Source organism: Stenotrophomonas sp. YJH_SMC_20, from assembly GCF_059367845.1.
Genome location: NZ_JCAFRG010000013.1, coordinates 56,257 through 112,700, shown reverse-complemented (window position 1 = coordinate 112,700; position 56,444 = coordinate 56,257). Strand labels below are relative to the sequence as shown.

The window sequence follows — 56,444 nt, the reverse complement described above, 5'->3', positions numbered from 1 at the left end:
GGTTCTTCTTCGATGCCGACATCTTCAAGGGCGCCTACAACGTGTCTGGCGAGTCGAACTTCGGTGCGATCTCGAGCGCCGCGGCACTGACCCTGTGGGCCTTCATCGGCGTCGAGTCTGCATCGGTGACTGCCGGTGTGGTCGAAAATCCGGAGAAGAACGTCGCCCGCGCGACGCTGGCCGGCGTGTTCCTGGCTGCCATTGCCTACATCGCCAGTTCCTCGGTAATCATGGGCATGGTGCCGAACGCGGAACTGCAGGTGTCCGACGCACCGTTCGCGTTGGCCGCGGCCAAGGCCGTCGGTGGCTGGGGCGGTGCACTGGTCAGCCTGTGCGCGTTCATCGGCGCGGCCGGTTCGCTGGGTGGCTGGATCCTGCTGACCGCGCAGAGTGCCAAGGCGGCCTCCGATGATGGCCTGTTCCCGAGCATCTTCAGCAAGACCAACAAGGACGACGTGCCGGTCAAGGGCGTGCTGATCGTGGCCGTGCTGATGACCCTGGCAGTGCTGGTCACCTCCACCTCGGAAACCGCATCGGCCCAGTTCGACGTGATCACGTCGGCGGCGGTGGTGCTGACCCTGCTGCCCTACATCTACTCGTGCGTGGCCTGCTACTTCGTGGTCGAGCGCTCGCACACCCTGGTCCACACCGGTGCGTTCTGGACGCTCACCAGCCTGACCGTCGTGTACTGCCTGTGGGCGATCTACGGCTCGTCGGGAACCATCGTGCAGTACGCCTTCCTGTTCGTGCTGTTCATCACCGTGTTCTATCCCTTCTTCAGCGAGGAGCGCCGCCAGCAGCGGCAGCGCGCCCGCGAGGCATCGGCCATCAGCGCCGGCGCCCGGCATTCCTGAGTTCGACAAGGAGAATCGACGTGTACTTCAAGTCCCTGGACTATCCGGTCATTGTCATCGACAACGACTACGAGTCGCCGCGCATCGGCGGCATCCTGATCCGTGCGCTGGTGGAAGAGCTGCGCAGCAATGACCAGCGCGTGCTGTGCGGGCTGAACCTGGATGATGCCCGGGCCGGCGCCCGCACCTACGTGGCGGCCTCGGCGGTGCTGATCTCGATCGACGGCAGTGAAGAGGTGGATGGCGAGTTCCAGCGCCTGACCGCTTTCCTGCGCGAGCAGAGCGCGCGCCGCGCCAACCTGCCGGTGTTCCTGTACGGCGAGCGCCGCACCATCGAGAAGGTGCCGAGCAAGCTGCTCAAATACATCCACGGCTTCATCTTCCTGTTCGAAGACACCAAGAGCTTCATCTCGCGGCAGGTGATGCGCGCGGCCGAAGACTACATGAAGAACCTGCTGCCCCCGTTCTTCAAGGCGTTGATCCACCATGCGGCCGAGTCGAACTACTCCTGGCACACGCCGGGCCATGCCGGCGGTGTGGCGTTCACCAAGTCACCGGTGGGCCGTGCATTCCACCAGTTCTACGGTGAGAACACCCTGCGCAGCGATCTGTCGATCTCGGTGCCGGAGCTGGGCTCACTGCTGGATCACACCGGCCCGATCAAGGATGCCGAGGAAGAGGCGGCGCGCAACTTCGGTGCCGACCATACCTTCTTCGTCACCAATGGCACCTCCACCGCCAACAAGATCGTCTGGCATGGCACGGTGGCGCGCGGCGACGTGGTGTTCGTCGACCGCAACTGCCACAAGTCGCTGCTGCATGCGTTGATCATGACCGGCGCGGTACCGGTGTACTTCACCCCCAGCCGCAATGCACACGGCATCATTGGCCCGATCAGCCTGGATCAGTTCACGCCGGAATCGTTGCAGGAGCGCATCGCCGCCAATCCGCTGGCCAGCAAGGCCTATCAGGCTGGCTCCAAGCCGCGCATCGCGGTGGTGACCAACTCGACCTACGACGGCCTGTGCTACAACGCCGAGAAGATTGCCGACGAAATCGGCAGCGCGGTCGACTTCCTGCATTTCGACGAAGCCTGGTACGCCTACGCCGCGTTCCATCCTTTCTACGAGAACCACTACGGCATGGCCAAGGGCAAGCCGCGTGAGCAGGATGCGATCATCTTCACCACGCATTCGACCCACAAGCTGCTGGCGGCGTTCTCGCAGGCGTCGATGATCCACGTGCGCAACTCGGCGCAACGGAACCTGGATGCCGAGCGCTTCAACGAGTCGTTCATGATGCATACCTCGACCAGCCCGCATTACGGGGTGATCGCCGCCTGTGACGTGGCCTCGAAGATGATGGAAGGCGATGCCGGCCGCTCGCTGGTGCAGGAAATGCATGACGAGGCGATTGCCTTCCGCCGCGCGATGCTGCATGTCCGCGATGACCTGGGGCGCGACGACTGGTGGTTCAGCGTATGGCAGCCGACCAGGCTCGAGCGCAGTCTGGACAAGGGAGATACGCCGGCGCCGATGGTGGCCAAGCGCGAAGAGTGGTACCTGCAACCGGACGCACACTGGCACGGCTTCGAGAACCTGGTCGACGACTATGTGCTGATCGACCCGATCAAGGTGACCCTGCTGACCCCAGGCCTGGCGATGGACGGCAGCATGGGCAAGCTGGGCATCCCTGCGGCGGTGCTGAGCAAGTTCCTGTGGGGCCGCGGCATTACCGTGGAGAAGACCAACCTGTACTCGGTGCTGTTCCTGTTCTCGATGGGCATCACCAAGGGCAAGTGGAGCACCCTGGTCACCGAACTGATGGCATTCAAGGAACTGTATGACCGCAACGCGCCGCTGAGCCAGGCACTGCCCACGCTGGCGGCTGATTATCCGAACGCGTACGCCGGTTGGGGCCTGCGCGACCTGTGCGACGCGCTTCATTCGTTCAACCAGGAATTCGGCGTGGCCAAGGTGATGCGCGAGATGTACGTGGATCTGCCGACACCGGTGATGACCCCGGCCGACGCCTACAACCACCTGGTGAAGGGCGAGATCGAGCGGGTCGATATCGAGCAGATCAGTGGCCGTATTGCGGCGACCATGCTGGTTCCGTACCCGCCGGGCATCCCGACCATCATGCCGGGCGAGCGCTTTGGCGACAGCGATGAGCCGATCATCCAGTCGCTGCGCATCGCCCGTGAGCAGAATGCCCGCTTCCCGGGCTTCGAGTCGGACGTGCACGGGCTCATCATCGAGCACGACGGCGACGTGACCTCGTACAAGGTGGAGGTACTGAAGGCCTGACCGGCGACGGTCGGCCCTTCGGCGAACGATGGATACCGCGCGCGAGCAACGCATCCTGAAGTTCTCGATCGGGGTCACCATCGCGGTCAGCGTGGTCGGCTTCAGCGGTGGCCTGCTGGTGGGATCGCAGGCCATCCTGTTCGACGGCGTGTACAGCCTCGTCGACGTTGCGTTGACCCTGGTGTCGCTGTCGGTACTGCGGCTGGTGGCGCGGGAACAGAGCCCGCGCTTCCAGTACGGCTACTGGCACCTGGAACCGATGGTCGAGGCACTGGGCGGGGTGATCCTGTCGCTGGCCTGCGTGTATGCGCTGGCCAACGCCGTGATCGGCTTGACCACGGGCGGGCACGAGGTGAAGTTAGGGCCCGCGCTGTGGTGGGCGGCATTGCTGAGTGCCAGCAACCTGGCGATGGCGGCGTTCGTCGCCCAGCGGGCGCGGCGCCTGCGCTCGGCGCTGTTGTGGCTGGATGTACGGGGCTGGCTGCTGGGTGGGTTGATGAGCCTGGCGGTAGTGCTGGCCTTCATACTGGCCCTGGTCCTGCATGGCGGTGAGTGGCACCACTGGGTGCCGTATCTGGATTCGATCGTGCTGGCGTTGATCAGCCTGGCGGTATTGCCGGTCCCGGCGCGCAGCGCGTGGAAGGCCATGCGTGAAGTGCTGCAGGTTGCGCCGGACGATCTGGACCGGCGCGTGCAGCAGGTGATGCAGGCGTTCGTGGCCGAGCGTGGCTACCTCGGTTTCACCAGCCACGTGGCGAAGATGGGGCGGATGCGCTTCATCGAGATCCATGTGCTGGCTGATCCGGCCACGCCGCTCGGCTCAGTGGGGGAGGTCGATGCGATGCGCGACGAGATCGCCGTGCGGCTGGATGCGCGGGGCAGCACGTTCTGGCTGACCATCGATTTCACTGCCGATCCGGCGTGGACGTGAGCCGGGATCTACACGTGGGCGCGATCGTTGCGCGTGGCGGACCGGTCTGTTGCACCGGATCTGTTTGACCTGAACCAATGTTGAGGTCGCAGACTGCCTCGCATCCCCCACGAGGCGCGCGGCATGAACCTGTTGACCACCCCGGGCCTCGGCCATGGCCTGCTGGAACTGTTCAATCCTGCGGGGCTTTACGATCCTTCGGCCAACGGCTACTCGCACGTGGCGGTGGTGCGCCTGCCCGCGCGGGTGATCCATATTGCCGGGCAGGGCGGTGAGGATGCCAATGGCCATCTCTCCCCCGGTTTCGAGGAACAGGTCGGGCAAGCGCTGGACAACCTGGAGATCGCGCTGCGGTCGGCGCAGGCAAGCCTGGCCGATGTCGCACGGTTGCGCATCCTGGTGGTGGACCACGACGAAGACCGGCTGGGCATCATCGCCCATCAGGTGCGGCGGCGCTGGCCGAACCGCTCGGCGCCCACCTGCACGCTGATCCCGGTGCCGCGGCTGGCGCTGGACGGCATGCTGTTCGAGATCGAGGCGGAGGCTTATGCCGCCTAGCGCAGGTAGTACTCCACCGGCACCACCAGCTCCTGCGGTGCCTTCAGTTCATTGGGAATGGGCGGCAGCGGCTGCGCGCGACGGAAGGTCTGCAGCGCGGCGTCATCGAGCATCGGCTGGCCACTGGACTGCTCCAGCCGCAGCGCCAGCAAGCGACCTTCGCGGTCGATGCTGGCCCTGACCCACGCAGTGCCCTGCTGCCGGCGCGAGCGCGCGGCGGCAGGGTAGTAGCGGTAACGCTCCAGCCGCGCCATCAGGCGGGCTTCCCACTGGTCGCTGGCGGCGCCGGCCTGGAAGTCTGCCGGTGGCGCGTCTGGAGCGGGCGGCGCGGCCGTGATCGATGCCGGTGCGGGACTTGCATCGGTCGCGGCCGCAGGCGGGGCGACTGGCAGTGGCTGGCGGGCCGTCCCACCCGTTTCGCTGGCGGCCAGCTCTCCCTCGCGTGCCGCCGTAGGCTTGGGTGGCGGCGGCGACTTCGTGGGCTGCGAGGCGCGGGCCTGCTGCGCCTGGCTGGGGGTCTCGGCCTGGCGTTCCTCCACCGGTTGCGGCGGCGTGGCCGGTGCCAGCAGGCGCAGGCTGATGCGCACGTCCTGCTCCGGCGGCGGCAGCATCGGCGGCATCGCGACCCAGTGCACCAACAGCAGCAGTGGCAGCAGATGCAGGACGACGGTGATCGCGATCGCCTGCCAGTGTTGGCCACGCTCACTCATCGTCCAGCACCCACAGCAGATCGGCATCAGCTGCATCGACGGTTTCACCCGGTGAAGCCAATGCGATCACCAGCGCAGGCGTATCCTGTGACAGGTAGCCCGGTACCCCGGTACCGCGCAGTACATGCCAGCGACCTGCTACCAGCAGCGCTGGCGCGGGCGCATCGAGCAGCACCCGCGCCATGCGCGTATCGCGGGCCTGTTGCACGGCCAGCATCCCTTCCAGCATCGGTGCCGCGTCTGCGTGCTGGGCCAGCACCACCGCCGACAGGCGCTGGCGGGCAGCGGCCACCGGGAATCGCACGCCCTCGGTCGAGGTCAGCAGCGCGTTGACCTCGGCACGCGACAGGTTGCCGCCGAACAACGGCGTGCCTGCATCGGCAGCCTCCCGTACCAGCCCGCCATACGCGGCCCACGGCCAGCGCGTATCCCAGTCCAGCAGTTCCCGCAGGCGTGCACCTTCGGCCTGGTTGCCCTTGGCCAGCCAGCGCTGCACCCGCTGCAGGCGTGGCTGGCGCTGGCTGGCGATCATTTCCAGCACCAGTGAACCTTGCGGGCGCTGCCGCTGCAGGGCCTGCAGCAGCCAGCGCTGGGCGGCGTGGTCTCCGGCGAGATCATGGCGTTCACCCAGCAACAGCCGCTGGGCGTCCGCCGCGCGTGTCACGAATGCGGCTTCGTCCAGGTGCTGGCCAGTGGCCAGGTCGATCACTGTGCCGGGCACCGGCTGCGCGCCAGCCACCGCGGCCAGCGCGAGCAGGCATACGGGCAGCCAGCGACGGCTAGAACGCCACATTGACGCCCATCGAAACGGTGCGGCCACGGCCGTTGCCGCGGTCCAGGATCGGGCTGAAGATGCTGTCGATCGAGGCATTGTTGTCATAGGCCTTGTTCTGCAGGTTTTCGATGTTCAGCCACAGCGTGGTGTTGGCCTGGGGCTTGAAGCTCGCGTAGAAGTCCAGCAGCACGCCGGTGCCGCCGGTCTTGCGGGTCTGGAAGAAGTCGTAGCCTTCCTCGGTCGGCCCGGAGTACTCGGCGCGCAGGCCGGCCTGCACGCGCTGCTGCCACCAGCGGCCGCCCACGTCCAGCGTCCAGTAGCGGTCGGGCAGGGAGGTGATGTCTTCCAGGTTGACGAACTCGATGGCCGGCGCACTGGTGTGCGAGCGGGTCCAGCTGAGCGTGGTGTGGTAGTGCTCGCTGGCGTAATGCGCTTCCAGTTCGATACCGCGCATGCGCACCACGCCGGGGTGGTTCATCCAGCGCGTGGTGGTGCTGAAGTCGTCCACGTCCAGTGCATCGGTCCAGGCAGTGAGTTGCGGATCGCCGTCGATCGGCACCACGAACGGTTCCACTTCCGGCGGATGCACGATCAGCAGGTACTGCGGCTTGATGTAGTCGCGGATGCGGTTGTCGAAGCGGGTGACCCGCAGCTGCGCCAGGTCGCCGTCGACCAGCAGCGAGGAGGCGCTGAGGTTGGCGCCGAACTGCAGGTTGCGCGATCGCTCACGGCGCAGGAACGGGTTGGCGCCAACGCCATCGGCATCACTCATGCCTTCCAGCGGGATCTTCTCGAAGAACATCTCCTGCACGCGCGGCGGACGCGACGTCCGCGAGACCTCGGCGAACAGCTGCAGCCAGTCAGTGGCCTGCAGTGAAACCGCCAGGCTCGGGCTGAGTGCGCGCTCGCTGCGCCGCACGTCGATGTCGCCGCCATTGATCTCCGCGCACTGGCCGGGTACATCCGAGCACACCGGGATGTGGCCACGGATGCCGAAGCGGTCCTGGCGCAGGCCGGCAGTCAGCGCGTAGATGTCGTACTGCAGTTCCAGCGTGCTGAACACGCTGTCCAGCTGGCTGCGACCCTGCGGGTTGGCACCGCGCAGGATGGGCGTATCGGCCACATAGATGTCCGACTGGTGCTTGATGCCGGTGTTCCAGCGCGCCTGCAGTGCGCCGATGTCGAAGCGACTGGTGTTGTCGACGGTCCAGCTGCTCAGGCTGCTGTGGGTGCGGCGGCCGATGTAGCTTGAATCTTCCACCGGCGGATAGAACAGCCGGGTCTTGTTGCTCGCGAAGGTCGCGCGCAGGTCGATCCATGGCGAATAGGGCGTGTACTGGTAGCTGGCGCGCTGGTTGCGCGCGGAAATCTGCCACGGGTAGTTGTGGTAGAAGTCGTTTTCGTAACGCATGTGGCTCAGGTCGAGCCGATGCTGGTCGCTGGGCTGCAGGCGTGCTTTCAGCAGCCAGCTGCTGGGCTGCTGGCTGCCGGGGTCGGCGCTGTTCTTCTGCCCACGCGCGGTCGCGTATTCGCTGCTGCGGCTGCTGCTGGCGGCGGCCAGCAGGCCGAACTGACGGTCGCCACCTTCTTCGCTGTGGCGCCATGCACCGGCGAAGGTGCGGCCGCTGCCATAGCCGTTGTTGCCATGGCGATAGCCGGCGCGCAGGCCCCAGTCACGGCCCTCACTCAGCAGATCGTCGATATCCAGGGTGCGGAAGTTGGCACTGCCGGCCAGCGTACCAGCGCCGTCACCGCCAGCGACCGCACCGCGCTGCACGTCCACACCGGCCAGCAGGAAGGGATCGACATAGGCGAACGGACCGCCCGAACCATGCCCGGCATTGTTGCGGAAGGTCTGGGTGACACCGTCGATCATGGTGTTGACCCGGCCGGCACCGGTCATGCCGCGGATGTTGACCTGCAGGCCCGGCTGGCTGCGCGAATGGAAGCTGTGGGTGCCGGGCATCGAGCGCAGCAGGCTGTTGCCTTCCTGGCGTTCGGCCATCGCCACGCGCTCGCTGCCGACCGAGGGCGCAAAGCCATCGCGGGTGGCCGGTACATACTGGCTGGCGCCGCCCCCCGGTGCCTGGCCGTGCGCGGTAGTGCCCTGCACCCGCAGCGGGCCGGTGCGACGGCTGCCATCGGCGCGTTCAGCCGGCGCCGGTTCCAGGGCGGCGCGGCGCGCATCGACGAAGCGCGGTCGCAGGCCGCTGCCTGCCAGCAGGCGCGACAGGGCCTGCGCATCGTCGAAGTCACCGCGCAGAGCAGGGGCCGAATGCCCGGCAGGCAGCGCCGCGCCTATCACCAGGTCGACACCGGTCAGCCGGCTGTAGGCGTCCAGCGCGGCCGCCAGCGGCTGGGCGGGCAGATCGTAGGTGCGTGTGGCGGTCTGTGCGTGGGCACTGCCGGGCAGCAGCGGAAGGGCGCTGGTGCAGGCCAGCGACAGGGCAAGGACAAGGGGGCGGGGGCACAGCATCGGGGGCTCCAGGGGCTGACGCAGAACGTCGTCATCCTGGGTAGACGCCGTCGCAGGCCGGATGTCAGGGTCCATCACGCTGCTCCCTGCGTGGCGGCAGCCACACCTGTATGCCCGCGCCGAGGCGCAGCACGCGCACCTGCAGTTGCGTGGCCAGCTGGTCGCGATTGCTGGCTGCACCGTCGGCACTGCCGAGCAGGGTGACCGGCTGCTGGCGCAGCTGCTCGCCGACGACCCACGTATGCCCGCCATGCCAGCGGTCCAGGCCCTGCGTGACGTCGGCCAGCGGGGCCGAGACCCAGTGCAGGCGCCGCTCGCGCCAGGCCAATGTTCCGGGGGCAGCCGTTGTTGCATGGGCTGTTGCCTGCCCATCGAAGCGCAGCTGCTCGCCGTCGTCGGCCAGCATGCTGACGTTGCCGCTGTCCACGCGCACGCGATGCTCGGTAACGGTGACCACACTGCTGTTGCCCTGCACGGCAAGATCGAATGCGGTCCCCAGTGCAGTGACGGTGCCCTGTGGGGTATGCACCTGGAAGGGCCGGTCGGCATCGGCGGCGACCTGGAACCAGGCCTGGCCGCGCTGCAGCTGGAGCTGGCGGCGCTGCCCATCGATGCGCACCTTCACTTCGCTGCCAGGTGACAGCAGGACATGCGAACCATCCGGAAGCGTTTCCTCGCGGATCTCGCCAGCGGCCGTACGCAGTACCTGTGCCACGTGTGGCGAGGCATGGCGGCTGTAGAGACCCAGCGCGCACAGCAACAGAACCGCAATGCCGGCTTCGCGCAGGCGACGGCGTTGCCTGCGCTGCTGTTGCCGCTGCAGGCTGGGCGTCGCCGCACCGGCCTGCCACAACTCCTGCAGGTGCAGGTACTGCGCCGCATGGCGTGGATCGGCCCGGCACCATTGCTCGAACGCGTTCTCATCGCGGTCGCCGTCGTGCGCATCCAGCCACCAGCGTGCAGCTTCGCGTGCAATGGTCTCCTGGCTCATGCGCCCGGCACCTGCTGCAACGCGACCAGGGCGCGCAGCAGATGGCCGTGCGCGGTCTGCCGGCTGATCCCCAGCTGGCGCCCGATCTCGGCCAGCGCCAACTGTTCCACACGGGCCAGCAGGAACACCTGGCGCGAGCGTGGTGGCAGCGCGGCGATGATCGCGTCGAGGTGGCGCAGTTGTTCGGCGTCGAGCAGTCGCTGCTCGGGCAGCGGCGCAGGATCGGCGATGGCATTCAACTGCGTGTCATCCAGCACCTCTTCGCGACGGCGCTGGCGTTGCCGGTAGTGATCGGCGATCAGGTTGTGGGCGACGCGGTACAGATAGGCGCGGCCATTGCTCAGCAGGCCACTGGTGGCGACTTTGACGACGCGCAGCCAGGTTTCCTGGACGACGTCATCAGCGTCGCTGCGTTGCGGGAGTTTGCGGCGGACATGGGTGTGCAGCGGCCGGTAATGGGCTGCGCACAGCTGCGCGACATCCGTCGGTTCGACAGGCGTGGACACGGGGCGGGCGACAACTGGGAAAGGGAACAGCCCGCGGCGGCAAGGGCAGCAGCTGCACCTTACAGCAAAAGAGAATCATTTGCATCTATAGCATGAGGCGCAGTACGCATGGGCCGCCGCAGCGTCAGCGCGGGCGGTAGTCGCAGTGGATCTGCAGGGCTTCGGTGGGGTTGCGATGCAGTTCGAAGCCGCAATGCTGCAGGCTGCGCTTCACCCGCGCGACCGCTTCGGCATGATGGGCGATGCGACGATCCTGCCAGCGCGGTGGGGTGAACACGCCCAGGGGCAGCAGCCGCAGCCGCTTGCCGTGCAGTACCAGTGAGACATCGATATGACGGCCATCAATGTCGTGGCCGTTGGTACCGGAGATGGCATCGATCTCATCGCGGCGCTGCGGGTAGCAGGTGCGGAACACTGCAATGCCGAGCCGTCGCACCACGCGGCGGAAGCCGCCGAGACGGCTGTGGCTGGGTTCGAAGCCACGAGTGAGCAGCAGGCGCAGCCCGGCAGGCAGCATTGCCTGCGCGTCGAGCAGGCGTTGCAGTACCTCTTCTTCCAGTTGGATGCGGGTGGAGGGCCAGCGCGGGGCGATGAGCAGTCCGTGGTGGCTGCCGCGTTGCAGGGTCAGCATCCGTGAAGCTTCGCACGCGGGCGAACAGCCAGGGTAGTGCCGGCCGTTGGCCGGAAGATTCGGATGCCGGCCAGCGGCCGGCACTACCATCGGGTCAGATGTCGCGGTACTGGATCTGCGAAGCCAGTACGCGCAGGCCATCGGCATTGCTGGACAGGATGCGCTCTTCGCTGACCCCTTTCTGCCGTTTCAGCTGGAAGCCCTGATCGGCAGGCAGCTGTGCGGCGATGGCGTCCATGCGTTGCAGGGCATCGGGGCCGCTGCAGTCGAAGTGACCCCAGTAGGCACCATCGCGGTGGATCTGCAATCGGTAGTTCATTGTGGTGTCTCCGGCAGGTCCTGCAGCCAATGGTCGAACATCGCGGTGGCGGCCGCAGCCAGTGGTGCGCCATAGCGACGCGCCTGCGCGCGAAGATCGTTGGGATCGATGCCGGCCTGGGCCAGCTCCAGCGTGTGGCCGATCAGCCAACGCTCGAACTGGCGGGCGTCCAGTTCCGGATGGCATTGCAGGGCCAGTGCGTGGCTGCCGATGGCGAATGCCTGGTGACGGCAGGCCGGCGTGCTGGCCAGGCGGCGTGCACCGGCCGGAAGTTCGAACGCTTCACCATGCCAATGCAGTACCGGAATGCCCTGCAGGGACTGCAGCGGAGAACGCTGGCCTTCATCGGTCAGCAGCAGTGGCGCAAAGCCGATTTCCTTGCCACCACTGGGAGCGACACTGGCACCGAGTGCCCGCGCCATCAGCTGTGCACCCAGGCAGATGCCCAGGGTCGGCCGCTGCCGCTGCAGCCGGCGCTGCAGCAGGGCAATGCTGTCGTTGACGAAGGGATAGGTCCCTGTGTCATTGGCACTGATGGGACCGCCCAGCACGACCAGCAGATCGGCGGTATCGGCGCCATCGAGCACATCGACGCCGGCCTGCAGCACGTGCAGCTGCCAGCCCTGCGCCAGCAGCAACGGTTTCAGGGTGCCAAGGTCTTCAAAGGCAACGTGTTGCAGGACAACCGCGTGCTTCATGCCGGTGCTCCGCTGTTCGGCCAGTAGAAACTGTCCGGGGTGGCACGGGCACCGAAGATGGCCTGGCCGACGCGGACCACGGTGGCACCTTCCTCGATGGCCACTTCGAAATCACCGGACATGCCCATCGACAGCTGCGACAGGTCGAGGCCGGGCGGGGCGGTGCGTTGCAGCTGGTCGCGCAGTTCGCGCAGGCGCACGAAGCAGGCGCGCACGCGCTCGACATCGGGGGTGGAGATGGCCAGGGTCATCAGGCCGCGCACGTGCAGGCGATCGAAGGCCGGCAGCTGCTGCACGAAGGCCTCGACCGCGTCGGGCTCCAGGCCGTACTTGCTCGGTTCGGCCGAGGTGTTGACCTGCACGAATACATCCAGCGTGCGGTCTTCCAGTTGCAGGCGCTGCTGCAGGGCCTCGGCTACGCGCAGGCTGTCCAGCGCCTGGAACTCGCTGGCAAAGCGCGCCACGTAGCGCGCCTTGTTGGTCTGCAGATGGCCGATCACCGACCAGTGCACGCCCAGGTCGGCCATCGTTTCAGCCTTGCGTTGTGCCTCCTGCACCTTGTTCTCGCCCAGTTCGTGGCAGCCTGCGGCTACCGCCATGCGGATGCGGGCGTCATCGACGGTCTTGCTGACCGGCAGCAGGCGCACGCTGGCCGGGTCCCGGCCGACGCGGGCGCAGGCATCGGCGATGCGTTGGCGCACCGTGACCAGGTTGGCGGCGATCTGTTCAACGGACTGGGCGGCGGGCCAGTCGGCAGCGGCAAGGGGCATGCGGGCACCTCCAATGCAGGGTGGCCAGGGTGGGATACACTGGCACAGGACAAGAGATATTTTGGCATAGGACAAAATGAAAATCACCGGGCATAGCGCCGAGTCGATCTTCGACAGCATCCGCGACGGCATCGGCAAGGGCCGCCTGCAGGCCGGCAGCGTGTTGCCGCCGGTGCGTGAACTGGCCGAGCAGCTGGGCGTGAACCGCAACACCGTGGCTGCTGCCTACAAGCGCCTGGATGCGGCGGGCCTGGCCAGCACGGCGGGCCGCCGCGGCACGGTGGTGCGTGGCCTGCCGCCGCCGCTGGCGCGTGAAGGCAGTACGCCCGGGCTGGCCCTGCAGGACCTGGCCGGTGGCAACCCGGATCCACGCCTGCTGCCGAACCTGCGCCTGGCCCCGGCCGCACCACGGCTGTATGGCGTGGGCACGGTCGAACCGAGGTTGGAGGCGCTGGCACGCGCCTCGCTGGATGCGGACTGCCCGGAGGGCTATGCGCTGGAACTGACCCATGGTGCGGTCGATGGCATCGAACGCCTGCTGTCGGCGTGGCTGCTGCCGGGGGATCGCATCGCGGTGGAGGATCCGTGCTTCCTCGGCAGCCTCAATGTGCTCAATGCCGTGGGCCACACGCCATTGCCGGTAGCGGTGGATGCGCATGGCATGCAGGTCGAATCACTGCGGCAGGCGCTGGAGGCCGGTGCACGCGCGGTGTTGCTGACCCCGCGGGCACACAACCCGACCGGGGCCAGCCTGGATGCGAAGCGGGCGCGGGCGTTGCGGCAGTTGTTGGCGGCCTATCCGCAGGTGGCGGTGTTGTTCGACGATCACTACGCGCTGCTCTCGCAGCAGGCCTATCACTCGGTGCTGCCGCTGGATGGCCGGCGCTGGGCGCTGCTGCGTTCGTTGTCCAAACCGCTCGGCCCGGACCTGCGGTTGGCCTGGCTGGCCTGCGATGAAGAGACCGCGATGCGGCTGCGGCTGCGATTGGCGTCCGGCACCGGCTGGGTCAGTCACCTGCTGCAGGATGCGGCGACCTCGGTGCTGTCGTCGGCAACGCAGCGGGCGAAGATCGCTTCGGCAGGTGAGCGTTACCAGCAGCGCCTGCGCTCGCTGCAGGAGTTGCTGCATGCGCGTGGCCTGCCGACACCGTCGCCGATGGAAGGATTGAACCTGTGGCTGCCGTTGCAGGCCGACAGCCATCCGCAGGTGCTGGCCCTGGCTTCGCGTGGATGGCATGTGCGCGCGGGCGAAGTGTTCTCGGTGGCAGCGCCGGGGCATGGCCTGCGCATCACCTGCGCTGCGCTGGGGACAGCGCAGCTGCGGCAGCTGGCGGATGACCTGGCGGCGGTGTTCGCTCTGTAGCGTCGAGCCATGCTCGACGTTGCTTCGCCTTTGTAGAGCCGAGCCATGCTCGGCTGCTGTTGATAGAAGCAGTCGAGCATGGCTCGACGCTACACAAGCAGATCAGGGCGCGGCGTTGGCGCCGGGGCGCACGTAGTAGGACTGGCCGCTGTCATCGACGAACATCAGCTCCGGCTTGCCCTGCCAGGAGGTGAGCATGGCGCCGGTGTTGTTCTGGTGCTTGACCATCAGGCTGGCGCCGCGGTCCGGGTTGGCGACGACCTTGAATACTTCAGTGGTGCCGGTGGCATCGTCCAGAGTCAGCAGGGCTTCGCCGCCGCGGTCGCTGGTGCCGTAGCCGCCGCGTTCGGAACCATCGGGACCGAGCAGGATCAGGCCTGACAGGGCGGTGGCACGCGGCCCCTGGGTGCGGCCCTGGCTGAGCGGATCGGGAACCGGTGCGCCGAGGATCACCCGCGGCTGGCCGCTTGCATCGTGGATGACCAGCCCGCGCGCCTCGATGATGCGCTGTGGTGATTGGCTGCGATGCAGGCTCCAGGCGGTCCAGCCGGAAACCAGCAGGGCGAGGGTCGAGACCACCAGGGTGGTCAGCAGCAGCGCACGGGGCATCGGGTCGTCCTTCCTTGGATGTGCCGACGATAGCGGATGCGGACCGGCTATGGCCAGTTCGTTGTGTGACGTTGTGTATCGTCAGTGGAAATCGCGGCTGTGGCTGCGCAGTCCCTGCAGCAGTTCATCCAGGCAGTGCATGCGCTGCACGATGACGTGCTGCACGCCATCGACGCGTTCCAGGCGACCATCGATCTGCATCAGCTGGGTATCGACCAGCACCCGGTGCTGGCGATCGGCCAGGTGCCGCCAGACCACGGCGTTGACCATGCCGGTCTCGTCCTCGAGGGTGAGGAAAGTCACCCCGCTGGCGGTCTGTGGCCGCTGGCGCATGCGCACCAGTCCGGCGATGCGCACGCGACGGCCATGGCCGTGCCCGGCCAGCTGTGCGGCATCCAGGCAGCCACGGCTACGCAGCTGCGCGCGCAGGAACGAGATCGGGTGACGGCCGAGGGTGGTGCCCGTGCTGCGGTAGTCGGCCTGCATGTCCTCCCAGGCGCTGGGCAGTGGCAGGGGCACGCGGGCTTCGGCAGTGGCACGGGCCTGGTCGAACAGCGGCAGCCGGTTCTCTACGCCCGAGATATCCCAGCGTGCACGATGGCGATGGCCGCTGAGCCCGCGCAGTGCCCCGGCATCGGCCAGCAGGCCCTGCTGGCGGCGGTCCAGTGCGGTGCGCTGGCACAGGTCGCCGATGTCGTCGAACGGGCGCCGCGCGCGCTCGCGCATGATGGCCTGCACGGCACCTTCGTTGCAGCCGTCGATCAGGCGCAGGCCCAGGCGGATCGCCGCCGGCCCCCTGCTGAAGTCCAGCGTGCAGTCCCAGTCGCTGTGGCGTACGTCCACGGGAAGAACGGTAATGCCATGCCGCCGCGCGTCCTGCAGCAGCTGGTCGGGGCTGTAGAAACCCAGCGGCTGGCTGTTGATCAGGCTGGCAGTGAATGCGGCCGGGTGGTGGCATTTCAGCCAGCAGCTGTTGTACGTCAGCAGGGCGAAGCTGGCGGCGTGGCTTTCCGGGAAGCCGTAATCGCCGAAGCCCTTGATCTGCTCGAACAGGTGCTCGCCGTATTCGCGGCTGAAGCCGTTCTCCAGCATGCCGGCCAGCAGCTTCTCGCGATGCGGTTCCAGACCGCCACGGCGCTTCCACGCCGCCATCGAGCGGCGCAGGGCATCGGCCTGGCCCGGCGTGTAGCCGGCTGCTTCCACCGCCAGTTGCATCACCTGTTCCTGGAACAGCGGCACGCCCAGCGTGCGTGCGAACACGCGTTCCAGCTGCGGTGGGTAGAGCGGGTTGTCCGGGTCGTTCAACGCGTCCGGGCCTTGTTCGCGCAGGATCCGGCGCCGCTCCAGATAGGGGTGCACCATGTCGCCCTGGATCGGGCCAGGGCGCACGATCGCCACCTCGATCACCAGGTCATAGAACGTGCGTGGCTGCATGCGCGGCAGCATCGCCATCTGCGCGCGCGATTCGATCTGGAACACGCCGATGGTGTCAGCGGCGCAGATCATGTCGAAGGTCTTTGCATCCTTGGGCGGGATGGCGTCCATGCGCCCTTCGTGCAGGCCATGCTGTTTCAGCATCGCCAGGCACTTGCGGATGGCCGTAAGCATGCCCAATGCCAGGCAGTCGACCTTCATCAGGCCGGTGGCATCCAGATCGTCCTTGTCCCACTGGATGACGGTGCGATCGGCCATCGCCGCGTTCTCCACCGGCACCAGGGTCGACAGCGGATGCTCGGAGATGACGAAACCGCCCGGATGCTGCGACAGGTGGCGCGGGAAGTCGATCAGCTCGGCGGTCAGCGCCAGCAGGCGCCGCATCAACGGCGTGTCCGGATCGAAACCGCGCTCGCGCAGGGTTTCCGGCAATGGGATGTTGCCGCCCCAGTGGTCCATCGCCGCGCCCAGTTCGTTGACCTGGTCCATCGGCAGGCCCAGTGCGCGGGCCACGTCGCGGATCGCGCTGCGGCCACGGTAGCTGATCGCCACCGCGGTCAGTGCGGCGCGCTCGCGGCCGTAGCGCTTGAACACGTACTGCAGCACCTCCTCGCGACGCTCGTGCTCGAAGTCGATGTCGATATCCGGCGGCTCGTCGCGCTCGGCGGAAATGAAGCGCTCGAACAGCAGGTTGCTGCGTGCCGGGTCGATCTCGGTCACGCCCAGCACGAAGCACACCGCTGAGTTGGCCGCTGAGCCACGGCCCTGGCAGAGGATGTCCTGGGTGCGCGCAAAGCGCACGATGTCCTGCACGGTGAGGAAGTAGGAGGCGTAGTTCTTCTGCTTGATCAGCGCCAGTTCGTGCTCGATCTGCGTGCGTTGCTTCGCTTCGATGCCGCCTTTCCAGCGCCACCGGATGCCGCGCTCGACCAGCACGCGCAGCCAGCTGTCCGGATCGTGTCCTTCGGGCACCAGCTCACGCGGATAGGTGTACTGCAGCTGTTCCAGGGTGAAGTGGCAGCGTTCGGCGATGCGCAGGGTTTCAGCCAGCAGTTCGGGCGGATACAGCTGGGCCAGCGCGGTACGCGGGCGCAGGTGGCGCTCGCCATTGGGAAACAGGCGCCAGCCGGCCTCGGCCACGCTGCAGCGGTGGCGGATCGCGGTCAGTGTGTCCTGCAGGGCACGGCGGCGGCGCACGTGCATATGCACATCGCCACTGGCGACCAAGGGCAGGCGGTGGCGTTCGCCGAAGGCCCGCAGCTGCTGCAGGCGGCGTGCGTCATCGTGTTCACGGTGCAGTTCCACCGCCAGCCACAGCCGATCATCGAAGCCGGTGCGCAGCAACTCGAGATCGGTGGCGGATGGCTGCCGGTCCAGCCACAGGCACAACAAACCGTCGGGCAGGCCGAGCAGATCGTCGCGCAGGCAGCGGTACTCGCCCTTGGCAGCCCGCCGCCGACAGGTCGTGATCAACTGGCACAGCCCGGCATAGGCGGTCTGGTCGGTGCACAGCAGGGCCAGCTTCGGCCCGTCCTCGACCTGGAATTCGGCGCCGACGATCAGTGCCACGCCATGTGTCTTCGCTGCCTGCCAGGCGCGCACGATGCCGGCCAGCGAGCATTCGTCGGTGATCGCCAACGCGCGGTAGCCTTGGCCCGCGGCGCGCGCGAACAACTCTTCGGCGATCGAAGCACCGCGCTGGAAACTGAAGGCCGACAGGCAGTGCAGTTCGGCGTAGCCGGGCAGTTCGCTGTGCATGGCGGCTCAGCCGAACCAGCCGTGCAGCATCCACGGCGCATGTGGATTGTTGCGGTCACGGAAAGCCCAGCCGCGCTGGCCATGCGCGGTTTCCACCACGTAGTAGTCGCGGCGCGCGTCGGCCTGGTCCCACCAGCCCGATTCGATCCGCTCCGGTCCGGTGACGATGCGCAGCCTCGGATCACGCAGCGGTTGCGGCGCATCCAGCAACCAGCCGGGGCGCAGTGGCCAGTACGACGGGGGCTTGGCCGGTGGCTGGGTGCCACTGGCGCGTTCGGGACGATGGTCGGCCTGCACTGCCAGCGGCTGCACGGCGTCATCGCCGAGCCGCGCGCGCAGGCGCTCACGCAGCTGGTTCCACGGCATCGCCTGCGCCGGACGGGTATCGAACAGGTCACGCGCGGCGGGTACGAACGGCGGCAGCTGTTCGGCCTGCAGTCGCAGTGCGCGGCTGCCGGCCGGCAGGGCGAACGCTTCCATGCGGTTGCGTGCGATCTCGAACAGCAGCGTGGGATCGCGCTCGGGCGCCAACAGGCCGATGGTCAGCACGCTGGCCGGCAACAGGTCATGCTCGAAATGCAGGTCGAAGCGCTGCACGCCGCCATCGCGCGAGCACAGGAAGGCGGCCAGGTCGAGCAGCAGGCGGCGCAGCGGGAACAGCAGGGCCTGGCTGGATTCGATCTCGTATTCGAATTCGATGCGCGCATCGAAACGGTCCGGTGGCTGGTAGTAGCGCAATGGCGCGGTGGGCAGCCCGCGCAATGCATCCAGCTGCTGCAGGACCTCGGGGGCGAAGCGCCGGGCCAGGCTGTCGCGCGGCAGCTTGAGCACCGCCCCCAGCGTGCGCAGGCCGGAACGGCCAAGCACGGTCACCGCCTCGCTGGGCAGGCCGCAACGTGCCAGGGGCAGCTGCGCCAGCGCCGCCGGCAGCTGCTGCGCATCAAGGCCGAGGCCATCGTGGACGTTGGCCAGCACGCGCGCGGCATGTGGGGTAGGCGCGGCCACCAGGCGGTGGCGGAAGCCGAGTTCGTGCAGTTCGTTGCGCAGGCGCTGCTGGATCGTCAGCCAGTCACCGAACAGGGCGCGGCTGGCACCGATTTCCAGCACCAGCGCATGCGGAAAATCGAGGCTGACCTGCGAGCTGTAGGCATAGGCCCAGCTGGCCAGCAGCTGCCGGGTGTGCTGTTCGGCACTCGGGTCGTAGTCGTGCAGCTGCATGTCCTGCACCAGTACCTGCGCAGCCGAAAGCAGCATGCCCGGGCGCAGCCCTGCTGCACGTGCCGACGGGCTGACCGCGCGCAGCACGCGACGCTGCGCCGGCCCCTGCAGCAGGACCAGCGGCCGCTGCGGATCCGGCTGCAGGCGCAGCACGCTGTCCAGCGCCAGCTGCGGCAACAACAGGCAGGCCCAGTGCATGGCGCGTCCTCAGTGGGCGATGGCCAGCGGCAACGGCTGCGCCGGCGGCAACCCGCCACGGCACTTCAGCACCCGCACCTGGCCGTGGTCGAGCTGCAGGCGCAGGCTGGCCGGGGAGGGATTGCGCGCGGCCTGCGCCTCGCGGAACACGAAGCCCAAGCACTGGCCGCTGTCGGCAGCCACCTGCAGCCGGCGCAGTGAACGGTCGTCGGCCTGGTGCGGCCAGCACAGTACCGCCGCGCAGGCCGCAGAGCGCAGGCACTGTTCGGCGGCCCACAGTGCCTGCTTCGGCGCGGCGTGGATGATCTGCAACTGGCCCAGGTCCAGCCCGGCGGCGGCCCAGGCCGGGGCATGCGGACGGTAGGGCGGAGCGACCAGGACGATCGGGCGGTCGCGCTGGCTCAGCCTGGCCAGTGCCGGCCATACCAGCGCCAGTTCGCCAACGCCGGGCGCCGCCTGCAGCACCTCGCACAGTCCGCTGGCCGGCCAGCCACCGCCGGGCAGGCGTGCATCCAGTGCCGGATGGCCGCTGGCCAGATGGTCGCTGGCTGGGCCCTGGCGGGCCGGGCCGCGCCACAGCTGGCGCCCGTCCAGCAGCCGGTCGAGGGCAACGACCGCACCCATCAGCCGATCCTCCCGGGGAGGCGCCGGGTGGGCTGGAAACGGCAGGAACGGGCGGAAACGGCGGGCATGGCGCGAGTATCGACGGGCCGGTATCAGGGGCTGAGACCAGACATGCTACTCGCATTGTAAGTAGAATTACTAATGAAATCCGAGGGCCGGGTTTCAGGTTGCTGAAGGGGGTAGGAGTGCCGGCCAAGGTCGGCACCCACAGGATGCGGTTACGGGTGGACCGGCAACGCCACCGGGCGCAGGGGCGCGGCATCGCCACCGCGGATCTTCAGCGGGCCGCCGATGAAGGCGAATTCGTAGACCTTGTCGCGGGCCAGTTCGTCCAGCGCCACCAGCTCGATGATCGGCGCACCCTGCTGTGCCAGCAGGTAGGTGTGCAGCGGCACGTAGTCGTCGGACACCTCGGAGGGGAAGGTCTCGAAGCTGAGGTTGTCGGCACCGACGATCATCGCGCCGCCGTCCTCGACCAGGAAGCGTGCCGCATCCAGGCCCATGCCCGGCGGGTTGGCCATGTAGGCCCTGGGCTGTTCGAACAGGCGCATGCGGCCGGTGCGGATCAGCACCACGTCGCCCTGCTGCAGTTTCACCTTCTGGCGTGCCAGCGCATCCTTCAGGTCCTGGCGGGTGACGCGGTAGCTGTCCGGCAGCATGTCCACGCCCTTGGCAGTGGCCACGTCGATCAGCACGCCACGCGCGATCAACGGCGGGAACTTCTCGATGCCGGTGACATTCCAGCCACGGTCGCCGAGATGCTTGTCGGCCTCGAAGCCGTTCCAGATCTTTCCATGGATGCCGAAGTGGTTCAGCGCATCGATGTGGGTGCCGGTGTGGCTGTACATCGAGAACGCGGTGCCGGTGTAGCTGCGGGTGAGGTTCATGGTCTCGCCCACGCCCATCGGATCATCCATCACCGTGCCGCGCGGGGTGTGGGTCATCCAGAACTGGTAGTGCGGGTCGCCGGCATCCTGCCAGCTGGGCATGCCGACGTAATATTCGGTGGCCAGGTCATAGGCCTTGCCGCCGCTGACCCGCGACAGGATCGCCGCACGCGAGGCCTCGGTGATCAGGTTGAGGCGGCCGATCTCGTCCTTCGGCCCCCAGGGGCTGGTGCCGACCTGCTGGCCGGAGGGGACGCGTTCGTGCGCGGATACGGTGATGGAAGCTGCGGTGCCGGCCAGCAGCAGGGCCAGCGCGGTGGCCAGGGTACGTGGGGTCATGGGGAGTCTCCTTGCAGGGTGGGGGGGCGCGGCTCAGGCCGCGACCAGGTGCGCCAGGGCCTGGCGCAGGTGTGGCAGCGGCAGGGTCTGCAGGCGCAGGCCGTTGCCGCCGATCACGGTGGGAATGGAGCGGATGCCGAGGGTCGCGGCTTCGGCACGGTCGGCCTGCACGCGCCGGGCTAGTGCGTCGCTGCGCATGTGGTCAGCGAAGGCGCCACGTGGATGGCCCAGCGATTCGGCGATATCCAGCAGTACTTCGGCGTCGCCGATGTTGCGGTGCTGGTGCAGGTGCGCCCATTGCACGGCATCAAACATCGCGCCATGGGCGTCGTTGCCACCGAGCATGCCAGCGGCCTGGCAGGCCAGTGCGCCGAGCCAGCCGGACGGATACTCGAAGTCCTGTGCGCGCATGCCCTCGATATCGATGCGCGCGGTGTCTTCATGCGCGGCGCAGTCGGTCCAGTGGCGCAGGATGATCGCCTTGGCGCGCTCCATCGAGCCGAACACTTCGACCATCTGCGCGCGCGAGTCCTGCAGCACGAAGCTGCGGTGGCGTACCTGGATGCCGAGTTCGGCGCAGGCCTGCTGCAGGCGCGGGGCCAGCACGAAGCACCAGCCGCAGACCACGTCGTGGAAGAAATCGACCACCGGCGCGGCGGTGGCGGGGGAAGGAACGGAAGACATCTGCCTGCCATCGGTGAGAGGGGAGGCGGCAGAGTAGGCAGCGCGGCGTGGCCGAAACAGCACGCCGCGGGCAGCTCAGTTTTCGCTGGCGGTTACGAATCCAGGCCAGCGCAGCCGGGCAGCTCGGCGTGCAGGAAATCGATGAAGGCACGCACCTTGGGTTGCAGATGGCGCGACGTGGGGTAGACCGCATGCACGAAGCGCGGCGGATAGCGGTGGTCGGGCAGCACCTGCTGCAGTTCGCCACGGGCCAGTGCGGGTGCCGCCAGGAACGAGGGCAGGGCGCCGATGCCCATGCCGGCCACCAGCAGGTCGCGCAGCAGCAGGCTGTTGTTGACGGTGACGCGCGCTGGCAGGGTGATCGTCACCTGGCCATCAGGGCCGAGCAACGGCCAGCTGCCGGGGGAGTCGGACAGGCTGTAGGCCAGCACGCTGTGCGCCTGCAGATCGTTCACCGCCTGCGGTGCCGGATGCTGCCGCAGGTAGGACGGGGCCGCGCACAGCACCTGCTGCAGCGACGCCAGCCGGCGCGCCACCAGGCGTGAATCATCCAGCTCGGCACGCAGCCGCAGCGACACATCGAAACCTTCGCCGACCGCGTCGAGCAGGCGGTCTTCCATCACCAGGTCCAGCGACAGCTGCGGATGCTGCTGCAGGAAGCGGGGCAGCAGCGGCGACAGCGTGCTCAGCGCGAACGACTGCGGTGCATTGACACGCAGGCGCCCGGCCACCTCGCCACGCTGTTCGGCGATGCCACGTTCCAATGCGTCCAGTTCGTCGAGCAGGCGGCAGCATTCGCGATAATAGGCGTGGCCGGTCTCGGTCAGGCTCATGCGCCGCGTGGTCCGCTGCAGCAGTACCACGCCCAGATGCGCTTCCAACGTGCGCAGCTGTTTGCTGAGCCCGGCCGGCGACATGCCCAGGTCTTCGGCGGCACGAGCGAGCCCGCCGCGTTCGACGATGCGACGGAAGGCACGCATCAGGTTGAAGGAATCCATGCCGGCCCCGGGCGCGATGAGGGCGCCATTGTAGATCCACGCCATGCGTGGATGTGGGAAGCGTGGTGCCCGCAGGGTTGCGCCGTTTGTTCAAGCCAGCAATCCACACGCCACGCCAGCATGCAGGCCCCTCACTTTCCGGGTTGCCCATGAAGCACTGGATGCTCCGCCTGTATGCCCCGCTGTTCCTGCTTGGATTCGTCGCCACTGCCGTCGTCTGGATCGGCCACTGCCACGGTGACCCGCTGTGGCTGCTGGCCTTGCTGGCGGCCGCCATTGCGGTTTCGTTCGCCGCCGAGCGCGCGTGGCCGTATGACCCCGCGTTCAATCACGACCACGGCGACAGCCTGCGTGACGCCCTGCATGCACTGGTCAATGAAAGCCTGAACCTGCTGTCGATCGCGGCGGTGCCGCTGCTGGCGGCAATCATTCCATGGCAGGCCTGGCCTCTGCAGTGGCCATTCGCGCTACAGGCGCTGCTGGCCATCGTCTGCGCTGATCTCGGTATCACCCTGGTGCACTACGCCAGCCATCGCATCGGCTGGTTGTGGCGGCTGCATGCGGTGCACCACAGCGTCACCCGCATGTACGGCTTCAACGGGCTGATGAAACACCCGCTGCACCAGGCGGCCGAAGCGGTGGGTGGCGTACTGCCGCTGCTGCTGTTGGGCCTGCCGATGCCGGTGGCTGCGGTGCTGGCCTTCGCCATTGCCATCCAGCTGCTGCTGCAGCACTCCAACGTGGACATGCGTCCCGGCGTGCTGGGCCGGGTGATGGCATGGGCGCCGCTGCACCGCTACCACCACATGCGTTACGGCACCGCCGGCGACGTCAACTTCGGCCTGTTCCTGACCGCATGGGATCACCTGTTGGGGACCGCCTTCGATGCACCGGGCTATCGGCTGCAGCAACGCGACCTCGGCATCGGCAGCCAACCGGACTATCCGCGCGATTATCCGGGGCAGCTGCTGGCGCCGTTCCGCGAACTGCCGCATGGCGAGGTGCCGGAGTTGCCGGAAGGCCTGCGCAGGCGCGAATGATTGAACATGTCAGGCCGCGTGCAGCTGCAGGCCCTGCAGCTGCGCGGCACCGATGCCGAACATGCGGCGCAGGCTGCGCGAGAGATGGGCCAGATCGGCGAATCCAGCGGCATGCGCACTGTCGGTCAGGTTGTGACCGCTCAGATGATGCGTGAGCGCAGTGCGTAGCCGTTGCCACAGCACCCAGCCGCGCAAGGTCACTGCCAGCTCGGACTGGAAGCGCCGGTGCAGCTGGCTGGTCGATAGGTGCGCCGCTTTGGCGATGTCGGCAGCCGGCACCGGGCCAGGCAGGTGCTGGGCGATACGGGCCAGTGCCGCCTGCACGCGGCGGTCCAGCGGTTGCGGGCGGCTCAGCCGTGGCAGCCAGTCGTGCAGCGCCAGCGCGTTACCCGGCAGCGCATGCAGGTGCCGCTGGATCTGTTCGGGATCGGCATGCGCCGGCTCAAGGAACACCGTACAGCCCGCTTCCGGCGCTGACAGGATCGCGTGCGGCTGGAACGAAGGCAGCCATAGCCGTTGGCCCTGCTGCTGCACGCCATCGATCTCGATGTGCCAGGACGTACCGTCGCTCAACAGCAGTTGATGGGCGTAGTGCGCATGCGAAGCGCTGTCACCGGCATGACCGTGCAGTACGGCGGCGTGCGCATCCAGCAGCAACGTGCCGTTCCAGGGCAGGGCGGGGGAAGACATGACGGGATTGTAGATCCACGCCATGCGTGGATGAATCTCCATCGGAATCGAGTAATTCGACAATGAAACGAAGAGCATCCACGCATGGCGTGGATCTACTGCAGGTCGCGAGAGACTGTAGAAGGCGGGGTGGGTCCGGTTGCGGGGGCGTGAGCGCCATGGGCCCGAGGCATGCCTCGGGCGGGTTGGGCAGGACGCCCAACCCAGGTCTTGCCGTGTGCGCAGGACAGCGCACACGAGCAAGCGGCGACCGAGCTTACATGGACGTACTTGCAGCGCCCCCCGCAGCCGGACCCACCCCCCCATCCCACGGATAGCCGCCTTTGCTTCTGAGGTTGCCGGCCAGCGGCCGGCACTACCGCGGGTGCCGGGCGCAGCCCGGCCGTGCGCACCCTCACCGGCCGTGCGGGTCGGGCCGGTGATGCACGTACTCGACCACCGTGCCATCGGGATGCACCGCGTTGAACGCCGCCCCGGTCGGTACCACCTGCAACGGGAAGATGATCTCGGCGCCAGCCGCGACCAGTTTGTCGTGATAGGGCCGAACGTCATCGACCAGCAGTGTCCCCGTGGTCGAAGTGAACGGGGCCAGTGCCGCCTGGCTGCCTTCGATCAGCAGGAAGGCGCCGACCATGGCCAGGCGCAGCCCGGCTTCCGGGAACGGGAAGCCCGCATCGGCCACCACGCCCTGCAACTGCTCGTAGAAGGCCACGCTGCGCTCCAGCTCGCCCGGAGCCACGAACACCCGGATCAGCACGCGGTGCGCGCTGGCTGGAGGTGTCACAGCGGTCGCGCCAGAGATGGTCGAAGTCGCGATGTACGTTCATGGGCTCGATTCGTGGCCAGGGACCTGCATTATCGGCAGCCCTGCGCGGCGCGCTGATGACCGCCAGTGATGGCCTGATAACTGCGGGCCAGGTTGCCCCTGTGACTTAGGTCCTGTTGACAGGTGTGAACGCCCTCGCACAATCTTCACAGGATTGGGTCGCCCTGCGCGGCCCGGGCAGGCAGGTTGTCACGCCGGGAGGAGGGTCCCGCGCGCAGACCGGCCCGCCCTTCGGCCTGCGGGACGTTGCCCGGCAACCCCTGCGCGGCATGAACGCTGCACCCTTCGGCGGCACTTTCCCTGGACCGATTGCCTTGGCAACGGAATTACGCCTGCCGATGAAAACGTTTACAAAACCGCTTGCACTGTCTCTGGCCCTGTCTGCCGCACTGGCCGCTCCGGCCTGGGCCGACCCCGCCGCGTTCACTGTGCTGACCCTGGAACAGGCGCCCAACGCCGAGGCGATGCCGGCCCTGGCGGCGCAACTGAAGAGCCTGAAGGTGGACGCGGTGAGCGTGCGCCAGGTGCAGCGCGGCATCGGCCAGGTCGATCCGCTGCAGGTGCTGGCCGACGGCCTGGGCTATGAATACCGCTTCGTTGCCGCCGGCAAGGACGACGGCCAGACCCAGCGCGGCCAGGCCGTGCTGACCCGGCTGCCGATCGCCGCCGAATCCGGCCCCGACCAGCCAGGCCTGAACTACCTGCGCTTGGACGATGGCCGCCATACCGTGGCGGTCTATACCGATGCCGGTGCAGGTGCGGTGCAGCTGCCGGCGCTGGTCACCCGTTCGCGGTTGGGCGCCCCGGCGGTGCTGCTCGGCGCAGTGGCCGGTGAATCGGCCAAGGCCGCAGGCTTCGATCCGGCGCGGGTGGCGCTGGAAGCCGATGCCAGCTATTTCAGCGACGGCTTCCAGGCCGCCAGCAGCGCACCGTTCAAGATGGAGGGCAGCACCCTGCGCGCCACCCTGCTGACACTGGCCTATGCCGCCGACAAGCACGGCGAAAAGCCATGGATGGACACCGCCCTCAACGCCGATGCGCGCGCTGCGCTGCTGCTGAAGGCGATGACCGAGGATGAGAAGTTCCAGATGCTGCACAGCTACTTCGGGCTGGGCAAAGACGGTGGCCCGCTGCCGGAAGGTGCGGTCGGTTCGGCCGGCTTCGTGCCGGGCGTACCGCGGCTGGGCATCCCGTCGCAGCAGTCGGCCGATGCCGGTGTCGGCGTGACCAATCCGGGCGGTATCCGCCCGGGCGATTTCGCCACCGCAATGCCGTCCGGCCCATCCACCGCCTCCAGCTGGAACCGCGAAGTCGCCTTCGCCGGCGGCGCGACCATGGGCCGCGAGGCATGGCAGCAGCGCTTCAACATCCTGCTGTCGGGCAGCGTCAACCTGCAGCGCGACCCACGCAACGGCCGCAACTTCGAATATGCCGGTGAGGATCCGCTGCTGGCCGGCTCGATGGTTGGCGCGCTGATCCAGGGCGTGCAGAGCCAGCACGTGATCTCCTCGATGAAGCACTTCGCGCTGAACGACATGGAGACCCGGCGCAACTTCCACGACGTGCGCATCGGCGAACAGGCCATGCACGAGTCGGACCTGCTGGCCTTCGAGATCGCGCTCGAAGCCGGCCGCCCGGGCGTGGCGATGTGCTCGTACAACAAGATCAATGGTACCTACGGCTGCGAGAACGGCTACCTGATGAACCAGGTGCTGAAGCAGGAATGGAAGTTCCCCGGTTTCGTGATGTCCGACTGGGGCGGCGTGCACAGTGGCTCGAAGGCTGCGCTGGCCGGCCTGGACCAGCAGTCGGCCGGTGAGGTGTTCGACGCGGCGGTGTTCTTCGATGAACCGCTGCGCCTGGCCGTGCATGGCGGCGTGGTGCCGCAGGCGCGCCTGAATGACATGGTCGCGCGCATCCTGCGCACGATGTTCCTGCATGGCAACTTCGACAACCCGCCGCAGCACCAGAAGGTGGATGCCGAGGCCGGCTTCGCCGTCGCCCAGCGCACGGTGGAAGAGGGCAGCGTGCTGCTGCGCAATGAAGGCAACCTGCTGCCGCTGGCCGACACGGTGAAGCGCATCGTCATCATTGGCGGCCATGCCGACAAGGGCGTGATCGGTGGCGGTGGTTCGTCGATGGTGGGCGTGACCGCCAAGGGCACCAATGCGGTGCCGGGCGTGCTGCCGACCACCTGGCCGGGCCCGGTGATCTTCCACCCGTCCTCGCCGCTGGAATCGCTGCGCGCAGCGCGTCCGGACGCGACCATCGAGTACGTGGACGGCACCAACGTCGCCGCCGCGGCCAAGGCGGCCGCGCAGGCGGATGTGGCCATCGTGTTCGCCACCCAGTGGGCCGCCGAATCGGTGGATCTGCCGGACATGCAGCTGCCGGACAACCAGGACGCGCTGATCTCGGCGGTGGCCAAGGCCAACCCGAAGACCGTGCTGGTGCTGGAAACCAATGGCCCGGTGCGCACGCCATGGCTGGCGCAGGTGCCGGCGATGCTGCAGGCCTGGTACCCGGGCATCCGCGGTGGCGAAGGCATTGCCGCGCTGTTGACCGGCCAGGTCAATCCGTCCGGCCGCCTGCCGGTGACCTGGGTGGTGGACGAATCGCAGCTGCCGCGCCCGCACATCGACGGCCTCGGCTTCAAGCCGGCCAAGCCGTTCGGTGATGTGTTCGATTTCGATATCGAAGGTGCCAACGTCGGTTACAAGTGGATGGCGGCCAAGGGCCTGAAGCCCACCTTCGCGTTCGGTCATGGCCTGTCCTACACCTCGTTCGCCTATGAAAACCTCAAGGTGAGTGTGGAAGGCTCGCGCCTGGTCGCCAGCGTGGACATTCGCAACACCGGCAAGCGCGCCGGTGCCGACGTGGCCCAGCTGTACCTGAAGCTGCCGGCCGGCAGCACCACGCCGATCCGCCTGATCGGCTATGACAAGGTGACCCTGCAGCCGGGCGAACAGCGCCGCATCCGCATCGAAGCCGAGCCGAAGACGCTGGCGCACTACGATGCGCAGGCCCGCCAGTGGAAGATCGACGGCGGCACCTACCAGGTGCAGCTGTCGCGCAATGCGGCCGAGCCGCTGCAGAGCGTGGACGTGCAGCTGGTGGAGCAGGTGCTGCGCTGATGCCTTGAAGACACGGCCCCGGAAGGGGCCGTGTTTGTTTGTGGGGTACCGCTGCGCTCGCCGGGCGTGGCCCGGCGCTACCAGGGCTGTGGTGATCGGGTAGCGCCGGGCCATGCCCGGCGAGCGCGGAAGTCACACAGGCGCGCTGCCAAACCACCCGCGCAGGAAATCGATCAGCTGCCGCACCTTCGGCGAGGGCTGCGTGCTGTGCGGGTAGACCGCGTACACGCTCTGCTGCGGGAAGCGGTGCTGGCGCAGCACCGGGCGCAGCCGGTCCTGGGCCAGGTCGTCCTCGATCAGCCAGCGTGGCAGAACGGTGACCCCGGCGCCGGCCAGGGCGAACGCGCGCAGGCTGCTGGCACCATCCACGCGTACCACCGCGTTGCCCGGGTTGGTGGCAAACAGGGCGCCGCTGCCATCAGGCGCGATCACCGGCACGTCGGCCAGGCGCGGGTAACCGAGGCGGGGCAGGGCGCCCAGCTGCACGGGGTCGTCGGCAGCATCGGCAGAGGGCAGGCGTGCCAGTAGGGACGGAGCCGCCACGGGGCACAGTGGATGGCGTTCCAGTTCGCTGGCGTGCAGGCCCGAATCCGGCAGGCGGCCAAGACGGATTGCCAGGTCGAACCGCTCGGGAATCAGGTCGGCCGGTGCCGGTGAGGTCGACAGGTGCAGCTGCAGGGCCGGGTGCCGAGCACGAAACGCCTCCAACGCAGCAATCAAGCGTAGCTGGGCGTACTCCGGCGTGGTGGTCAGGCGCAGCACACCCTGCAGCTGGTGCTGGTCGCGGCGCGCGGCATCGATGGCTGCCTGTGCGGCATCCAGTGCCTGCACGCAGTGTTGCAGGAACTGTTCGCCGGCCTCGGTCAGGGCCAGGTGGCGGGTACTGCGCAACAGCAGGGTCACGCCCAGCTCCTGCTCCAGCCGCTTCAGGTTGAAGCTGACCACCGCGCGGCTGAGGCCGAGGCGATCAGCCGCAGCGGTCAGGCTGCCGGCCTCGACCACGGCGCGGAAGATATCGAAGCGATCGAGGCTGACCATGGCAATTCATTGTCAAAGTGGATTTGACAGTGTTGCAGTTGCTGTCGTGTTTTTCCAACAAGGCCCGCACGGCATGCTGGCCGCTTCCCTGTTGGAGCGCCGCCGATGCCGTCTCCCCGCCTGCGCCATGAGGCGATCTTCCTGCTGGTGTTCGCTCTGGATCTGGTCAACATGTTCATCGCCACGGTGGCCTATCCGGTATTGGCAGCGGAGCTGCACGCCGATATCAGCACCCTGGCCTGGGTGGGCACCGCCTACATGCTGGGCCTGAGCGTGGTGATCCCGCTGGCGCCCTGGCTGGCCGCGCGCTGTGGTGAGCGTCGCCTGCTGCTGGTGGCGTTGCTGCTGTTCGCGGTTGCCGCTGCGCTGGCCGGCGCAGCAGCGGGTATTGGCTGGCTGCTGGGCTGGCGCCTGCTGCAGGGCCTGGCCGGTGGCCTGCTGATTCCGGTGGCACAGGCGGCAGCGTACCGGCAGTGCACGCCCGACCAGCGTGGCACGCTGACCCGCCGCATCCTGCTGGTTGCGCTGCTGGTACCAGCACTGGCGCCCGCGCTCGGTGGGCTGCTGGTGCAGTGGTTGTCCTGGCGCGGCGTGCTCTGGGCCAGCCTGCCGCTGGCCGTGGTGGCGATTGGACTGGTGCTGGCGTGGATGCCAGCCGATGGCGCGCGCAGTGCGCCGCGCCTGCAGGCCTATGCGCTGTCCACCGCGATGCTGGCGCTGGGCGCGCTGCTGCTGGCGTTGACCTGGCTGGGTGAACCCGGCCATCGGGCCGCCGGTGCCGTACTGCTGTTGATCGCAATGCTGTTGGCGGCGGCCCACCTGCGGTATGCACGGCAGCAGGCGCAGCCCCTGCTGCGCTGGTCGCTGCTGTCCCATCGGGGCCTGCGCCTGGCGATGGTGGTCTATCTGGCAGTGCCCGGTGTGTTCATCGGCAGCCAGCTGGTCAGTACCCTGCAGCTGCACCAGGCCGGTTACAGCGCGGCACGCATCGGCGCGTTGATGCTGCCCTGGGCGCTGGCCTCGGCCGTGGCGATTACTGCCAGCAAACGCCTGCTGGCCCGTTTCGGCCCGGCCACGGTACTGCGCGTGGGCATGCTGCTTCAGACCAGCGGCCTGCTGTTGATGGCGCTGCTGCCGCAGCCGGCCTTCGCGTTGGCCGCGCTGTTGTTCGCGCTGATGGGGGCGGGCGGCAGCCTGTGCAGCAGCACGGCGCAGACGCTGGCCTTCCATGGCGTGGAGGGTGAAGCGCTGGGCGATGCCAGTGCCCTCTGGAACCTCAACCGTCAGCTCAGCTTCTGCCTCGGTACCGCCGCCATTGCGCTGCTGCTGGCATTGGCCATGCAATGGCTGCCGGCAAACGCCACGCGCGTGGCGCTGGGGCTGGCCGCCCTACTGACTCTGCTGCCGATGGTATTGCTGCGTCGGCCGCAATCGATCTCTCTTTCCCAACCCGAGACAATGCAATGACGATGACCGCGGAGAACGAGTTCCATGATCTGATCGCCAAGCTGCAGGCCTGGTTCCGTGCGGAAGCAGCCGCCAGTACGCTGGATGCGCTGATGGATCATTTCTGCACCGACTTCAGCATGGTCGGTGTTGCCGGGCAGCGCCTGGACCGCGAAGCCCTAGCCGGCATGTTCGCTGGCGGCCATGGTGCCCGCCCGGGCTTGCGTATCGAAATCGATGCCCTGCAGTTCATTACGGTGCCGGCACCGTTGGCGATGCTCCGCTACCGTGAAGGGCAGGGCGTTGCTGAAGGTGGGATGGTCTGGCGTGAAGCACTGGCCGTGCTGCGGCAGGAAGACGGCCGTTGGCGTTGGCTGGCGTTGCATGAAGTAACGGCAGCCTGATGTTGTAGAGCCGAGCCCAGGCTCGGCTGCTCTTCGGGGAGGTTGCGGTGGCCCCAGCCGAGCGTGGGCTCGGCTCTACAACGGCCAGATGGATGCGTGCCCGTCGGGCAGCACATGTGCCATCAGTCCTACCCGCATCCACCGCAGAATGCAAAGCCTGCACACACTTCACGGCCCGGGGCAGGAGTAGGCTTGAGGCTTTCCTGCCGGGAGGGGTTGTCCATGCGTGTGCGTGCCGTCGCTGTAGCCATTGCCCTTTGCCTGTCCAGCACCGTGCTGGCCGCCGATACCCCGCCGATGACCCCGGATATCAGCGGCAAGCCCTTCGTTGCCCCGGATGTCGGTCGCGACTACGACAAGCGCGTGGTGATGGTGCCGATGCGTGATGGCACCAAGCTGTATACGGTGATCGTGGTGCCCAAGGGCGCCCACAATGCGCCGATTCTGCTGACCCGGACCCCCTATGATGCTGCCGGTCGCGCCAGCCGCAGTGATTCGCCGCGCATGCGCGACCTGTTGCCGCAGGGTGACGAGGTGTTCGTCGACGGCGGCTACATCCGCGTGTTCCAGGATATCCGCGGCAAGTATGGCTCCGAGGGCGATTACGTGATGACCCGGCCGCTGCGCGGGCCATTGAACAACACCAAAGTCGACCATTCCACCGACGCCTGGGACACCATCGACTGGCTGGTGAAGAACGTGCCGGAGAGCAATGGCAAGGTCGGAATGCTCGGTTCGTCGTACGAGGGTTTCACCGTGGTGATGGCGCTGACCGACCCGCACCCGGCACTGAAGGTGGCCGCACCGCAGAGCCCGATGGTTGATGGCTGGATGGGCGACGACTGGCTCAACTACGGTGCGTTCCGCCAGGTCAACTTCAACTATTTCGCCATGCAGACCGAGAAGCGCGGCAAGGGTACGCCGCTGCCCAGCCTCGGCTACGACGACTACAGCACCTTCCTCCGCATCGGCTCGGCAGGCGACTACGCGCGTTTCACCGGCGTGGACCAGTTGACCTGGTGGAAGAAGCTGGTCGAGCATCCGGCCTACGACGGCTTCTGGCAGGGCCAGGCGCTGGACGCGGTGATGGCAAAGACACCGCTGAAGGTGCCGACCATGTGGCTGCAGGGCCTGTGGGACCAGGAGGACATGTGGGGTGCCAACCACGCCTACCAGGCGATGGAAGGACGCGATAGCGGCAACAACCGCAATTACCTGGTGATGGGCCCGTGGCGACACAGCCAGGTGAACTACAGCGGCAGCGAACTGGGTGCGCTGAAGTTCGACGGCGATACCGCGCTGCAGTTCCGCCGCGACGTGCTCAAGCCCTTCTTCGACCAGTACCTGGTGGATGGCGCGCCGAAGGCCGATACGCCACCGGTGCTGATCTACAACACCGGCGAAAACCACTGGGACCGCCTGAAGGGTTGGCCGCGCAGCTGTGACAAGGGCTGTTCCGCCAGCAGCAAGCCGCTGTATCTGCGTGCCGGCGGCAAGCTGGCGTTCCAGGCGCCAGCGGCGGGCGAGGGCGACTTCGAGGAGTACGTGTCCGACCCGGCCAAGCCGGTGCCGTTCGTGCCGCGCCCGATCCGCTTCGGCGACCGCGACATGTGGACCACCTGGCTGGTCAAGGACCAGCGCTTCGTCGATGGGCGCCCGGACGTGTTGACCTTCATCACCGAACCGCTGACCGCGCCGCTGCGCATCGGCGGCGCGCCGGTGGTTCACCTGCAGGCTTCGACCAGTGGCACCGACAGCGACTGGGTGGTGAAGCTGATCGACGTGTATCCGGACCAGGAAGCGTCCACGCCGGAGATGGGGGGCTACCAGTTGCCGGTGTCGCTGGCGATCTTCCGTGGCCGCTACCGCGAGAGCTTCACCGATCCGAAGCCTCTGGCCGCCAACCAGGTGCTGCCGTATCGCTTCGATCTGCCCAACGCAAACCACACGTTCCAGAAGGGCCACCGGGTGATGGTGCAGGTGCAGTCCAGCCTGTTCCCGCTGTATGACCGCAACCCGCAGACTTACGTGCCGAATATTTACCTGGCCAGGCCGGGCGATTACCAGAAGGCCACGCAGCGGGTCTGGCACAGCGCGGCACAGGCGAGCTACATCGATCTGCCGGTGTATTGAAGCGGCCAGGGTGACGCCGGGCATGGCCCGGCGCTACCCAGGGATGTGCGGTGTCGGTAGCGCCGGGCCATGCCCGGCGGCGTTGGTAGTGCCGGCCGCTGGCCGGCATCCGCGATGGCGCAGGAGCGTGTCGACCAAGGTCGACACCTGCCAGGGCCCGGGCCTTCAGTCCACCTTCGATGGGCCCGTGCGCCAGCGGCTGGGCACCAGTCCGAAACGCTTGCGGAACGCCGCAGCGAAGTTGCTGGGATGGCGGTAACCACAGGCCGCAGCGGCCTGTTCAACTGTCCAGCCGTCCTCGCGCAGGCCCTGTTCGGCGTGGCGCATGCGCTGTTCGTGCAGATAGTCGAACACCGAGCTTCCATACTGCTGTGCGAAGTGGCGGCGCAGCGAACTGGGACTCATGCAGGCCAGCTGGGCCAGTTCGATCAGGCTGTGGGCATGGCTGGGGTCGTCATGCAGGTAGGCACGCACGCGCTCCAGCCGCTCGCGCTGGCCGGCGCGCAGTGTGCGTACATGCTCGGTCTGCATATCCTCGGCCTGGAGGCCGACGGCCAACACCTGCAGGGCCACGCCTTCGCGCCACAGCGCATCGATGTCGTCCTGCCAGGGACTGTCGAACAATTGGGCGAGCGTTGGCAGCAAGGCATGCGGAATGGCCCAGTGGCGGCACTGCAGAGGGGAATGAAGGACCCGTTGCAGTGCCGGCAGGCGCAGCATGTCCACGTCCAGATCGGCCGGTACGCTCAAGCTGACCCCGCGCAGGTGGCTGCCACCAGGATGCAGACCGGCCATGGAAACAGGTTCATGGTGACTTGTGGTCATGCCTGTGCCGGCGCGCAGCGTGAACCCCTTGCGACGAGGAAACTGGACATCCACTTCGCCCTGCAGCATCAGGCGGATGGTCAGGCCGGCACCGTGCACAGCGGTGGCCGTGTAGGTGAACCGGTTGTGCACGTCCGAGGCGATCAGGCCCAGGCCACCGCGCAGTGACTGCTCGTGGACGTCGCCACGCCCTGCCCATTGGTCGTCGCGCAGTTCACTCCCTTCGATCCGGTAGTCGTAGCCATGGCGTTCGCCGAAGTGGCGGTAATCAGCAAAAGTGAAATATCGGGACATCGCTCTGCGCAAACACAGGTTGAATTGGATGTGTCGAAGAAACTGGAAGTGTTTCCCATTGTCGCCGCGATTCGCGCGCTTTTGACCTCAATAAGGTCAAAACGATTGGCGATTACGGCCAAAGTGAAAATGCCGCCGAACATACGCCGGCGTTTTGCATGCATATCCGTACGTAATTCCATACATAAACTTCAGTTGAGGTCTTATGGCTGGAACGATCACCTGAAGATGCGATGTCAGCCTGGCCGTCACGGGCGCGCGCGTAGGGTGGGGCGGTTGGCTGTTGCAGGCCACTTCGATACCCCCACTGATGGAGAACGCAGATGATTGACTACCAGCTCACCGGCAAGACCGCGATCGTGACCGGCGGCGTGTCCGGTATAGGCCTGGCTGTGGCGCAGACCCTGGCGGCGTCCGGCGCGCGGATCTCGGTCTGGGATCTGAAGCAGGATGCGGTCGATGCCACCGTGGCGCAGTTGCGGGATGCGGGTGCACAGGCCATCGGCATCGCGCTGGACGTCACCGACGACGCGGCGGTGGAGGCAGCGGTGCAGCGCACGATCAAGGAACTCGACGGCCTGCACGTGGCGGTCAACAACGCCGGCATCAGCGGGCCGACCGCCGCCAGCGGTGACTATCCTATCGATGGCTGGCAGCGCGTGATCGATGTCAACCTCACCAGCGTGTTCCTGTGCCAGCGTGCGCAGATCCAGGCCATGCGCGCGGCCGGCACGGGCGGCAGCATCATCAACATGGCCTCGATCCTGGGCCAAGTGGGCTATGCCGGTTCCACTGCGTACGTGGCGGCCAAGCACGGCGTGGTCGGGCTGACCCAGACCGCAGCGTGGGAACATGCGGCTGACGGCATCCGTGTCAACGCAGTGGGGCCGGGCTTCATCAGCACACCGCTGCTGGAGAAGATGGACCCGAAGGTGCGCGCCACGCTGGAAGGGCGGCACGCGTTGAAGCGGCTGGGTACGCCGCAGGAAGTGGCCGCGTTGGTAGCCTGGCTGGCCAGCGACGATGCCTCGTTCGCGACCGGCACGTACTACGCCATCGATGGTGGCTACCTCGCGCAGTGATGCGCTGAACGCGGGTTACGGGGTCGCCGGGCATCGCCCGGCGCTACCGGGTGAACGCACTGTGGGGTGGCCTTCACCTCTGTGCCACGCATTCCACGCGACGCTCAGGGAAATTCCCGGAGCCTGCCCATGGAACTTACCCAGGATGTCTCGATCCTGCTGCGCGTAGCCGCAGCGATGCTGTTCGGCGGTGTGCTCGGTGTCGAGCGGGAAATGGGCAAGCACGCCGCCGGCCTGCGAACGCACATGTTGATCGCCGGGGCCGCCGCGTTGATCGTCGGTCTCGGCGACTCGGTGGCCGAACATTTCCAGCAGGAGCGTTACCGCGACCTGTTGCAGGTCGATCCGGTACGCCTGATTGAAGCGGTGGTGGCCTGCGTCGGCTTCGTGGCCGCCGGCACCATCCTGCGCGGCTCACGCGAGGACCAGGTCAGCGGCCTGACCACGGCCAGCTCGTTGATCATGGCGGCGGCCATCGGGATCGCGGTGGGGATCAGCAAGTACGTGATCGCCATCGGCGTGAGCGTGCTGTGCGTGCTGGTGCTGGCGGTGATGCGGCGGTTGGAGAAGCGGATTTCGTAGGGAAGGTCGCGTTGCCGGCCAGCGGCCGGCACTACCATGAAGTTTGTAATGGTCGGACCAATATGAAGGCTAGCCCTATGGTCTAATAGGCTCGTCGTCGGAGTGGCGGTTAAATCTGCTACAAGTGGTCTGATCGAAATCATCAATGGTAATACCAATGATCGACGGCCACGGCGACCCACCGCTTGCGGTGGGCTCCTCCGTTCCCAGTCGAGAATCTTCATGCAGCCCTGGCAACACCTGTACGACCCCGCCGGCAACCTGTGGTTGTCCAGCCTGATCGCGCTGCTGCCGATCGCGTTCTTCTTCGTTGCCCTGGCCGTGCTGCGCATGAAGGGCTGGCTGGCCGGCACGATCACCGTGGCCATCGCGCTTGGTGTGGCGCTGTTGTTTTACCGCATGCCGTTGGCCCAGGCGCTGGGCGCGGCCGGTTTCGGCTTCGTCTACGGCCTGTGGCCTATTGCCTGGATCATCATCGGTGCGGTGTTCCTCTACAAAGTTTCGGTCAAGACCGGGCAGTTCGACATCATCCGCGCTTCGATCCTGTCGGTGACCGAAGACCAGCGCCTGCAGATGCTGATGGTCGGCTTCGCCTTTGGCGCCTTCCTCGAAGGCGCGGCCGGTTTCGGTGCGCCGGTGGCGATCACCGCAGCGTTGCTGGTCGGGCTGGGCTTCAAGCCGCTGTATGCCGCCGGCCTGTGCCTGATCGTCAACACCGCGCCGGTGGCGTTCGGTGCAATGGGCATTCCGATCATCGTGGCCGGGCAGGTCACCGGCCTGGATGCATTCGAGATCGGCCAGATGGCCGGCCGCCAGCTGCCGTTCCTGACCATCATCGTGCTGTTCTGGATCATGGCGATCATGGATGGCTGGCGCGGCATCAGGGAAACGTGGCCGGCGGTGCTGGTTGCGGGTGGCTCGTTCGCCATCGCGCAGTACCTGACCTCCAACTTCATCGGCCCGGAACTGCCGGACATCACCGCGTCGCTGGCGTCGCTGGTGTGCCTGACCCTGTTCCTGCGCCGCTGGAAGCCGGTGCGGATCTTCCGCTTCGATACCGAAACCAGCGCCGAGGCGGCCGCACAGGCACTGGAAGCCCCCCGCTACAGCGTTGGCCAGATCGCCAGGGCGTGGTCGCCGTTCCTGATCCTCACCGCGATGGTCACGCTGTGGAGCATCAAGCCGTTCAAGTCGCTGTTCGCGGGGGATGGCCCGCTGGAAAGCTGGGTACTCAAGATCCCGGTGCCGGGCCTGGACCAGATGGTGCAGAAGATGCCGCCGATCGTGGATGCACCGTTGAGCTACGAAGCCGTCTACAAGTTCGACTGGTTCTCGGCCACCGGTACCTCGATCATCCTCGCTGCGGTGATCGCGATCATCGCGCTGCGCATGCCGGCCCGTTCGGCGCTGCGCACCTTCGGCGAAGCCGTGCGTGAGCTGCGCATGCCGATCTACTCGATCGGCATGGTGCTCGCCTTCGCCTTCATCGCCAACTATTCGGGCCTGTCGGCGACGCTGGCGCTGGCACTGGCGCACACCGGCGACGCGTTCCCGTTCTTCTCACCGTTTCTGGGCTGGCTGGGCGTGTTCCTGACCGGCTCGGACACCTCGTCCAATGCCTTGTTCTCGGCACTGCAGGCCACCACCGCACAGCAGATCGGCGTGTCCGACGTGCTGCTGGTAGCGGCCAACACCACCGGTGGTGTCACCGGCAAGATGATCTCGCCGCAGTCGATCGCCATTGCCTGCGCGGCGGTCGGCCTGGCCGGCAAGGAATCGGATCTGTTCCGCTTCACGGTCAAGCACAGCCTGATCTTCACCACGATGGTCGGCCTGATCACCCTGGCCCAGGCTTACTGGCTGACCTGGATGATTCCCTGAGCCATGCGCGGCTGGCCGACCACCCGCTGCGCGCTTCGGGCCACAATGGCGCCATGAGCACGCAACGTATTTCGGACAAGGTGGCTGCGCAGCTGCGCGGCCTGGTGCAGGAACAACAGCTGCGGCCGGGCGACCGGCTGCCGGCCGAGCGCACCCTGGCGGTGCAGCTGGGGGTCTCGCGCACCGCGCTGCGCGAGGCCATCGCGCAGCTTGCCAGCCAGGGTCTGTTGACCGCACGGGTCGGTGGCGGCACCTACGTGGCCGAGCCTGCGGCACGCGCGCGGCAGGCGCTGGATGAACCGCTGGCGCCGTACCTGCCGCTGTTCCAGGGCGACCCGGAATACCGCTTCGACGTGCTGGAGATCCGCCACGCGCTGGAAGGTGCCACCGCCTGGCATGCGGCGCTGCGTGCCACCGACGAGGACCGCGCGCGCATCGCACAGGCCTTCCAGACCATGATGGACGCGCACGGCAAGGACGACCCCACCGGCGAGGCGGAGGCCGACGCGGCCTTCCACCTGTCCATCGCCGAGGCCTCGCACAACCTGGTGCTGCTGCAGGTGATGCGCGGGCTGTTCGAACTGCTGCAGACCAACATCTCGCAGAGCCGCGAAAAGCTCTACACCTCGGCGAGGACCTTCTCGCCGTTGTCCGACCAGCACCGCGAGATGATGGACGCGGTGCTGGCGGGCGACCCCGAACGCGCGCGCGCCGCCGCGCATGCCCACCTCGAATTCGTGCACACCACGCTGCGCACCCTCGATGACAACGAAGCCCGGCGTGCGCGGGCCTCGCGCCTGCCTTCCCCACACGGTTGACCCCATGATCATCTCCGCCTCCACCGATTACCGTGCCGCAGCGCAACGCCGGCTGCCGCCGTTCCTGTTCCACTACATCGATGGCGGCGCGTATGCCGAGCACACGCTGAAGCGCAACGTTTCCGACCTGTCCGACATCGCGCTGCGCCAGCGCATCCTGCGCAACATGTCCGACCTGAGCCTGGAAACCGAGCTGTTCGGCGAAAGACTGGCGATGCCGGTGGCGCTGGCGCCGGTCGGCCTGACCGGCATGTATGCCCGGCGCGGTGAAGTACAGGCAGCGCGCGCGGCCGACAGCCGCGGCATCCCGTTCACCCTGTCCACTGTATCGGTGTGCCCGATCGAGGAAGTCGCCCCGGCCATCCAGCGGCCGATGTGGTTCCAGCTGTATGTGCTGCGCGACCGCGGCTTCATGCGCAATGCGCTGGAGCGGGCACAGGCTGAGGGCGTGACCACGCTGGTGTTCACCGTGGACATGCCGGTGCCGGGTGCGCGCTACCGCGATGCACACTCCGGCATGAGCGGCCCGAACGCCTCGCTGCGCCGTATCGGCCAGGCCATCACCCATCCGCACTGGGCGTGGGACGTGGGCCTGTTCGGGCGCCCGCATGACCTGGGCAACATCTCCACCTACCGCGGCAACCCGACCGGGCTGGAGGACTACATCGGCTGGCTGGGCAGCAACTTCGATCCCTCCATTTCCTGGAAGGACCTGGAGTGGATCCGCGAATTCTGGAAGGGCCCGATGGTGATCAAGGGCATCCTCGACCCGGATGACGCGCGTGATGCGGTCAAGTTCGGTGCCGATGGCATCGTGGTCTCCAACCACGGTGGCCGCCAGCTGGACGGCGTGCTGTCCACCGCACGCGCACTGCCGGCCATCGCCGACGCGGTGCAGGGCGACCTGAAGATTCTCGCCGATTCGGGCATCCGTACCGGCCTGGACGTGGTGCGCATGCTGGCGCTGGGTGCCGACACCGTGCTGCTGGGTCGCGCCTTCGTCTATGCGCTGGCTGCGCAGGGCGAACCCGGGGTGGCCAACCTGCTGGACCTGATCGCCAAGGAAATGCGCGTGGCGATGACGCTGACCGGCGCGCGCCGCATCGCCGACATCGGCCGCGATTCGCTGGCCAGCCTGCCATGAGTGGCCACGATGCGGTGCTGGCGCAGTTGCGCGATACGGTCGGCGGTCGCCATGTACTGACCGGTGACAAGGCCACGCGCCGCTTCCGTCGCGGCTACCGCTTCGGCGATGGCCCGGTGCTGGCGGTGGTGCGTCCGGGTACTTTGCTGGAACTGTGGCACGTGCTGCAGGCAGCGGTGCAGGGCGGCGCGGCGATCATTCTGCAGGCGGCCAACACCGGCCTGACCGGCGGCTCGACCCCGGACGGCGATGACTATGGCCGGCCGATCGTGCTGGTCAGCACGCTGCGCCTGACCGGCATCCAGTTGTTGAACGAAGGCCGCCAGGTGCTGTGCCTGCCGGGTGCCACGCTGGACCGCCTGGAGCAGACGCTGGCCCCGCTGGGTCGCGAACCGCATTCGGTGATCGGCTCGTCCTGCATCGGTGCCTCGGTGCTGGGCGGCATCTGCAACAACTCCGGCGGTGCGCTGGTGCGACGTGGCCCGGCCTATACCGAGCTGGCACTTTACGCGCAGGTCGACGCGGAGGGCCGGTTGCAGTTGGTCAATCATCTGGACATCGCGCTGGGTGACACGCCCGAGCAGATCCTGCAGCGCCTGCAGGCCGGTGACTACACGGCCGCCGACGTGGGCGATGGCGACGGCCGTGCGGCTTCCGACCCACGCTATGCCGAGGAAGTGCGCAAGGTCGACGCCGATACCCCGGCACGCTTCAATGCCGACCCCAGCCGCCACTTCGAGGCAGCGGGATCTGCCGGCAAGCTGGCAGTGTTCGCGGTGCGCCTGGACACCTTCGAAAAAGAGGCTGCAGAGGTCTTCTATATAGGCAGCAACCGCACCGACAGCCTCACCGCGATCCGTCGCCAGCTGCTGACCGGCTTCGAGCGCCTGCCGATTGCCGGCGAGTACATCCACCGCGATGCCTATGACATCGGCGAGCGCTACGGCAAGGACAGCTTCCTGCTGATCGACCGCCTTGGCACTTCCCGCGTGCCCGCCGCGTTCGCGTTGAAGAGCCGTGTCGATGGCTGGTTCGAGCGGTTGGGCCTGCGCGGCGTGACCGACCGTGTGATGCAGGTGCTGACGGGCCTGCTGCCCTCGCACCTGCCCAAGCGCATGGGCGAGTTCCGCCAGCGCTACGAGCATCACCTGTTGCTGAAGGTCTCTGCCCAGGACGCTGCGGAAACCGAGGCCTGGCTGCGCAGCTTCTTCGCCGGCCACGAAGGCGGCTATTTCCACTGCACGGCGGAGGAGGGACGCAAGGCGTTCCTGCATCGCTTTGCCGTGGCCGGTGCCGCGGTGCGCTACCGTGAAGTGCATCGTGACCAGGTGCAGGACATCGTCGCGCTGGACATCGCGCTGCGACGCGACGATGCCGACTGGTTCGAGCAGCTACCGGCGGATATCGACGCGCGCCTGCTGCACAAGCTGTACTACGGCCACTTCCTGTGCCACGTGTTCCACCAGGACTACATCGCGCGCAAAGGTGAAGACCCGATGGCGATCGAGCATGCGATGTGGGCGCTGCTGGACCAGCGTGGCGCCGAGTATCCGGCCGAGCACAATGTCGGCCACCTGTACCCTGCCAAGCCTGCGCTGGCGGGCTTCTACAGGCAGCTGGACCCGAGCAATACGTTCAACCCGGGCATCGGCCAGACCTCGAAGGCCAAGGGGTGGGGTGGCTGCGACTGTAGTGGGCATTGACGGATACAAACTGGCTTTGCTGTAGAGCCGAGCCTATGCTCGGCTGCTCTTTCCGACAGACAGCAGTCGAGCATGGCTCGACTCTACAACGGCAGCGGTTACCATCTGGATCCCACGAGCAGGAATCTCCTCAATGCCCATCATCGTTGCCCGCACGACCATGGGCGTCGCATTGCTGGCGACCCCGCTGCTGGCGCTGGCCCAGTCCGCGATCCTGCCGCAGCAGCGCGATACCGCCGGCAATGTGATGGAGCCGCTGGGACAGGTGCTGATCGCGAGTGAGACTGGACCGTCGGGGCTTTATGACTGCACGCGGGACGGCAACTGGTGCATGCGCGTGCAACCGGTTGCCGAGGAGGGTGACCGGCCGAGCGTGCTGGAAGTGCTTGAGAAGGTGCAGGGCCGGGGCAAGCCGCACACCTACCACGTCAGCATCGACGTGCCGCAGGAAAGCGAGCTGTCGCTGTGGCCATGGATCGTGCGGCTGGCCCCTGGCGTGGGCAGCGATGAACCGGTGACCGACCCGCAGCAGCGCGCCCGCCAGAATGTGCTGGTGGGCGGCATCGTCACGTTCAGCACCATGTACTCCGGTGGAGGTGCCGATGCGTCCACGCTGCAGTTGGCACGCGTGCGCCACCTGCAGGACGACATCCAGGTGGACGACGACGTGCTGACCGTGCCATGGCTGGGCAATGCGATGATCCGCGCCTGTTTCAGCGAGCAGGACATCAGGCAGCGCGCCGGTGCCTGCCACGACGAATACGGCTTCTCGGCGAAGCTGGCGCTGGACACGGCTGCCGAGGGTATGCCGGTGCTGCGCTACCAGACCGTGGCGACCCGGTTCCCGGCCGGTGTTTCGCGCTTCGAGGATTCGCTGGCCAAGGGGCCGCTGAAGAAGAAAGACCTGCGCACCGAGCAGGATCCGGCGTGCACCTATACGCGGTTGTTCCATTTCCGCGAGGGCATGTTCCACCCGGACCAGGCGCTGCCGGACTGCGCCGGCTATACCGAACCCTGAAGTGTAGAGTCGAGCCATGCTCGACTCGGGTTCTCGCGTGGCCCGGCCGCAGAGCAGCCGAGCGTGGGCTCGGCTCTACAAAAACTGAGGCGGCGCTTACTCGCAGCGGGTGGCGGTGATGACGTTGTCCTTGTCCACGAACACGCGCAGGCGGTCCTGGCGGATGTCCTTGGTGGTGATGGTGCTGGGGCCGATCGGGTTGACCAGGCCGGCACCACTCTCGCGGGACAGGCGGCGGATGTTGGGCTCATTGGCCGGCTGGCCGATCGCCCAGCCCAGCTGGCTGGCGTCGCAGCGGCCGCTGCCTTTGACTTCCGGGCCAGGGGTGCTGACGCAGGCCGACAGCAGCAGGGCAGAGGCCGGCAGCAACAGGGACAGACGGAATGCGGACATGCGAGCGCTCCTGCGCAGGGGAAGATGACGGGAACGATAGCACCGGGCGTGCGAAAGGCGTCAGCGATCCGGTCATTGCCGGCACAGCGTGGTCATTGCATAGTGGGAGCAATGGCTGGCAGTACGCCAGCAGGCAGGCCGGGCCCTTCCGGCGCAGGTGTTGGGTACGGTATGACGTCAGGCAGTTTCCGCGGCAAGAACAAGACGATGACGGCGCTGGCGCTGGCGCTGGCGCTGTCGTTGCTGGGCGTGGCGTCTGCCGCCTCCGCTGCCGATCCGGAACCTGCGGCGGTCGAAACCCCGGTGTTCGGCGCCTGGCGCAACCTGCAGACCGAAGCGGGCTACGAGCCTGCGCAGCGTAATCTGGCCTTTGCCATGCTGCCGCAGGCGGCGACCCGTGGCGACCGTTTCGCTATCCTCGACCGTGAAGGCAAGCGGACGGTGTGCTGCCTGCAGGTGGCCAGCCCCTCGCTGGGGGTGGCCGCGCTGCGTGAGCAGTACCACCTGCCGCAGGCCTGGGTGACCGACCTGAGCAATGGCCGCAGCCCGGTACGTCCCTATGTGCCGCACGTCTATGCGATGCAACGGGTGGACGAACTGGCCGACTACAGCTTCGCCGACGTGCCGGGCGCCTACAGCGACCTGGGCGGGCTGCTTATTCCCGAAGGTGCCGCGCTGGAGGCCGACGGCAGCGCCGTCCGCCTGGGGGACATTCGCTATCCGCTGCATTTCCAGCGTCAGCCGCACGCCGATGACGACGGCGCGCTGGATCGCTACAGCCTGCAGGCGGGTGAGGGCGAGGCACCGATCGTGGTTGAAGTGCCGTTCGGCACCTACTGATTGCAGCAGCGCACTGGCTAGAATGCAGCGCGGCGCTGTGTGCCGTGCCTGTTCCGTGAGTTGTTTCCGTGTCCCTGCGCCCCTTCCTGCTGCCGTCCCTTCTGCTCTTGTCTGCCTGTGCAAGCGCGCCGCCGCCACCGGCTCATGCCGATGCGCTGTGGCGGTTGATCGAGCGTGACTGCCGTGGCGCTGGAGGGCCCCGGGGTGACTGCCTGCGGGTGGAGCCGGCCGCAGACCGCCGCGATGTGCTGGTCAAGGACGCGCACGGCGACTACCAGTTCCTGCTGATGCCGCTGGACAAGGTCAGCGGTATCGAGAGCCGCAGCCTGTACCAGCGCGGTGCACCGAACTACTTTGCTGCGGCCTGGCAGGCGCGCAGCCACACCGAGCAGGCCTTGCGGCAACCGCTGCCGCGCAACGTCGCGAGCCTGGCGTTGAACTCGCCGCACGGCCGTTCGCAGCACCAGCTGCACATCCACGTGGATTGCCTGCGTGCCGACGTGCTGCAGGCGTTGGACGCGCATGCCGCTGCCCTGGGCAGCCGCTGGGCACCGCTGCCGGTGCCGCTGCGTGGTCATCAGTACCAGGCCCGCCTGTTGCCGGGCGCGGAACTGACCGCCAATCCGCTCAATCTGCTGGCCTATGACCTCGCCGGCGTGGACGACGTGGGCCAGTGGAGCCTGGTGGTGGCGGGACGGGATCCGGTGCAGGGTGGCCCGGGTTTCATCCTGCTGGCCACCCGTGTGGACCCCGGCACCGGTAACGAGGCCAGCGCTGAAGAGCTGCAGGACCACGCCTGCGCGGTGCTGACCGGCGCAGGCGCATCGCTGGAGCGGGTCCGCTAACTCTCGGGGTGCTGGCGGCTGCGCCAGACCGGCGCGGTCAGCGCCAGCAGCTGGCGATCCTGCCAACCGTCCAGATCCAGGTGATGGTCGCGCAGCAGCCCTTCCTGTTCGAAGCCGAAGGCGTGCAGTGCAGTGGCGAACGGGCTGCTGCAGTCCGGTGGCAGCATCACGAACAGGCGGTGCACGCCCACATCCTCGAAAAGGAACGGGCACAGCGCCCGCAGCGCTGCATCCGCGTGCGGGTGCCAATGCTGCAGCGACAGCAGCTCGGCGCAGCGCGTCTGCAAGCACTGCAGGCGGACATGCAACTGGTCCAGTACTGTGCCGTGCTCGTCATCGAATACTCCCAGCATCAGCTGATCGTTGTCCTGCTCCAGCCGCGAACGGTGCATGTGGGCCAGGAAGCGGGCTTCCTCGTCGATACCCGCCGGATGGCGTCGGCCGCGCCGGCGGCGATCATCGAACAAGCGCCAGCGCGGCAGGTCGGTACGCTGGAACGGGCGCAGGGTGACCGGTGCGGCCTGCAGCTGCAGCAGGTGACGGCGCAGCACCGGCCGCAACGGGGGGAGAAGCGGGGTGGGATACGGGATCATCATCCCCGGCACGATGGCCGTGCCCGCCCCCCTGCACCATTCAAAACATTGCAAAAATGCGGTGAGCGGCGCCGGGGGACTGATTCGGTTCAGGCATAAGGCCATCAGGCCTGGTCATTTCCGTTGAAACCACCCATTCAGGACACTTTCGTTACGGGATCGTTATGTGCCCCACAGGCCGCTCCCGCTACTACCCGCCCAACTCCCCCCAGGAAGCCCATGTCCGCCTCCCCCAAGGCGCTGCGCCCGCGTCCGCTGGTGCTCGCACTGTCGTCCCTGATGCTGGTTTCGCTGCCGGCCTTCGCGCAGGAAAGCGCGCCCACCACATTGCAGGAAGTGAAGGTCACCGGCTCGCGCATTCCGCGCGCCAGTGTCGAGGGGCCCTCGCCGGTGACGGTGATCAGCCGCGAGCAGATCGACGCGCAGGGCTACCGCAATGCCTTCGATGCGCTGAGCGCGCTGACCGAGAACACCGGCAACGTGCAGGGCGAGGACTTCGGCAATACCTTCACCCCGGCCGCCAACACCATCAACCTGCGCGGGCTGGGCCCGAACCGCACGCTGGTGCTGGTCAACGGCCGCCGCCAGGCCGACTATCCGCTGGCCTACGAGGGCTCGGTGAACGTGGTCAACCTGGCCAACATCCCCAGTGCGCTGATCGAGCGCATCGAGGTGCTGGCGGCCGGTGCGTCGGCGGTGTACGGCTCCGATGCCATCGCCGGTGTGGTCAACATCATCCTCAAGGACCGCTTTGAGGGCGTGGACGTGAACGTGCGGGCCGGCGGCACCCAGCAGGGCGGGGGTGACAACCAGCGCGCGCAGGTGGTCGGTGGCAGTTCCGGCGAGCGCTGGGATGCCCTGTTCGGCTTCGAGTTCGACGTGCGCAAGGCGATCCATGCGCGCCAGCGCGATTTCATGGACTCGCTGGATGATGACCCCGCCGGCAAGGCGCCGCAGGCGACCGCGATCGCGTATCGCCGCAACGCCGCTACCGGTCGCAACATCGATCCGGGCGCCAATGGCTGCGACGCGGCGTCGGACATCTATGGCGGCAGCGTGTTCCGTGCCTTCAACCCGCGCCAGGGCTGGTACTGCGGCAGCAACGAGGCCGCCGCCAGCTACTGGACGGTGCAGACCGAGAAGCGCAACCTCAACGGCTACGGCCTGCTGACCTTCCACGTCAACGAGACCACCGACCTGTTCGCCGATCTGGCCGTGGGCAGTGCACGCATCACCAACAACACCCGTGCGCCCACCTGGACCTCGGCGCGCAACTACTTCTACAACCAGACCACCGGCAACCTGGAAAGCTGGTACCGCCGCTTTGCGCCCGAGGAAATCGGTGGCCTGCCGCGCAACGCCAACCGCTTCCTGGAAAACTCATGGTCATTCAACGTCGGCGCGCGCGGCCAGATCGGCGACAGTGGCTGGGACTATGAGGCGGTGTACAGCCGCTCGCGTTACGAGAACCGCACCCGCCGCCCGGTGCTGCTGGCCGGTATCAACGAATACCTGCTTGGCCCGAAGCTGGGCGTGCGCAATGGCGTAGAGGTCTATGCGCCGGATCCGGCGCGCCTGTTCCAGCCGCTGAGCCCGAACGAGTACCAGAGCCTGTCCGGCTACCAGGAGAGCCGCAACGCGGCGTGGCTGCAGACCTTCAGCGCCAGCGTCAACGGCCGGCTGTTCGCACTGCCCGGTGGCGACGCTGCGCTGGCCGCGGTGGTCGAGGCTGGCAGCCAGGGCTATCGCAATCGACCGGACCCGCGACTGGGCACCGGTGAATTCTGGAACACCAGCGCCGGTATTGGTGCCGGTGGCGAGCGCGACCGCTATGCTGCCGGCGTGGAGCTGCAGCTGCCGTTGCTGCAGTCGCTCACCACCACCCTGGCCGGGCGCTATGACCAGTACCGTGCCGGTGGTGAGCACATCGGCAAGGCGACCTGGAGCTTCGGCGTCGAGTTCCGCCCGATCGAGAGCCTGCTGATCCGTGGTACCGCTGCCACCAGCTTCCGGGCGCCGGACATGAACTACGTGTTCGCGACCGAGACGCGTGGTTACAACCCGGGCATGACCGATTACTGGCGCTGCCGTACCGCAGGCCAGTCGTATGACAACTGCGATTACAACGGCCTGTCGATCGACTACAGCAACCGCGCCAACGCACAGCTGCAGCCGGAAACCGCCAAATCCTATGGTTTCGGCGTGGTCTGGTCGCCGCTGTCCGGGCTGGATTTCAGTGCTGACTACTACGACATCCGTATCGACAATGAGGTCACCAGCCTCGACACCAGCCGTATTCTTCGTGATGAAGCCGATTGCCGCCTGGGCCGCACGTTGGGTGGCGAAGCACGCGATATCGGTTCACCGCTGTGCCAGGACGCGCTGTCGCGGGTGATCCGCAACCCGTCCAATGCCACGGTGCAGCCGGACCAGGTAACCCGCGTGCTGATCAACCCGATCAACGCGGCCTCCGAATCGGTGCGCGGCCTGGACCTGAAGGGCAACTGGCGTTTCGATGCCGGCCACTATGGCCGGTTCACCACGCGCCTGGCCTACACCGTGGTGCTGGAGCACAAGTACCGGCAGTTCTCCGATGATCCGGAGCGTGACATCCGCAATTCGCTGGATGACTACCAGTGGCGCAGCAAGGCCAACGGCAGCATCACCTGGAACCAGGGTGACTGGACCACTACGCTGTACGGCAACCGCTTCGGCTCCCTGCCGAAGACCGATGGCAGTGGCCGCATCGCGCCGTACATGACGTACAACGCCAGCGTGTTCCGCCAGTTCGGCGAGAACCTGTCGGTGGGCGTGATCGTCAACAACCTGCGCGACAGCCGCCCGCCGGCGGACAGGAACGGTGGCGGCTGGCCGTTCTACCCGGTCGGCAACTACGACCCGTATGGCCGCCAGTACTGGGTGCAGCTGGACTACCGGTTCCGCTGATCGGGCGGGCAGACAGAAGGCCCGGCAATGCCGGGCCTTCTGCTGTGTCCCTATCCGCTGTGATGGCGCGCGCCGGCGGCCTAGGGCAGTGCCTGCTGCAGGTACGACTCGATGACGTAGCTGAAAGGCTGCTGCTGGCGGTCGCGCAACAGGGCACGCACCTCCAGGATCACGCCGCGGTCGCCTTCGCCCCGCGGCGGCCAGAACGTCTGGTCGGCCAAGGTCTGGCGCTGGAAACCGAGCGGGCCGACCACGCGACCGAAGGGTTCGTCGGTGCTGTCCAGCACCTGGTTCATGGCCGGGCTGAGATGGCCGGGCAGGTACCAGTTGTCGGCCTCGGACAGCACGCGGCTGCCGCAGACCAGCTGCACCCGGCGATAGCGCAGGTCGGCACCCGGCTTCACACCCAGCGCCTGCAGCACATCGGCGGGGGCAGGCTTGTCCTGGCCGTGCACACGCACCGCGCGGACCCGCGCCTGTTCGGCCAAGCCATGTTCGGCGCACCAGTATTCCAGCGTGGCAGTGGCGCTCTGTCCGGACAGCACGCGCTGGTGCAGGCGCTCGACCAGTGCAGCCGGGGCAATGCGCTGCTGGCCCGGCGGCGACTGCAGCGGCGCAGCGGCCGCCGCATCAGTGGCGGACAGGCTGGCGATCGGGGCGGCGGCAAGCAGGGACGCGGCCTGCCAGCGGCGGAGACGATCGTGGCGGTCGGACGGGCCCATGCGGCATCACAGCGGAAACAGGCGCCCATGTTACCCGTTCAGGGGTGTGCACGGCGTGGCTGCGACCGGTTGTCGCAGGGCAGTCATCGTTCTGGTGAATGCGTGCCATCCAGATATTTCGTTGGCCGATGGCTGCGGCGAGGCGCACGATGGCGCCATTCTTGGCATTCCGGGAGTTCCCGATGACCCTCCAGTTCGTCCATGGCGGTGTCGACCGCGACGGTGCGCCACTGCATTTCCATATCCGTGATGGCCGCATCAGCGGGCTCAATGGCGAGACCGCGCCGGATGACGGAGCGGAATGCGTCGACCTGCAGGGCTTCGCGGTGCTGCCCGGGCTGGTCGACGGCCACATTCACCTCGACAAGAGCTTTGTCGGCGACCGTTGGCACCCGCACCAGCCGGTGAACAGCCTGCGTGAGCGGCTGGCGGTGGAGAAGGCGGCGGTGGCGGATGCGGCACCGATGGTGGACCGTGCCGAGGCGCTGATCCGCCAATGCAGTGCTTTCGGTACGGTGGCGATGCGCTGCCATGTCGATATCGACGGCAGCACCGGTCTCGGCCATCTCGAAGCGGTGCGCGAGGCGGCACTGCGCTGCGCCGACATCATGCGGATCCAGCTGGTGGCGTTTCCGCAGGCCGGGGTGATGTCCTGTCCCGGCACCGCCGCCGTACTGGAGCAGGCGCTTGCCGCGGGCGTGGAGGTGCTCGGCGGCATCGACCCGACCACGCTCGATGGTGATGCCGAAGGCCAGCTGGCGCTGCTGTTCGGCCTGGCCGAGCGTTACGGCGTGCAGCTGGACATCCATCTGCACGAGCCCGGCGAAACCGGCCTGGCCCAGCTGCTGCGCATCGCGGCGCGGACGCGGGCTGCCGGCCTGCAGGGGCGGGTTGCGGTCAGCCATGCCTATTCGCTGGGCGAAGTGCCGCTGGCGCGCGCGCTGCAGGTGGGCGAAGCACTGGCCACGGCGGGTGTGGCGATCATGAGCAACGCGCCGGGCGATCATCCGTTCCCGCCGCTGCGCGCGCTGCATGATGCCGGTGTGCGCGTGTTCGCAGGCAACGACAACATCCGCGACTGCTGGTGGCCGTATGGCAACGGCGACCTGCTGCAGCGGGCGATGTTGCTGGGCTACCGTTCCGGCTTCTACACCGATGCCGACCTGATGCTGGCGCTGGACATGGTCACCACCCATGCCGCGCAGGTGATCGGGCTGCCGCAGCATGGCATTGCCGAAGGCCTGCCGGCCACCTTCGTGGCGGTGCGCGCCGATCACGGTCCGGCGGCCGTGGCCGCAGTGCCGGTGGAGCGACGCGTGGTGGTGGACGGCCGTTGGCTGTAGATCCAGGCCGCGCCAACCTCTGTAGCGCCGAGCCATGCCCGGCGGCTTTCAGGCGTAATCGTCGGCGCGGGTAGCGACGAATTCTTCCAGCCACGCCAGCAGATGGGCGATGTCGATGGCTTCGCCCTGTTCGACGCGCTTGAGCAGCAGCGTGCTGGCACCGATCTGCAGGCTGCTGTCGGCATAGCGCAGCACCGCATCGATGCCCCAGGCATCGGTGACCTGCATCCAGGCCAGGCCCGGCACGCGCTGGGCCAGAGTGTCACCGAACGCCACGCCCAGCGCTTCCCAGCCGCCGCAGGCGTCACGATCGATCAGTTCGGCATCGACCACGCGCTGCACTGTGCTGGCGGCCAGCGGCCATTGCACCGGCAACGTCGGGAAGCTGGCGGCCACGCGTGAGGCGATCCGTGCACGCTGGTGCTGCAGGTGCGTCTGCAGGGCTGCAGGCAGGGGATCGAATCGGGTCGGGGGTTGGTCGGACATGGCGAGGCGCCGTGGAGCACGGAAGCAGGGGGCACTGTACGAGGCGATGATGCCCGCCGTGCGGCAAGATTGATCAGATATCGATGATCAATGCGCGAAAGGCATCCACGCGTGGCGTGGATCTACCGTGGTCAGTCCGGCTCGCGCTGTACCTGCCGCCACAGCTCGCTGGCCAGTGCCCGCACCGCATCATCGGCATCGGCACGATGCAGCAGACCGATTTCGTAGTTGTCGATCACCGGCAGCCCGCGCTCGCCATCGACGATGCAGTGCTCGCGCGTGACCGCGCGGCGCGGCAGCAGGCTGATGCCGATGCCATCAGCCACCGCGCCCTGGATGCCACTCAGCGACGAACTGGTGAAGGCAATGCGCCAGCGCAGGCCCAGCGCTTCCACGGCGTGGATCATCTCGTCGCGGTACAGCCCTCGCGGCGGGAAGGTGACCAGCGGCAGCGGGTCCTGCTGCAGGCAGCTGCTGCGCAGGCTGTCGATCCAGTGCATCGGCTCGTGCCGGCAATGCACCGCCTGGCGGCTGTTGCGGCGTTGCTTGACCAGCACCAGGTCCAGCTCGCCGTGGTCGAAGCCCTGGGCCAGGTCACGGCTCAGGCCGCTGCTGATCTCCAGCTTCACCTGCGGGTGGCGGCGGCTGAAGGCGGCCAGCATGCGGGTGGTCTGCGGGTTGACGAAGTCTTCGGGTACGCCGATGCGGACCGCGGTTTCCACCGTCGCCCCGGCCAGCGCCTGTGCCATTTCCTCGTTCAGGTCGAGCATGCGCCGCGCATAGCCAAGCAGGGTGTGGCCGGCGTCGGTGGGGTGTACATCGCGGTGGCCGCGCTCGAGCAGGCGATGCCCGGCCAGTTCCTCCAGCCGCCGTACCTTCTGGCTGACCGTGGACTGCGTCGAATGCAGGCGCGTGGCCGCCGTGGTGAAGCTGCCGCAGTCGGCCACCATCACCAGCGCCCGCAGCAGGTCCAGTTCGAACAGGGTTCTATTCGATTTGGCACTGTCTTGCATTTGAACATTTCACTTCTGGATACCCAGGCCGACTTCTACCATGCGGGGCAGGGGCCGGCAATGCGCGACCCCTGCGACCATCGCCCTGCGGCGATGGAGAAAAGGAGACACCGTGATGCGCTTCCATTGCCCTGCTGGCTGGCCTGCACCGTTCACGCGCGTGCTGTTGTTGTGTCTGCTGGCCATGGTCACCCCTGCCTGCACTGCCACCTCCAGAGCCGACGCAGACGCGCGCCTGCGTGATGCCGCCAGCCGCGGCGATGCCGAGGCGGTGCGCGGCGCACTGGCCGAAGGTGCTGATCTGGAGGCGCGCGATGGCCAGGGCCGCACGGCGCTGCTGCTGGCAACGCATGGCAACAACGTGGATGCCGCGCGCGAACTGATCGAGGCCGGGGCAGACGTCAATGCCAAGGATGCGTTGCAGGACAGTGCCTACCTGTATGCCGGCGCGCGTGGCCTGGATGAGATCCTGGCGATGACCCTGGCGCATGGCGCCGACCTGCGCAGCACCAACCGCTATGGCGGTACCGCGCTGATTCCGGCCGCCGAGCGCGGTCACGTCGCCACCGTGCGCACGCTGCTGCGGGCCGGTGTGGCGGTGGACCATGTCAATCGGCTGCACTGGACCGCGCTGCTGGAAGCGATCCTGCTCGGCGATGGAGGTGCGCGCCACGTGCAGATCGTGCAGCTGCTGCTGGAGGCCGGTGCCGACCCGGAGCTTGCCGATGGCGATGGCGTAACGCCACTGGCGCACGCGCGCCAGCGCGGCTATACCGGAATTGAGACCCTGCTGCGCCAGCACGGCGCGGTGCGCTGAATGCAAACCCCTTCCACCCGCACGCTGGGCGTGCCCATCAGGATGCTGTCCATGTTCCGTTCCCGTCCGTTGTCCCTTGCCATCCTTCTTGCGGTGGCGCCGCTGTCGGTATCTGCTGCCGAGCGCGCCGACCTGCTGATCCGCAATGCCACCGTGGTCGACGTCGAGCACGCCAGCACGCGGGCCGGGCAGAGCGTGGTGATCCGCGGCGAGGACATCGTCGCGGTGGGCCCGGACGCGCAGCTGCGCAGCCAGTGGAGCGCGGCCCGCCAGATCGATGCCAAGGGCAAATACCTGATCCCGGGCCTGTGGGACATGCATGTGCACTTCGGTGGCGGCCCGGCGCTGATCGAAGAGAACAAGGCACTGTTGCCGCTGTACATCGCGCACGGCATCACCACCGTGCGTGACTGCTCCGGCGACCTGCCCGAGCAGGTGCTGCAGTGGCGTGGCGAGATCGCCAGGGGCACGCTGTTCGGCCCACGCCTGCTCAGTTCCGGCGCGAAGATCGAAGGCATCAAGCCGGTGTGGAAGGGCACGATCGAAGTGGGCAGCGAGGCCGACGTCGACAAGGCGATCACTCGACTGCAGCACGACAGGGTCGACTTCGTGAAGATCACCGACAGCACGCTGAAGCCGGATCTGTTCCTGTATTCGGCCAGCGCAGCGCGCAAGGCCGGCTTCAAGGCCTCGGGCCACATTCCGATGGCGCTGACGGTGGAGCAGGCGGTCGATGCCGGCCTGGCCTCGATCGAGCACCTGGACTACGCATTCAAGGCCGGCAGCAAGGACGAAGCGAAGATCGCCGCCGACTTCGGCGCCGGCCGCATCGACCGCGCGGAAGCCAATCGCCGCCTCGACGCCAGCTTCGACCGTGACACCGCGATGCACGCCTACCGTGATTTCGCCAAGCGCGGCGTATTCGTGACCCCGACCCTCAACGGTGGCCGTATCCTCGATTTCCTGGACCAGGATGACCACGCCAACGATCCGTACCTGGCCTACATCGGCCCGGGCCTGCGCGCGACCTACCAGTGGCGCGTGGACCGCGCGGCGAAGGCGACGCCGGCACAGATCGAGGCGCGCCACGCGCAGTACCACCAGGTGGCTGCCGTGCTGCCGTTGCTGCAGGAGGCGGGCGTGACGATCATTGCCGGCACCGATGCGGGCTTCCTCAACTCGTTCAACTTCCCGGGCATCGCCCTGCACCAGGAACTGCAGCTGTTCGTGAAGGAGGGCCTGAGCGCACCGCAGGCGCTGTCGGCCGCAACCCGTTCCGGCCCCGCCTGGTTCGGCCAGATGGACCGTTACGGTGGTGTCGCGCAGGGCAAGGCCGCCGATCTGGTGCTGCTGACCGCCAACCCGCTGCAGGACATTGCCGCCACCGAGAAGATCGACAGCGTGATCCTGCGCGGCAACGTGTATGACCGCGCCGCGCTGGACAAGATGCTGGCCGACACCAAGGCCAAGGTCGCGGCGTGGAATGCCGAGGCTGCGAAGGCCAATTGAGGGTGGGGCGGGGCGGAATCCACGCATGGCGTGGATCTACCCGTACCCTCAGTAGATCCACGCCATGCGTGGATGATGCGGCCGATGACCTAACGCGGTGCCGGCCGCATGCCGTGCAACTGCGGCAGTGCGGCCTTCATTGCATCGATGAAGGCGCGCAGCCGTGGCGGCTGCTGGCGCGCGGCAGGAAACACGACGTGTACCGGCAGTGCCGGTGCCTGCCAGTCCGGCAGCAGCTGCACCAGCCGCCCTTGTGCGAGGTCGTCGGCCACCAGCCAGGCCGAGATCACCGCTGCGCCCAGCCCGGCGCGTGCAGCCTGCTGTACCACGAACAGGTTATCGCTGAGCAGGCGCGGGCTGATTGACAGCGTATGCGCCCGGCCCTGCGCATCATGCAGCAGCAGGCGTTCGCGGTAGTAGGTGACCAGCGAGATCCACGGCAGTGACTGTGCCTGTTCCGGCGTACTGACCGCCGTGGCGTCCACCAGCGAGGGCGCTGCCACGACGATGCGCGGCACTTCTGCGAGCGGCAGTGCAACCATGCGCGGTTCGTCGACAGGGCCCACCCGCACCGCGCAGTCGATGCCTTCTGCGATGAAATCCGGGCGACGATCTTCAAGGATCCACTCCAGGCTCAGCTGCGGGTGCTGGGCGAGGAATGCGAGCATGGTCGGCAGCAGCTGCGCCTGGCCAAAGGCGTGCGGCACCATCACCCGCAGGCGTCCGCGCAGCGTTTCCGGTTCGCCGTTCAGCTCGGCCTGCAGCGACTCCCATTCGTCGACCACGCGCTGCGCATGACGCTGACAGCGCAGGCCGTCCTCGGTCAGTTGCAGGCCATGGGTGGAGCGCTGCAGCAGGCGCAGGCCGAGCTGCCGCTCCAGTGCCTGCAGGCGTCGGCTGACCGTCGGCTGGGTGGTGCCCAGCTGCAGGGCCGCAGCAGACAGGCTGCCGGCATCGACGATGCGCAGGAAGGTGCGCAGCAGATCCAGGCGATCAGCGCCGGTGGCGAGGTCATTCATGCGTGTGGCGTATGAAATATATGTGCCAGAGCCTACTACAGACGTATGGCGAATACAGGCAGGATACGCCCACTTCCTCTACGGGGCTCCCCCATGTCTACCCCCTCGCTGTCTGTTGCGGCCGCACCGGCGACCGTGCCTTCCGCCCCATTGGTGCTGGCAATGGCGGCCGGTGCCGGCTTCTCGGTCGCGTCGCTGTATTACAGCCAGCCCATGCTGGGCCTGATCGCCCAGGACCTTGGCGCCAGTGAGCGCGCCGCCGGCCTGGTGCCAACCTTGACCCAGCTCGGCTACGCACTGGGCATCCTGCTGCTGGCACCGCTGGGCGATCGCTTCGACCGCCGCCATCTGATCCTGTTGAAGTCCGCGCTGCTGGCGCTGGCACTGGGCGCCGCCGCGATGGCCGGGCACCTGCCGGGCCTGCTGATGGCCAGCCTGCTGGTCGGGCTGATGGCAACGCTGGCGCAGGACATCGTTCCCGCCGCTGCGGTGCTGGCACCGGATGCGCAGCGCGGCCAGATCGTCGGCCGGGTGATGACCGGCCTGCTGCTCGGCATCCTGTTGTCGCGAGTGGTCAGTGGCGTGGTGGCTGAAGCGTGGGGTTGGCGCACGCAGTTCGTACTGGCGGCGGTATCGGTGGCGGCGATGGGCGCGGTGATGGCGCGTGCACTGCCGCGTTTCGCGCCGACCAGCACGCTGCGCTATCCGGCGTTGCTGGGCTCATTGCTGGCGTTGTGGCGTGAGCAGCCGCAGCTGCGCCGTGCGGTGGCCAGCCAGTCGCTGCTGGCCGTGGGATTCAGCGCGTTCTGGTCGACCCTGGCGCTGATGCTGCATGCACGTCTGGGCCTCGGCAGTGCGGCGGCGGGTGCGTTCGGTATCGCCGGTGCGGCCGGTGCATTGGCCGCACCGTTTGCCGGCCGTTTCGCTGATCGACTGGGGTGCCATGCGGTGGCACGGCTGGCGATTGCGGTGGCGCTGCTGGGCTTCGGCCTGCTGCTGGCCGAAGCCTGGTTGCCGGCCGCCGCGCTGTTGCCGTTGCTGGTGGTGAGTGCGCTGCTGTTCGACTTCGGCTTCCAGTCGGCGCTGGTGGCGCACCAGACCCTGGTCTACGGGCTGGTGCCGCCGGCACGCAGCCGGCTCAATGCGCTGTTGTTCACCGGCATGTTCATCGGCATGGCCGCCGGTGGTGCGCTGGGCAGCCTGGCGCTGGCGCAGTGGGG

At 67.5% G+C, this 56,444-nt stretch carries 49 protein-coding genes and 1 pseudogene (2 of these 50 only partly in view); 24 read left to right on the top strand and 26 right to left on the bottom strand.

Annotated features, from left to right (window positions below):
- From adiC to AC5P6A_RS18980, 4 genes are all read left to right on the top strand, one after another.
- Positions 1-854, top strand: partial view of an arginine/agmatine antiporter gene (gene adiC / locus AC5P6A_RS18995; protein ID WP_021204506.1) — the 3' portion only. Its footprint begins 499 nt before the window's first position; only the last 854 of its 1,353 coding nucleotides appear in the window; its start codon lies off the left edge, out of view; the stop codon is at positions 852-854.
- Between the two features lie 20 nt (positions 855-874).
- Entirely contained in the window at positions 875-3,163 is a 2,289-nt protein-coding gene (locus AC5P6A_RS18990; protein WP_180877638.1) for an Orn/Lys/Arg family decarboxylase, read from the top strand.
- Between the two features lie 28 nt (positions 3,164-3,191).
- Positions 3,192-4,094: a cation diffusion facilitator family transporter gene (locus AC5P6A_RS18985; RefSeq protein ID WP_019660242.1), complete on the top strand. Its 903-nt coding sequence runs from the start codon at positions 3,192-3,194 to the stop codon at positions 4,092-4,094.
- 123 nt (positions 4,095-4,217) lie between these two features.
- Positions 4,218-4,652 carry a RidA family protein gene (locus AC5P6A_RS18980; protein WP_019660241.1) on the top strand — a complete coding sequence of 145 codons (435 nt, stop codon included), beginning with the start codon at positions 4,218-4,220 and terminating at the stop codon, positions 4,650-4,652.
- Here the strand turns inward: AC5P6A_RS18980 and AC5P6A_RS18975 are convergent.
- From AC5P6A_RS18975 to AC5P6A_RS18935, 9 genes are all read right to left on the bottom strand, one after another.
- Entirely contained in the window at positions 4,649-5,362 is a 714-nt protein-coding gene (locus AC5P6A_RS18975) for an energy transducer TonB family protein (protein WP_346715248.1), read from the bottom strand. The two genes, AC5P6A_RS18980 and AC5P6A_RS18975, sit on opposite strands and share 4 nt — an antisense overlap.
- Positions 5,355-6,155 (bottom strand): ChaN family lipoprotein, encoded by an 801-nt coding sequence (locus AC5P6A_RS18970; RefSeq protein ID WP_111099241.1) that lies wholly within the window; start codon positions 6,153-6,155, stop codon positions 5,355-5,357. The genes AC5P6A_RS18975 and AC5P6A_RS18970 overlap by 8 nt, the downstream gene beginning before the upstream one ends.
- On the bottom strand, positions 6,142-8,613 hold the full coding sequence (locus tag AC5P6A_RS18965; RefSeq protein ID WP_134730733.1) for a TonB-dependent receptor: 2,472 nt from the start codon (positions 8,611-8,613) through the stop codon (positions 6,142-6,144). Before AC5P6A_RS18965 ends, AC5P6A_RS18970 begins: the two co-directional genes overlap by 14 nt.
- 64 nt (positions 8,614-8,677) lie before the next feature.
- Positions 8,678-9,604 carry a FecR domain-containing protein gene (locus AC5P6A_RS18960; protein ID WP_164145150.1) on the bottom strand — a complete coding sequence of 309 codons (927 nt, stop codon included), beginning with the start codon at positions 9,602-9,604 and terminating at the stop codon, positions 8,678-8,680.
- Positions 9,601-10,110, bottom strand: a complete 510-nt coding sequence (locus AC5P6A_RS18955; protein ID WP_111099238.1) for an RNA polymerase sigma factor — start codon at positions 10,108-10,110, stop codon at positions 9,601-9,603. Before AC5P6A_RS18955 ends, AC5P6A_RS18960 begins: the two co-directional genes overlap by 4 nt.
- 124 nt (positions 10,111-10,234) lie before the next feature.
- Positions 10,235-10,741: a hypothetical protein gene (locus tag AC5P6A_RS18950; protein WP_180877640.1), complete on the bottom strand. Its 507-nt coding sequence runs from the start codon at positions 10,739-10,741 to the stop codon at positions 10,235-10,237.
- 94 nt (positions 10,742-10,835) lie between these two features.
- Positions 10,836-11,060, bottom strand: coding sequence for a hypothetical protein (locus AC5P6A_RS18945; protein WP_134730725.1), 225 nt, complete (start codon positions 11,058-11,060; stop codon positions 10,836-10,838).
- The gene (locus AC5P6A_RS18940) at positions 11,057-11,758 is read right to left on the bottom strand and encodes a glutamine amidotransferase (RefSeq protein ID WP_180877641.1); all 702 of its coding nucleotides are present in this window, start codon (positions 11,756-11,758) and stop codon (positions 11,057-11,059) included. Before AC5P6A_RS18940 ends, AC5P6A_RS18945 begins: the two co-directional genes overlap by 4 nt.
- Positions 11,755-12,528, bottom strand: a complete 774-nt coding sequence (locus tag AC5P6A_RS18935) for a YggS family pyridoxal phosphate-dependent enzyme (RefSeq protein ID WP_495222363.1) — start codon at positions 12,526-12,528, stop codon at positions 11,755-11,757. Before AC5P6A_RS18935 ends, AC5P6A_RS18940 begins: the two co-directional genes overlap by 4 nt.
- A 76-nt stretch (positions 12,529-12,604) precedes the next feature.
- Here AC5P6A_RS18935 and ptsJ point away from each other — a divergent pair, with 76 nt between their 5' ends.
- On the top strand, positions 12,605-13,891 hold the full coding sequence (gene ptsJ, locus AC5P6A_RS18930; protein ID WP_180877643.1) for a MocR-like B6 salvage transcription factor PtsJ: 1,287 nt from the start codon (positions 12,605-12,607) through the stop codon (positions 13,889-13,891).
- Positions 13,892-13,993: 102 nt separating this feature from the next.
- Here ptsJ and AC5P6A_RS18925 read toward each other — a convergent pair whose 3' ends face one another.
- From AC5P6A_RS18925 to AC5P6A_RS18895, 7 genes are all read right to left on the bottom strand, one after another.
- Entirely contained in the window at positions 13,994-14,500 is a 507-nt protein-coding gene (locus AC5P6A_RS18925) for a hypothetical protein (protein ID WP_019336451.1), read from the bottom strand.
- Between the two features lie 81 nt (positions 14,501-14,581).
- On the bottom strand, positions 14,582-17,692 hold the full coding sequence (locus tag AC5P6A_RS18920) for an error-prone DNA polymerase (RefSeq protein ID WP_180877644.1): 3,111 nt from the start codon (positions 17,690-17,692) through the stop codon (positions 14,582-14,584).
- Between the two features lie 6 nt (positions 17,693-17,698).
- A complete protein-coding gene (locus AC5P6A_RS18915) occupies positions 17,699-19,108 on the bottom strand; it encodes a Y-family DNA polymerase (protein ID WP_019660230.1) in 1,410 nt (469 codons plus the stop codon).
- Positions 19,109-19,117: 9 nt separating this feature from the next.
- Positions 19,118-19,732, bottom strand: coding sequence for a translesion DNA synthesis-associated protein ImuA (imuA, locus tag AC5P6A_RS18910; protein ID WP_019660229.1), 615 nt, complete (start codon positions 19,730-19,732; stop codon positions 19,118-19,120).
- A 218-nt stretch (positions 19,733-19,950) separates the two neighbouring features.
- A complete protein-coding gene (locus tag AC5P6A_RS18905) occupies positions 19,951-20,958 on the bottom strand; it encodes a cyclase family protein (RefSeq protein WP_180877645.1) in 1,008 nt (335 codons plus the stop codon).
- 33 nt (positions 20,959-20,991) lie between these two features.
- Positions 20,992-21,642 carry a DsbA family oxidoreductase gene (locus AC5P6A_RS18900; RefSeq protein ID WP_346715249.1) on the bottom strand — a complete coding sequence of 217 codons (651 nt, stop codon included), beginning with the start codon at positions 21,640-21,642 and terminating at the stop codon, positions 20,992-20,994.
- Positions 21,643-21,734: 92 nt separating this feature from the next.
- The gene (locus AC5P6A_RS18895; RefSeq protein ID WP_021204494.1) at positions 21,735-22,685 is read right to left on the bottom strand and encodes a LysR family transcriptional regulator; all 951 of its coding nucleotides are present in this window, start codon (positions 22,683-22,685) and stop codon (positions 21,735-21,737) included.
- Between the two features lie 116 nt (positions 22,686-22,801).
- Between AC5P6A_RS18895 and AC5P6A_RS18890 the strand changes: the two genes are divergently transcribed.
- Positions 22,802-23,680 (top strand): sterol desaturase family protein, encoded by an 879-nt coding sequence (locus AC5P6A_RS18890; RefSeq protein ID WP_258010011.1) that lies wholly within the window; start codon positions 22,802-22,804, stop codon positions 23,678-23,680.
- A 9-nt stretch (positions 23,681-23,689) separates the two neighbouring features.
- Here AC5P6A_RS18890 and AC5P6A_RS18885 read toward each other — a convergent pair whose 3' ends face one another.
- Positions 23,690-24,394 carry an AraC family transcriptional regulator gene (locus AC5P6A_RS18885; RefSeq protein ID WP_019660224.1) on the bottom strand — a complete coding sequence of 235 codons (705 nt, stop codon included), beginning with the start codon at positions 24,392-24,394 and terminating at the stop codon, positions 23,690-23,692.
- Between the two features lie 370 nt (positions 24,395-24,764).
- Positions 24,765-25,197: pseudogene (locus AC5P6A_RS18880) on the bottom strand (VOC family protein).
- Between the two features lie 337 nt (positions 25,198-25,534).
- On the opposite strand from AC5P6A_RS18880, the gene AC5P6A_RS18875 reads away from it, so the two are divergent.
- Positions 25,535-28,330, top strand: coding sequence for a beta-glucosidase family protein (locus AC5P6A_RS18875; protein WP_171952743.1), 2,796 nt, complete (start codon positions 25,535-25,537; stop codon positions 28,328-28,330).
- 132 nt (positions 28,331-28,462) lie between these two features.
- On the opposite strand, the gene AC5P6A_RS18870 is transcribed toward AC5P6A_RS18875, so the two are convergent.
- Complete coding sequence (locus AC5P6A_RS18870) at positions 28,463-29,368, bottom strand: LysR family transcriptional regulator (RefSeq protein ID WP_134731501.1); 906 nt, start codon at positions 29,366-29,368, stop codon at positions 28,463-28,465.
- A gap of 105 nt (positions 29,369-29,473) precedes the next feature.
- Here AC5P6A_RS18870 and AC5P6A_RS18865 point away from each other — a divergent pair, with 105 nt between their 5' ends.
- The 3 genes from AC5P6A_RS18865 (at position 29,474) to AC5P6A_RS18855 (ending at position 33,351) form a co-directional block, all read left to right on the top strand.
- Positions 29,474-30,835 (top strand): MFS transporter, encoded by a 1,362-nt coding sequence (locus AC5P6A_RS18865; RefSeq protein ID WP_346715250.1) that lies wholly within the window; start codon positions 29,474-29,476, stop codon positions 30,833-30,835.
- A complete protein-coding gene (locus tag AC5P6A_RS18860) occupies positions 30,832-31,218 on the top strand; it encodes a DUF4440 domain-containing protein (RefSeq protein WP_346715251.1) in 387 nt (128 codons plus the stop codon). The genes AC5P6A_RS18865 and AC5P6A_RS18860 overlap by 4 nt, the downstream gene beginning before the upstream one ends.
- A gap of 222 nt (positions 31,219-31,440) precedes the next feature.
- Complete coding sequence (locus AC5P6A_RS18855) at positions 31,441-33,351, top strand: CocE/NonD family hydrolase (protein WP_346715252.1); 1,911 nt, start codon at positions 31,441-31,443, stop codon at positions 33,349-33,351.
- A 165-nt stretch (positions 33,352-33,516) separates the two neighbouring features.
- Here AC5P6A_RS18855 and AC5P6A_RS18850 read toward each other — a convergent pair whose 3' ends face one another.
- Positions 33,517-34,470, bottom strand: a complete 954-nt coding sequence (locus AC5P6A_RS18850; RefSeq protein WP_058981829.1) for a helix-turn-helix transcriptional regulator — start codon at positions 34,468-34,470, stop codon at positions 33,517-33,519.
- Between the two features lie 323 nt (positions 34,471-34,793).
- Here AC5P6A_RS18850 and AC5P6A_RS18845 point away from each other — a divergent pair, with 323 nt between their 5' ends.
- The 7 genes from AC5P6A_RS18845 to AC5P6A_RS18815 all read left to right on the top strand — a co-directional run bounded on the left by AC5P6A_RS18845 (position 34,794) and on the right by AC5P6A_RS18815 (position 42,698).
- The gene (locus AC5P6A_RS18845) at positions 34,794-35,552 is read left to right on the top strand and encodes an SDR family NAD(P)-dependent oxidoreductase (RefSeq protein ID WP_346715253.1); all 759 of its coding nucleotides are present in this window, start codon (positions 34,794-34,796) and stop codon (positions 35,550-35,552) included.
- Between the two features lie 129 nt (positions 35,553-35,681).
- Complete coding sequence (locus AC5P6A_RS18840; protein ID WP_005413774.1) at positions 35,682-36,134, top strand: MgtC/SapB family protein; 453 nt, start codon at positions 35,682-35,684, stop codon at positions 36,132-36,134.
- Between the two features lie 222 nt (positions 36,135-36,356).
- The gene (gene lldP / locus AC5P6A_RS18835) at positions 36,357-38,015 is read left to right on the top strand and encodes an L-lactate permease (protein WP_155029747.1); all 1,659 of its coding nucleotides are present in this window, start codon (positions 36,357-36,359) and stop codon (positions 38,013-38,015) included.
- A gap of 53 nt (positions 38,016-38,068) precedes the next feature.
- The gene (gene lldR, locus AC5P6A_RS18830) at positions 38,069-38,833 is read left to right on the top strand and encodes a transcriptional regulator LldR (protein ID WP_005417039.1); all 765 of its coding nucleotides are present in this window, start codon (positions 38,069-38,071) and stop codon (positions 38,831-38,833) included.
- 4 nt (positions 38,834-38,837) lie between these two features.
- The gene (gene lldD, locus AC5P6A_RS18825) at positions 38,838-39,977 is read left to right on the top strand and encodes an FMN-dependent L-lactate dehydrogenase LldD (protein WP_332328934.1); all 1,140 of its coding nucleotides are present in this window, start codon (positions 38,838-38,840) and stop codon (positions 39,975-39,977) included.
- Complete coding sequence (gene dld, locus AC5P6A_RS18820; RefSeq protein ID WP_346715254.1) at positions 39,974-41,680, top strand: D-lactate dehydrogenase; 1,707 nt, start codon at positions 39,974-39,976, stop codon at positions 41,678-41,680. Before lldD ends, dld begins: the two co-directional genes overlap by 4 nt.
- 133 nt (positions 41,681-41,813) lie before the next feature.
- Positions 41,814-42,698: a hypothetical protein gene (locus AC5P6A_RS18815; RefSeq protein WP_180877653.1), complete on the top strand. Its 885-nt coding sequence runs from the start codon at positions 41,814-41,816 to the stop codon at positions 42,696-42,698.
- 96 nt (positions 42,699-42,794) lie between these two features.
- On the opposite strand, the gene AC5P6A_RS18810 is transcribed toward AC5P6A_RS18815, so the two are convergent.
- The gene (locus tag AC5P6A_RS18810; protein WP_010485066.1) at positions 42,795-43,091 is read right to left on the bottom strand and encodes an I78 family peptidase inhibitor; all 297 of its coding nucleotides are present in this window, start codon (positions 43,089-43,091) and stop codon (positions 42,795-42,797) included.
- 171 nt (positions 43,092-43,262) lie between these two features.
- Here AC5P6A_RS18810 and AC5P6A_RS18805 point away from each other — a divergent pair, with 171 nt between their 5' ends.
- Entirely contained in the window at positions 43,263-43,931 is a 669-nt protein-coding gene (locus tag AC5P6A_RS18805; protein ID WP_180877654.1) for a decarboxylase, read from the top strand.
- 68 nt (positions 43,932-43,999) lie between these two features.
- Positions 44,000-44,776, top strand: coding sequence for a CDP-diacylglycerol diphosphatase (locus tag AC5P6A_RS18800; protein WP_171952736.1), 777 nt, complete (start codon positions 44,000-44,002; stop codon positions 44,774-44,776).
- Here the strand turns inward: AC5P6A_RS18800 and AC5P6A_RS18795 are convergent.
- Complete coding sequence (locus AC5P6A_RS18795) at positions 44,773-45,372, bottom strand: GNAT family N-acetyltransferase (protein ID WP_021204478.1); 600 nt, start codon at positions 45,370-45,372, stop codon at positions 44,773-44,775. The genes AC5P6A_RS18800 and AC5P6A_RS18795 overlap by 4 nt on opposite strands.
- A 216-nt stretch (positions 45,373-45,588) precedes the next feature.
- Between AC5P6A_RS18795 and AC5P6A_RS18790 the strand changes: the two genes are divergently transcribed.
- Complete coding sequence (locus tag AC5P6A_RS18790; RefSeq protein ID WP_111102362.1) at positions 45,589-48,315, top strand: TonB-dependent receptor plug domain-containing protein; 2,727 nt, start codon at positions 45,589-45,591, stop codon at positions 48,313-48,315.
- An 80-nt stretch (positions 48,316-48,395) separates the two neighbouring features.
- On the opposite strand, the gene AC5P6A_RS18785 is transcribed toward AC5P6A_RS18790, so the two are convergent.
- Positions 48,396-49,037, bottom strand: a complete 642-nt coding sequence (locus AC5P6A_RS18785) for a hypothetical protein (RefSeq protein ID WP_346715255.1) — start codon at positions 49,035-49,037, stop codon at positions 48,396-48,398.
- Positions 49,038-49,219: 182 nt separating this feature from the next.
- Between AC5P6A_RS18785 and AC5P6A_RS18780 the strand changes: the two genes are divergently transcribed.
- Positions 49,220-50,380, top strand: a complete 1,161-nt coding sequence (locus AC5P6A_RS18780) for an amidohydrolase family protein (protein WP_346715256.1) — start codon at positions 49,220-49,222, stop codon at positions 50,378-50,380.
- A gap of 48 nt (positions 50,381-50,428) precedes the next feature.
- Here AC5P6A_RS18780 and AC5P6A_RS18775 read toward each other — a convergent pair whose 3' ends face one another.
- Entirely contained in the window at positions 50,429-50,866 is a 438-nt protein-coding gene (locus tag AC5P6A_RS18775) for a DUF3806 domain-containing protein (protein WP_346715257.1), read from the bottom strand.
- Positions 50,867-50,997: 131 nt separating this feature from the next.
- Positions 50,998-51,879: a LysR substrate-binding domain-containing protein gene (locus AC5P6A_RS18770; protein WP_346715258.1), complete on the bottom strand. Its 882-nt coding sequence runs from the start codon at positions 51,877-51,879 to the stop codon at positions 50,998-51,000.
- Positions 51,880-51,994: 115 nt separating this feature from the next.
- Here AC5P6A_RS18770 and AC5P6A_RS18765 point away from each other — a divergent pair, with 115 nt between their 5' ends.
- Entirely contained in the window at positions 51,995-52,696 is a 702-nt protein-coding gene (locus AC5P6A_RS18765; protein WP_346715259.1) for an ankyrin repeat domain-containing protein, read from the top strand.
- Positions 52,697-52,747: 51 nt separating this feature from the next.
- On the top strand, positions 52,748-54,205 hold the full coding sequence (locus AC5P6A_RS18760; RefSeq protein ID WP_346715260.1) for an amidohydrolase family protein: 1,458 nt from the start codon (positions 52,748-52,750) through the stop codon (positions 54,203-54,205).
- Between the two features lie 89 nt (positions 54,206-54,294).
- Here the strand turns inward: AC5P6A_RS18760 and AC5P6A_RS18755 are convergent, their stop codons facing one another.
- On the bottom strand, positions 54,295-55,224 hold the full coding sequence (locus AC5P6A_RS18755) for a LysR family transcriptional regulator (RefSeq protein ID WP_346715261.1): 930 nt from the start codon (positions 55,222-55,224) through the stop codon (positions 54,295-54,297).
- Positions 55,225-55,317: 93 nt separating this feature from the next.
- On the opposite strand from AC5P6A_RS18755, the gene AC5P6A_RS18750 reads away from it, so the two are divergent.
- Positions 55,318-56,444, top strand: the 5' portion of a protein-coding gene (locus AC5P6A_RS18750) for an MFS transporter (protein ID WP_346715262.1). 67 nt of this gene lie beyond the right edge of the window; the window shows 1,127 of its 1,194 coding nt (coding positions 1-1,127); its start codon is at positions 55,318-55,320; its stop codon lies beyond the right edge, outside the window.

Excerpts from the sequence above, each read along its gene's own strand:
- AC5P6A_RS18840 (WP_005413774.1), top strand. The coding sequence starts at position 35,682 with ATGGAACTTACCCAGGATGTCTCGATCCTGCTGCGCGTAGCCGCAGCG.
- AC5P6A_RS18940 (WP_180877641.1), bottom strand. The coding sequence starts at position 11,758 with ATGAAGCACGCGGTTGTCCTGCAACACGTTGCCTTTGAAGACCTTGGC.
- AC5P6A_RS18760 (WP_346715260.1), top strand. The coding sequence starts at position 52,748 with ATGTTCCGTTCCCGTCCGTTGTCCCTTGCCATCCTTCTTGCGGTGGCG.
- AC5P6A_RS18875 (WP_171952743.1), top strand. The coding sequence starts at position 25,535 with ATGAAAACGTTTACAAAACCGCTTGCACTGTCTCTGGCCCTGTCTGCC.
- AC5P6A_RS18935 (WP_495222363.1), bottom strand. The coding sequence starts at position 12,528 with ATGCCCCTTGCCGCTGCCGACTGGCCCGCCGCCCAGTCCGTTGAACAG.
- AC5P6A_RS18960 (WP_164145150.1), bottom strand. The coding sequence starts at position 9,604 with ATGAGCCAGGAGACCATTGCACGCGAAGCTGCACGCTGGTGGCTGGAT.
- AC5P6A_RS18925 (WP_019336451.1), bottom strand. The coding sequence starts at position 14,500 with ATGCCCCGTGCGCTGCTGCTGACCACCCTGGTGGTCTCGACCCTCGCC.
- AC5P6A_RS18870 (WP_134731501.1), bottom strand. The coding sequence starts at position 29,368 with ATGGTCAGCCTCGATCGCTTCGATATCTTCCGCGCCGTGGTCGAGGCC.
- AC5P6A_RS18950 (WP_180877640.1), bottom strand. The coding sequence starts at position 10,741 with ATGCTGACCCTGCAACGCGGCAGCCACCACGGACTGCTCATCGCCCCG.
- AC5P6A_RS18795 (WP_021204478.1), bottom strand. The coding sequence starts at position 45,372 with ATGATGATCCCGTATCCCACCCCGCTTCTCCCCCCGTTGCGGCCGGTG.
- AC5P6A_RS18785 (WP_346715255.1), bottom strand. The coding sequence starts at position 49,037 with ATGGGCCCGTCCGACCGCCACGATCGTCTCCGCCGCTGGCAGGCCGCG.
- dld (WP_346715254.1), top strand. The coding sequence starts at position 39,974 with ATGAGTGGCCACGATGCGGTGCTGGCGCAGTTGCGCGATACGGTCGGC.
- AC5P6A_RS18790 (WP_111102362.1), top strand. The coding sequence starts at position 45,589 with ATGTCCGCCTCCCCCAAGGCGCTGCGCCCGCGTCCGCTGGTGCTCGCA.
- AC5P6A_RS18755 (WP_346715261.1), bottom strand. The coding sequence starts at position 55,224 with ATGAATGACCTCGCCACCGGCGCTGATCGCCTGGATCTGCTGCGCACC.
- AC5P6A_RS18895 (WP_021204494.1), bottom strand. The coding sequence starts at position 22,685 with ATGGCGTGGATCTACAATGGCGCCCTCATCGCGCCCGGGGCCGGCATG.
- ptsJ (WP_180877643.1), top strand. The coding sequence starts at position 12,605 with ATGAAAATCACCGGGCATAGCGCCGAGTCGATCTTCGACAGCATCCGC.
- AC5P6A_RS18890 (WP_258010011.1), top strand. The coding sequence starts at position 22,802 with ATGCTCCGCCTGTATGCCCCGCTGTTCCTGCTTGGATTCGTCGCCACT.
- AC5P6A_RS18770 (WP_346715258.1), bottom strand. The coding sequence starts at position 51,879 with ATGCAAGACAGTGCCAAATCGAATAGAACCCTGTTCGAACTGGACCTG.
- imuA (WP_019660229.1), bottom strand. The coding sequence starts at position 19,732 with ATGGGTGCGGTCGTTGCCCTCGACCGGCTGCTGGACGGGCGCCAGCTG.
- AC5P6A_RS18845 (WP_346715253.1), top strand. The coding sequence starts at position 34,794 with ATGATTGACTACCAGCTCACCGGCAAGACCGCGATCGTGACCGGCGGC.
- AC5P6A_RS18805 (WP_180877654.1), top strand. The coding sequence starts at position 43,263 with ATGACGTCAGGCAGTTTCCGCGGCAAGAACAAGACGATGACGGCGCTG.
- AC5P6A_RS18815 (WP_180877653.1), top strand. The coding sequence starts at position 41,814 with ATGCCCATCATCGTTGCCCGCACGACCATGGGCGTCGCATTGCTGGCG.
- AC5P6A_RS18970 (WP_111099241.1), bottom strand. The coding sequence starts at position 6,155 with ATGTGGCGTTCTAGCCGTCGCTGGCTGCCCGTATGCCTGCTCGCGCTG.
- lldR (WP_005417039.1), top strand. The coding sequence starts at position 38,069 with ATGAGCACGCAACGTATTTCGGACAAGGTGGCTGCGCAGCTGCGCGGC.
- AC5P6A_RS18980 (WP_019660241.1), top strand. The coding sequence starts at position 4,218 with ATGAACCTGTTGACCACCCCGGGCCTCGGCCATGGCCTGCTGGAACTG.
- AC5P6A_RS18765 (WP_346715259.1), top strand. The coding sequence starts at position 51,995 with ATGCGCTTCCATTGCCCTGCTGGCTGGCCTGCACCGTTCACGCGCGTG.
- AC5P6A_RS18775 (WP_346715257.1), bottom strand. The coding sequence starts at position 50,866 with ATGTCCGACCAACCCCCGACCCGATTCGATCCCCTGCCTGCAGCCCTG.
- AC5P6A_RS18920 (WP_180877644.1), bottom strand. The coding sequence starts at position 17,692 with ATGCACAGCGAACTGCCCGGCTACGCCGAACTGCACTGCCTGTCGGCC.
- AC5P6A_RS18865 (WP_346715250.1), top strand. The coding sequence starts at position 29,474 with ATGCCGTCTCCCCGCCTGCGCCATGAGGCGATCTTCCTGCTGGTGTTC.
- AC5P6A_RS18855 (WP_346715252.1), top strand. The coding sequence starts at position 31,441 with ATGCGTGTGCGTGCCGTCGCTGTAGCCATTGCCCTTTGCCTGTCCAGC.
- lldD (WP_332328934.1), top strand. The coding sequence starts at position 38,838 with ATGATCATCTCCGCCTCCACCGATTACCGTGCCGCAGCGCAACGCCGG.
- AC5P6A_RS18945 (WP_134730725.1), bottom strand. The coding sequence starts at position 11,060 with ATGAACTACCGATTGCAGATCCACCGCGATGGTGCCTACTGGGGTCAC.
- AC5P6A_RS18885 (WP_019660224.1), bottom strand. The coding sequence starts at position 24,394 with ATGGCGTGGATCTACAATCCCGTCATGTCTTCCCCCGCCCTGCCCTGG.
- lldP (WP_155029747.1), top strand. The coding sequence starts at position 36,357 with ATGCAGCCCTGGCAACACCTGTACGACCCCGCCGGCAACCTGTGGTTG.
- AC5P6A_RS18850 (WP_058981829.1), bottom strand. The coding sequence starts at position 34,470 with ATGTCCCGATATTTCACTTTTGCTGATTACCGCCACTTCGGCGAACGC.
- AC5P6A_RS18810 (WP_010485066.1), bottom strand. The coding sequence starts at position 43,091 with ATGTCCGCATTCCGTCTGTCCCTGTTGCTGCCGGCCTCTGCCCTGCTG.
- AC5P6A_RS18965 (WP_134730733.1), bottom strand. The coding sequence starts at position 8,613 with ATGCTGTGCCCCCGCCCCCTTGTCCTTGCCCTGTCGCTGGCCTGCACC.
- AC5P6A_RS18915 (WP_019660230.1), bottom strand. The coding sequence starts at position 19,108 with ATGCACTGGGCCTGCCTGTTGTTGCCGCAGCTGGCGCTGGACAGCGTG.
- AC5P6A_RS18900 (WP_346715249.1), bottom strand. The coding sequence starts at position 21,642 with ATGTCTTCCGTTCCTTCCCCCGCCACCGCCGCGCCGGTGGTCGATTTC.
- AC5P6A_RS18860 (WP_346715251.1), top strand. The coding sequence starts at position 30,832 with ATGACGATGACCGCGGAGAACGAGTTCCATGATCTGATCGCCAAGCTG.
- AC5P6A_RS18905 (WP_180877645.1), bottom strand. The coding sequence starts at position 20,958 with ATGACCCCACGTACCCTGGCCACCGCGCTGGCCCTGCTGCTGGCCGGC.
- AC5P6A_RS18985 (WP_019660242.1), top strand. The coding sequence starts at position 3,192 with ATGGATACCGCGCGCGAGCAACGCATCCTGAAGTTCTCGATCGGGGTC.
- AC5P6A_RS18780 (WP_346715256.1), top strand. The coding sequence starts at position 49,220 with ATGACCCTCCAGTTCGTCCATGGCGGTGTCGACCGCGACGGTGCGCCA.
- AC5P6A_RS18975 (WP_346715248.1), bottom strand. The coding sequence starts at position 5,362 with ATGAGTGAGCGTGGCCAACACTGGCAGGCGATCGCGATCACCGTCGTC.